Source organism: Hoeflea marina, from assembly GCF_003182275.1.
GTDB lineage: Bacteria > Pseudomonadota > Alphaproteobacteria > Rhizobiales > Rhizobiaceae > Hoeflea > Hoeflea marina.
The window spans coordinates 171,682-226,918 of the sequence record NZ_QGTR01000004.1 but is presented as its reverse complement, the minus strand read 5'-3'; the positions used below and the strand labels follow the sequence as shown (position 1 = coordinate 226,918).

General features: G+C 65.8%; 58 protein-coding genes and 1 riboswitch (2 of these 59 running past the window's edge). Of the genes, 38 read left to right on the top strand and 20 right to left on the bottom strand.

The window, feature by feature from the left end:
- The 8 genes in view from pobA to pcaC are tightly spaced (at most 22 nt apart) and all read right to left on the bottom strand, a layout consistent with a single transcriptional unit that may run on beyond the window.
- Positions 1-34: the start of a 4-hydroxybenzoate 3-monooxygenase gene (pobA, locus tag DFR52_RS16450; protein WP_110033091.1), read on the bottom strand. The gene continues 1,148 nt to the left of window position 1, outside the view; the window shows 34 of its 1,182 coding nt (coding positions 1-34); it begins with the start codon at positions 32-34; its stop codon lies beyond the left edge, outside the window.
- The gene (locus tag DFR52_RS16445; RefSeq protein WP_245415376.1) at positions 31-1,065 is read right to left on the bottom strand and encodes a 3-carboxy-cis,cis-muconate cycloisomerase; all 1,035 of its coding nucleotides are present in this window, start codon (positions 1,063-1,065) and stop codon (positions 31-33) included. Before DFR52_RS16445 ends, pobA begins: the two co-directional genes overlap by 4 nt.
- Before the next feature lie 22 nt (positions 1,066-1,087).
- Positions 1,088-2,290: a 3-oxoadipyl-CoA thiolase gene (gene pcaF / locus DFR52_RS16440; RefSeq protein WP_110033089.1), complete on the bottom strand. Its 1,203-nt coding sequence runs from the start codon at positions 2,288-2,290 to the stop codon at positions 1,088-1,090.
- Positions 2,290-3,087 carry a CoA-transferase subunit beta gene (locus DFR52_RS16435; protein WP_110033088.1) on the bottom strand — a complete coding sequence of 266 codons (798 nt, stop codon included), beginning with the start codon at positions 3,085-3,087 and terminating at the stop codon, positions 2,290-2,292. The genes pcaF and DFR52_RS16435 overlap by 1 nt, the downstream gene beginning before the upstream one ends.
- Entirely contained in the window at positions 3,084-3,938 is an 855-nt protein-coding gene (locus DFR52_RS16430; RefSeq protein ID WP_110033087.1) for a CoA transferase subunit A, read from the bottom strand. The genes DFR52_RS16435 and DFR52_RS16430 overlap by 4 nt, the downstream gene beginning before the upstream one ends.
- A gap of 11 nt (positions 3,939-3,949) precedes the next feature.
- Complete coding sequence (pcaG, locus tag DFR52_RS16425; RefSeq protein WP_110033086.1) at positions 3,950-4,564, bottom strand: protocatechuate 3,4-dioxygenase subunit alpha; 615 nt, start codon at positions 4,562-4,564, stop codon at positions 3,950-3,952.
- Between the two features lies 1 nt (position 4,565).
- Positions 4,566-5,306 carry a protocatechuate 3,4-dioxygenase subunit beta gene (pcaH, locus tag DFR52_RS16420; RefSeq protein WP_110033085.1) on the bottom strand — a complete coding sequence of 247 codons (741 nt, stop codon included), beginning with the start codon at positions 5,304-5,306 and terminating at the stop codon, positions 4,566-4,568.
- Entirely contained in the window at positions 5,303-5,737 is a 435-nt protein-coding gene (gene pcaC, locus DFR52_RS16415) for a 4-carboxymuconolactone decarboxylase (protein ID WP_110033084.1), read from the bottom strand. The genes pcaH and pcaC overlap by 4 nt, the downstream gene beginning before the upstream one ends.
- 115 nt (positions 5,738-5,852) lie before the next feature.
- Between pcaC and pcaQ the strand changes: the two genes are divergently transcribed.
- The 4 genes from pcaQ (at position 5,853) to DFR52_RS16395 (ending at position 12,206) form a co-directional block, all read left to right on the top strand.
- Positions 5,853-6,779, top strand: a complete 927-nt coding sequence (pcaQ, locus tag DFR52_RS16410; protein ID WP_110033083.1) for a pca operon transcription factor PcaQ — start codon at positions 5,853-5,855, stop codon at positions 6,777-6,779.
- 123 nt (positions 6,780-6,902) lie between these two features.
- A complete protein-coding gene (locus tag DFR52_RS16405) occupies positions 6,903-7,682 on the top strand; it encodes a DeoR/GlpR family DNA-binding transcription regulator (protein WP_110033082.1) in 780 nt (259 codons plus the stop codon).
- 247 nt (positions 7,683-7,929) lie between these two features.
- On the top strand, positions 7,930-9,066 hold the full coding sequence (locus DFR52_RS16400; protein WP_110033081.1) for an efflux RND transporter periplasmic adaptor subunit: 1,137 nt from the start codon (positions 7,930-7,932) through the stop codon (positions 9,064-9,066).
- The gene (locus tag DFR52_RS16395; RefSeq protein ID WP_110033080.1) at positions 9,066-12,206 is read left to right on the top strand and encodes an efflux RND transporter permease subunit; all 3,141 of its coding nucleotides are present in this window, start codon (positions 9,066-9,068) and stop codon (positions 12,204-12,206) included. The genes DFR52_RS16400 and DFR52_RS16395 overlap by 1 nt, the downstream gene beginning before the upstream one ends.
- Here DFR52_RS16395 and DFR52_RS16390 read toward each other — a convergent pair.
- The 3 genes from DFR52_RS16390 to DFR52_RS16380 all read right to left on the bottom strand — a co-directional run bounded on the left by DFR52_RS16390 (position 12,191) and on the right by DFR52_RS16380 (position 14,174).
- The gene (locus tag DFR52_RS16390) at positions 12,191-12,922 is read right to left on the bottom strand and encodes an aspartate/glutamate racemase family protein (protein WP_110033079.1); all 732 of its coding nucleotides are present in this window, start codon (positions 12,920-12,922) and stop codon (positions 12,191-12,193) included. The genes DFR52_RS16395 and DFR52_RS16390 overlap by 16 nt on opposite strands.
- Positions 12,923-13,060: 138 nt before the next feature.
- Positions 13,061-13,315 (bottom strand): GlsB/YeaQ/YmgE family stress response membrane protein, encoded by a 255-nt coding sequence (locus DFR52_RS16385; protein WP_110033078.1) that lies wholly within the window; start codon positions 13,313-13,315, stop codon positions 13,061-13,063.
- A gap of 151 nt (positions 13,316-13,466) precedes the next feature.
- Complete coding sequence (locus DFR52_RS16380) at positions 13,467-14,174, bottom strand: GntR family transcriptional regulator (protein WP_110033077.1); 708 nt, start codon at positions 14,172-14,174, stop codon at positions 13,467-13,469.
- 164 nt (positions 14,175-14,338) lie between these two features.
- Here DFR52_RS16380 and DFR52_RS16375 point away from each other — a divergent pair, with 164 nt between their 5' ends.
- From DFR52_RS16375 to DFR52_RS16325, 11 genes are all read left to right on the top strand, one after another.
- Positions 14,339-16,015 carry a thiamine pyrophosphate-binding protein gene (locus tag DFR52_RS16375; protein WP_110033423.1) on the top strand — a complete coding sequence of 559 codons (1,677 nt, stop codon included), beginning with the start codon at positions 14,339-14,341 and terminating at the stop codon, positions 16,013-16,015.
- Between the two features lie 118 nt (positions 16,016-16,133).
- Entirely contained in the window at positions 16,134-17,399 is a 1,266-nt protein-coding gene (locus tag DFR52_RS16370; protein WP_110033076.1) for an NAD(P)/FAD-dependent oxidoreductase, read from the top strand.
- Positions 17,400-17,422: 23 nt separating this feature from the next.
- Positions 17,423-18,397 carry a TRAP transporter substrate-binding protein gene (locus DFR52_RS16365; protein WP_110033422.1) on the top strand — a complete coding sequence of 325 codons (975 nt, stop codon included), beginning with the start codon at positions 17,423-17,425 and terminating at the stop codon, positions 18,395-18,397.
- Between the two features lie 63 nt (positions 18,398-18,460).
- Complete coding sequence (locus tag DFR52_RS16360) at positions 18,461-19,000, top strand: TRAP transporter small permease (protein ID WP_110033075.1); 540 nt, start codon at positions 18,461-18,463, stop codon at positions 18,998-19,000.
- A gap of 11 nt (positions 19,001-19,011) precedes the next feature.
- Positions 19,012-20,325: a TRAP transporter large permease gene (locus tag DFR52_RS16355; protein ID WP_110033074.1), complete on the top strand. Its 1,314-nt coding sequence runs from the start codon at positions 19,012-19,014 to the stop codon at positions 20,323-20,325.
- A complete protein-coding gene (locus DFR52_RS16350) occupies positions 20,326-21,069 on the top strand; it encodes a sulfite exporter TauE/SafE family protein (protein WP_110033073.1) in 744 nt (247 codons plus the stop codon). It abuts the gene before it with no gap.
- The gene (locus DFR52_RS16345; protein ID WP_110033072.1) at positions 21,069-22,007 is read left to right on the top strand and encodes a hypothetical protein; all 939 of its coding nucleotides are present in this window, start codon (positions 21,069-21,071) and stop codon (positions 22,005-22,007) included. The genes DFR52_RS16350 and DFR52_RS16345 overlap by 1 nt, the downstream gene beginning before the upstream one ends.
- A 150-nt stretch (positions 22,008-22,157) precedes the next feature.
- Positions 22,158-22,964, top strand: a complete 807-nt coding sequence (modA, locus tag DFR52_RS16340) for a molybdate ABC transporter substrate-binding protein (protein WP_110033071.1) — start codon at positions 22,158-22,160, stop codon at positions 22,962-22,964.
- Position 22,965: 1 nt separating this feature from the next.
- Entirely contained in the window at positions 22,966-23,673 is a 708-nt protein-coding gene (gene modB / locus DFR52_RS16335; RefSeq protein WP_110033070.1) for a molybdate ABC transporter permease subunit, read from the top strand.
- Positions 23,670-24,773, top strand: coding sequence for a molybdenum ABC transporter ATP-binding protein (gene modC / locus DFR52_RS16330; RefSeq protein WP_110033069.1), 1,104 nt, complete (start codon positions 23,670-23,672; stop codon positions 24,771-24,773). The genes modB and modC overlap by 4 nt, the downstream gene beginning before the upstream one ends.
- Complete coding sequence (locus DFR52_RS16325) at positions 24,773-25,114, top strand: winged helix-turn-helix domain-containing protein (RefSeq protein ID WP_110033421.1); 342 nt, start codon at positions 24,773-24,775, stop codon at positions 25,112-25,114. The genes modC and DFR52_RS16325 overlap by 1 nt, the downstream gene beginning before the upstream one ends.
- Before the next feature lie 91 nt (positions 25,115-25,205).
- Here DFR52_RS16325 and DFR52_RS16320 read toward each other — a convergent pair whose 3' ends face one another.
- The gene (locus DFR52_RS16320) at positions 25,206-25,502 is read right to left on the bottom strand and encodes an HdeA/HdeB family chaperone (protein ID WP_110033068.1); all 297 of its coding nucleotides are present in this window, start codon (positions 25,500-25,502) and stop codon (positions 25,206-25,208) included.
- A gap of 183 nt (positions 25,503-25,685) precedes the next feature.
- The gene (locus DFR52_RS16315; RefSeq protein ID WP_110033067.1) at positions 25,686-26,174 is read right to left on the bottom strand and encodes a hypothetical protein; all 489 of its coding nucleotides are present in this window, start codon (positions 26,172-26,174) and stop codon (positions 25,686-25,688) included.
- 302 nt (positions 26,175-26,476) lie between these two features.
- Between DFR52_RS16315 and DFR52_RS16310 the strand changes: the two genes are divergently transcribed.
- The 3 genes from DFR52_RS16310 to arsH all read left to right on the top strand — a co-directional run bounded on the left by DFR52_RS16310 (position 26,477) and on the right by arsH (position 28,199).
- Positions 26,477-26,977, top strand: a complete 501-nt coding sequence (locus tag DFR52_RS16310) for an arsenate reductase ArsC (protein WP_110033066.1) — start codon at positions 26,477-26,479, stop codon at positions 26,975-26,977.
- A 77-nt stretch (positions 26,978-27,054) separates the two neighbouring features.
- Positions 27,055-27,462 (top strand): arsenate reductase (glutaredoxin), encoded by a 408-nt coding sequence (arsC, locus tag DFR52_RS16305; protein WP_110033065.1) that lies wholly within the window; start codon positions 27,055-27,057, stop codon positions 27,460-27,462.
- Positions 27,459-28,199, top strand: a complete 741-nt coding sequence (arsH, locus tag DFR52_RS16300) for an arsenical resistance protein ArsH (protein WP_110033064.1) — start codon at positions 27,459-27,461, stop codon at positions 28,197-28,199. Before arsC ends, arsH begins: the two co-directional genes overlap by 4 nt.
- 33 nt (positions 28,200-28,232) lie before the next feature.
- On the opposite strand, the gene DFR52_RS16295 is transcribed toward arsH, so the two are convergent.
- From DFR52_RS16295 to DFR52_RS16285, 3 genes are read right to left on the bottom strand one after another with little or no spacing between them, the layout of a single operon-like run.
- Positions 28,233-28,886 carry a class I SAM-dependent methyltransferase gene (locus DFR52_RS16295; protein ID WP_110033063.1) on the bottom strand — a complete coding sequence of 218 codons (654 nt, stop codon included), beginning with the start codon at positions 28,884-28,886 and terminating at the stop codon, positions 28,233-28,235.
- Position 28,887: 1 nt separating this feature from the next.
- Positions 28,888-30,120: a BtaA family protein gene (locus DFR52_RS16290; RefSeq protein ID WP_110033062.1), complete on the bottom strand. Its 1,233-nt coding sequence runs from the start codon at positions 30,118-30,120 to the stop codon at positions 28,888-28,890.
- A gap of 42 nt (positions 30,121-30,162) precedes the next feature.
- Entirely contained in the window at positions 30,163-31,011 is an 849-nt protein-coding gene (locus DFR52_RS16285) for a UDP-2,3-diacylglucosamine diphosphatase (protein WP_110033061.1), read from the bottom strand.
- A gap of 367 nt (positions 31,012-31,378) precedes the next feature.
- Between DFR52_RS16285 and DFR52_RS16280 the strand changes: the two genes are divergently transcribed.
- Positions 31,379-32,962, top strand: a complete 1,584-nt coding sequence (locus DFR52_RS16280) for a putative bifunctional diguanylate cyclase/phosphodiesterase (RefSeq protein WP_158284981.1) — start codon at positions 31,379-31,381, stop codon at positions 32,960-32,962.
- Positions 32,963-32,980: 18 nt separating this feature from the next.
- Here the strand turns inward: DFR52_RS16280 and phnF are convergent, their stop codons facing one another.
- Positions 32,981-33,724, bottom strand: a complete 744-nt coding sequence (gene phnF / locus DFR52_RS16275) for a phosphonate metabolism transcriptional regulator PhnF (RefSeq protein WP_110033059.1) — start codon at positions 33,722-33,724, stop codon at positions 32,981-32,983.
- A gap of 139 nt (positions 33,725-33,863) precedes the next feature.
- On the opposite strand from phnF, the gene phnG reads away from it, so the two are divergent.
- From phnG to DFR52_RS16240, 7 genes are read left to right on the top strand one after another with little or no spacing between them, the layout of a single operon-like run.
- Complete coding sequence (gene phnG / locus DFR52_RS16270) at positions 33,864-34,361, top strand: phosphonate C-P lyase system protein PhnG (protein ID WP_425351212.1); 498 nt, start codon at positions 33,864-33,866, stop codon at positions 34,359-34,361.
- Positions 34,361-34,969: a phosphonate C-P lyase system protein PhnH gene (gene phnH / locus DFR52_RS16265; RefSeq protein ID WP_110033057.1), complete on the top strand. Its 609-nt coding sequence runs from the start codon at positions 34,361-34,363 to the stop codon at positions 34,967-34,969. The genes phnG and phnH overlap by 1 nt, the downstream gene beginning before the upstream one ends.
- Position 34,970: 1 nt before the next feature.
- Positions 34,971-36,095 (top strand): carbon-phosphorus lyase complex subunit, encoded by a 1,125-nt coding sequence (locus DFR52_RS16260; RefSeq protein ID WP_110033056.1) that lies wholly within the window; start codon positions 34,971-34,973, stop codon positions 36,093-36,095.
- Complete coding sequence (locus DFR52_RS16255; protein ID WP_110033055.1) at positions 36,092-37,000, top strand: alpha-D-ribose 1-methylphosphonate 5-phosphate C-P-lyase PhnJ; 909 nt, start codon at positions 36,092-36,094, stop codon at positions 36,998-37,000. The genes DFR52_RS16260 and DFR52_RS16255 overlap by 4 nt, the downstream gene beginning before the upstream one ends.
- The gene (gene phnK, locus DFR52_RS16250) at positions 36,997-37,824 is read left to right on the top strand and encodes a phosphonate C-P lyase system protein PhnK (RefSeq protein WP_110033054.1); all 828 of its coding nucleotides are present in this window, start codon (positions 36,997-36,999) and stop codon (positions 37,822-37,824) included. Before DFR52_RS16255 ends, phnK begins: the two co-directional genes overlap by 4 nt.
- Before the next feature lie 2 nt (positions 37,825-37,826).
- Positions 37,827-38,534 (top strand): phosphonate C-P lyase system protein PhnL, encoded by a 708-nt coding sequence (phnL, locus tag DFR52_RS16245; RefSeq protein WP_110033053.1) that lies wholly within the window; start codon positions 37,827-37,829, stop codon positions 38,532-38,534.
- Complete coding sequence (locus DFR52_RS16240; RefSeq protein WP_110033052.1) at positions 38,531-39,145, top strand: DapH/DapD/GlmU-related protein; 615 nt, start codon at positions 38,531-38,533, stop codon at positions 39,143-39,145. The genes phnL and DFR52_RS16240 overlap by 4 nt, the downstream gene beginning before the upstream one ends.
- 442 nt (positions 39,146-39,587) lie before the next feature.
- Here DFR52_RS16240 and DFR52_RS16235 read toward each other — a convergent pair whose 3' ends face one another.
- Positions 39,588-40,340 carry a winged helix-turn-helix transcriptional regulator gene (locus DFR52_RS16235; protein ID WP_245415374.1) on the bottom strand — a complete coding sequence of 251 codons (753 nt, stop codon included), beginning with the start codon at positions 40,338-40,340 and terminating at the stop codon, positions 39,588-39,590.
- A gap of 130 nt (positions 40,341-40,470) precedes the next feature.
- Here DFR52_RS16235 and DFR52_RS16230 point away from each other — a divergent pair, with 130 nt between their 5' ends.
- Positions 40,471-40,686 carry a tautomerase family protein gene (locus DFR52_RS16230; RefSeq protein ID WP_110033051.1) on the top strand — a complete coding sequence of 72 codons (216 nt, stop codon included), beginning with the start codon at positions 40,471-40,473 and terminating at the stop codon, positions 40,684-40,686.
- Positions 40,687-41,622: 936 nt separating this feature from the next.
- On the opposite strand, the gene bluB is transcribed toward DFR52_RS16230, so the two are convergent.
- A complete protein-coding gene (bluB, locus tag DFR52_RS16225) occupies positions 41,623-42,303 on the bottom strand; it encodes a 5,6-dimethylbenzimidazole synthase (RefSeq protein ID WP_110033050.1) in 681 nt (226 codons plus the stop codon).
- Positions 42,304-42,352: 49 nt separating this feature from the next.
- Positions 42,353-42,532: riboswitch (cobalamin riboswitch) on the bottom strand.
- A gap of 170 nt (positions 42,533-42,702) precedes the next feature.
- Here bluB and phnC point away from each other — a divergent pair.
- The 7 genes from phnC to phnN all read left to right on the top strand — a co-directional run bounded on the left by phnC (position 42,703) and on the right by phnN (position 49,734).
- The gene (gene phnC / locus DFR52_RS16220) at positions 42,703-43,578 is read left to right on the top strand and encodes a phosphonate ABC transporter ATP-binding protein (protein WP_110033049.1); all 876 of its coding nucleotides are present in this window, start codon (positions 42,703-42,705) and stop codon (positions 43,576-43,578) included.
- Between the two features lie 57 nt (positions 43,579-43,635).
- Positions 43,636-44,547: a phosphonate ABC transporter substrate-binding protein gene (gene phnD, locus DFR52_RS16215; RefSeq protein ID WP_110033048.1), complete on the top strand. Its 912-nt coding sequence runs from the start codon at positions 43,636-43,638 to the stop codon at positions 44,545-44,547.
- A 121-nt stretch (positions 44,548-44,668) separates the two neighbouring features.
- Positions 44,669-45,649 carry a phosphonate ABC transporter, permease protein PhnE gene (gene phnE, locus DFR52_RS16210; RefSeq protein WP_425351209.1) on the top strand — a complete coding sequence of 327 codons (981 nt, stop codon included), beginning with the start codon at positions 44,669-44,671 and terminating at the stop codon, positions 45,647-45,649.
- Position 45,650: 1 nt separating this feature from the next.
- On the top strand, positions 45,651-47,291 hold the full coding sequence (gene phnE / locus DFR52_RS16205; protein WP_110033047.1) for a phosphonate ABC transporter, permease protein PhnE: 1,641 nt from the start codon (positions 45,651-45,653) through the stop codon (positions 47,289-47,291).
- On the top strand, positions 47,288-47,995 hold the full coding sequence (locus DFR52_RS16200) for a DUF1045 domain-containing protein (protein ID WP_110033046.1): 708 nt from the start codon (positions 47,288-47,290) through the stop codon (positions 47,993-47,995). Before phnE (DFR52_RS16205) ends, DFR52_RS16200 begins: the two co-directional genes overlap by 4 nt.
- Positions 47,996-49,135, top strand: coding sequence for an alpha-D-ribose 1-methylphosphonate 5-triphosphate diphosphatase (locus DFR52_RS16195; protein WP_110033045.1), 1,140 nt, complete (start codon positions 47,996-47,998; stop codon positions 49,133-49,135).
- Entirely contained in the window at positions 49,135-49,734 is a 600-nt protein-coding gene (gene phnN, locus DFR52_RS16190; protein WP_110033044.1) for a phosphonate metabolism protein/1,5-bisphosphokinase (PRPP-forming) PhnN, read from the top strand. The genes DFR52_RS16195 and phnN overlap by 1 nt, the downstream gene beginning before the upstream one ends.
- Before the next feature lie 4 nt (positions 49,735-49,738).
- Here phnN and DFR52_RS16185 read toward each other — a convergent pair whose 3' ends face one another.
- Positions 49,739-49,990: a hypothetical protein gene (locus tag DFR52_RS16185; RefSeq protein WP_110033043.1), complete on the bottom strand. Its 252-nt coding sequence runs from the start codon at positions 49,988-49,990 to the stop codon at positions 49,739-49,741.
- A gap of 812 nt (positions 49,991-50,802) precedes the next feature.
- On the opposite strand from DFR52_RS16185, the gene DFR52_RS16180 reads away from it, so the two are divergent.
- The 4 genes from DFR52_RS16180 to DFR52_RS16165 form a co-directional block, all read left to right on the top strand.
- A complete protein-coding gene (locus DFR52_RS16180) occupies positions 50,803-52,380 on the top strand; it encodes an ABC transporter substrate-binding protein (RefSeq protein WP_110033042.1) in 1,578 nt (525 codons plus the stop codon).
- Positions 52,381-52,482: 102 nt separating this feature from the next.
- Positions 52,483-53,505: an ABC transporter permease gene (locus DFR52_RS16175; RefSeq protein ID WP_110033041.1), complete on the top strand. Its 1,023-nt coding sequence runs from the start codon at positions 52,483-52,485 to the stop codon at positions 53,503-53,505.
- The gene (locus DFR52_RS16170) at positions 53,502-54,329 is read left to right on the top strand and encodes an ABC transporter permease (protein WP_110033040.1); all 828 of its coding nucleotides are present in this window, start codon (positions 53,502-53,504) and stop codon (positions 54,327-54,329) included. The genes DFR52_RS16175 and DFR52_RS16170 overlap by 4 nt, the downstream gene beginning before the upstream one ends.
- Positions 54,322-55,237, top strand: the 5' portion of a protein-coding gene (locus tag DFR52_RS16165) for an ABC transporter ATP-binding protein (protein WP_110033039.1). 719 nt of this gene lie beyond the right edge of the window; the window shows 916 of its 1,635 coding nt (coding positions 1-916); its start codon is at positions 54,322-54,324; its stop codon lies off the right edge, out of view. The genes DFR52_RS16170 and DFR52_RS16165 overlap by 8 nt, the downstream gene beginning before the upstream one ends.

Sequence of the window (55,237 nt, the reverse complement as noted above, 5' to 3'; positions counted from 1 at the left end):
CGATGATGCAGACCTGGGTGCGGACGGTTTTCATGATCGTGTCCCCATGTGCTGGACGGCACCAAGCAAAGAGATGGCTGTGGAGAGACCGGCGCCTGCGGCCTCGCACATCCGCGGCAGCAGCAGCCATTCCAGCGACCAGGCGGCGCCGGAGCGCTCGGCTTCGTGGACAAGCGACTGGTGCAGGCCGGAGACCAGCGTGGCGTTGAAGCGGGCGAGCGTGACAAGCCGCTCGGCGGCGACCGGGTTCTGCTTGTGCGGCATGGCGGAGGAACCGCCGCCGCCGGAGATGCGGATGTCGTCCTCTCCACGCAGCGCCATCAACGCCACGTCCTGGCCGATCTTGCCCAGCGCGCCGGTCAGTTCCGAGAGCAGGCCTGCATATTCGGCGATCGGCCCGCGCTGGTTGTGCCAGCTGTGGCCAGGCCAGGGCAGGCCGATGCGCCGGGAAAGGGCCGCGGCGACGGCGGGTCCGGCGGCGCCGAATTCGGCGAGATTGCCGACCGGTCCACCGAACTGCAGCACCTCGAGCCGAGGGCGCAGATCGGCAAGCCGCTCCCGCAGCGCCGCAAGCGGCCGTGACCAGGCCTCGATGCGATCGCCGGCGGTGAAGGCAAGCGCCGGCTGCATGCGGGTGATTGCCATCAGCCGGTGCTGGCCGAAGCGGTCGTTCAACGCGGAAAGGGCGGCGATCAGTTCGGCGATGCGTCCGGCGATCAGATCATTGACCTGGCCCAGGGCCTGCATGGCGGCGGTGTCGACGAGATCCTGGCTGGTGGCGCCGTGATGGACGATGCCCTTGCCCGGGGCACCTACATGGGCTTTGAGCTGGCGCACGAAGTCTGGCACCGGCAGCCCGTCGGCCTGCACACCGGCGGTGATCGCCGCCAGATCGGGCGCAAAGCCTTGCATGGCCGTTGCGACTTGCCGGACGGTTTCCGCGTCCGCCTGGCCCGCATCGCCGAGTGCCAGCGCCAGCGCGATCTCGTAGCGGAGATAACGCTGCAGCATGGCGGCGTCGCCGAAGGCCGAAGCAATCCCGGCATCGCCGGCGAACTGTGTCATCCAGTCACCGCCGCCGGCCATCTCAGACCCGCTCAAGGGCGATGGCGATGCCCTGGCCGACACCGATGCACATGGTGGCGAGCGCCAGCCTGCTGCCGGTGAGCGAAAGTTCGAGCGCCGCAGTGCCGGCGATGCGGGCGCCGGACATGCCGAGTGGGTGGCCCAGCGCGATGGCGCCGCCATTCGGATTGATATGGGTCGCGGCCTCGTCCAGTCCCAGCTGGCGCAGCACGGCGATGCCCTGGCTGGCGAAGGCCTCGTTGAGCTCGACGATGTCGAAATCCGCCGGCCGAAGGCCGAGGCGGGCGCAGAGCTTCTCGGTGGCGGGCGCCGGGCCCATGCCCATGATGCGTGGGGGCACGCCGGCGGTGGCGCCGCCGAGTATGCGGGCGATCGGGGTAAGCCCGAATCGGCGCGCGGCGGCTTCGGTTGCGATGATCAGGGCGGCGGCGCCGTCATTGACGCCCGAGGCGTTGCCTGCCGTCACCGTGCCGCCGGCGCGGAAGGGCGCCTTGAGTTTTGCCAGCGACTCGATCGTCGTGGCGCGGGGATGCTCGTCGCGGTCGACGACGATGGCGTCGCCCTTGCGCTGCGGAATGGTCACCGGTGTGATCTCGCGCGCGAGGCGGCCGTTGTCCTGGGCGGCGGATGCCTTGGCCTGGGAGCGGACGGCGAAGGCATCCTGGTCCTCACGCGATATGTTGTAGTCTTCCGCGACATTCTCGCCGGTCTCGGGCATCGAATCGACGCCGTACTGGGCCTTCATCAGCGGGTTGACGAAGCGCCAGCCGATGGTGGTGTCGTAGATTTCGGCGTTGCGCGAGTAGGCGGTCTCGGCCTTGGGCATGACGAAGGGCGCGCGCGACATCGATTCGACGCCGCCGGCGATGGCGATTTGCGCCTCGCCGGAGCGTATCAGCCGCGAGGCGGCGAGCACCGCATCCATGCCGGAGCCGCAGAGCCGGTTGAGCGTGCCGCCGGGAACCGACACCGGCAGGCCCGCTAGCAGCGACGCCATGCGGGCGACATTGCGGTTGTCCTCGCCGGCCTGGTTTGCGCAGCCGAGATAGACCTCGGCGATCTCTTCCCAGTCGACGCCCGGATTGCGCGCCATCAGTGCCCTGAGCGGAATGGCGGCAAGGTCGTCGGCGCGGACGGAGGCGAGCGCGCCTGCGAAGCGGCCGATCGGGGTGCGGATGTAGTCGCAGATGAATGCCTCGGCCATCAGCTTTCGGCTCCGTTCTTCTTAGAGCCGCCATGAGCCTTTTCGGTGCGGGCTTTGAGATCTCGCAGCACGGCGAGCTCGGCGGCCGTGGGGGCAGGCGTCTCCTCGAGGTCGGTGGCAAACCGCACGCTCCAGCCGCAGGTCTCCTGCACGGTCTCACGGGTGACGCCGGGATGCAGCGAGGTGACCACGAACTCCTTCGTCTCGGGATCCGGCTTCCAGATCGCCAGATCGGTCACCAGCAGGGTGGGTCCCCTGGTGGTCATGCCGATGCGCTGGCGGTGGTCGCCGCCCTCGCCGTGGCCGAAGCTGGTGAAGAAGTCGATCTTGCTCACCATCGAGCGCTTCGACTGCTTGAGCGTGATGAAGATCTCGCCGCAGGAACTGGCGATCTCGGGGGCACCGCCGCCGCCCGGAAGCCGGGTTTTCGGATGATCGTAATCGCCGATGACGGTGGTGTTGATGTTGCCAAAGCGGTCGAGCTGTGCAGCGCCGAGGAAGCCGACGGTGACGCGGCCGCCCTGCAGCCAGTAGCGGAACATCTCCGGCACCGAGACCGTGGTGACGGCGGTGTCGCAGAGCTCGCCGTCGCCGATCGACAGCGGCAGCACCTGCGGCGCGGTGCCGATGGTGCCGCTCTCATAGATCAGCGTGATGTCCGGGGCGTGGCTCAGCCGGGCGACGTTGCAGGCGGCCGACGGCGCGCCGATGCCGACGAAGCAGACGTCGGAGTTCGACAGCGCGCGCGAGGCGGCAATGGTCATCATCTCGTCGGAGGTGAAATCGGCGCTCGTCATCGTGCAGTCTCCAGTCCCTTGATGCGGTCGGCGAAATCGGCTGGGTCGGCTTCAAGCACATTTGTCTTCATCCAGGCGAGGAACCTGTCGCGGTCGGCGGCAATCTCGTCCCACTCAAGATAGCTGGCGTTGTCGCGGTCATAGTAGCCATGCGCGTAGGATGGGTGGGCGCCGCCGGGAACGACGGAAATGGCGCTGATGGTCCAGTTGGGCAGGACGCAGGCATTGGTGTGGGTGCCGAGGTCGTCGACCACTTCCTCGACAGTGACAACGGCGCGCCTGGCGGCAAGAACCGCCTCCTTCTGGATGCCGATGATGCCTTCGACCAGCACGTTGCCCTTGCGGTCGGCCTTCTGGGCGTGGATGAAGCTCACATCGGGCCGTATGGCGGGGACTGCGGCCAGTTCCTCACCGGTGAACGGACAGGTGACCGAGCGAATGTTGGGGTTGACCTCTTTCAGACCGGCGCCCTTGTAGCCGCGGAAGACGGCGCAGGGCAGGCCGGCGGCACCCGCCTCGTAGGCATTGGCCATGGCCGAATGGGAGTGTTCCTCGAATTCGATGCGGTGCGGCCAGCCGTTCTCGATGGAATCGCGCAGCCGTCGCAGCAGGCCGACGCCGGGATTGCCGGCATAGGAGAAGATGATCTTCTTCGCCAGCCCCATGCCGATCATCTGGTCGTAGATGACGTCGGGCGTCATGCGGATCAGCGTCAGGTCGCCGATATTCTGGCGGATCGCCTCGTGGGCGGCTGCATGCGGGATCAGGTGGGTGAAGCCCTCGAAGGCGACTGTGTCGCCCGGATTGAGATTTTCCGCCACGGCCTGCGCCAGCGGGATGGATTTGGCCATTGCTCGGGATCCTAGATGTCGAGGAAGACGGTTTCGGCGTCGCCCTGCAAATGAATGTCGTGGGAATAGGCGGCGCCGTCGCGCCGGGCGATCAGGGTCGGCACGCGGTTCTTGTGCTCGATGCGGGAGAGCACCGGATCGGCGGCATTGGCCGCTTCGTTTTCGGGGAAGTAGATGCGGGTGTTGAGGCCGAGATTGATGCCGCGGGCGACGATCCAGACACTGATGTGCGGCGCCTGCAGGCGACCGTCCGGGAAGGGGACGGGACCGGGCCTGATCGTCTCGAAACGCCACAGCCCGGTTTCGGGATCGGCGGCCTGGCGGCCCCAGCCGGTGAAATCCGGGTCGGCCGTGCCGCGCGTCTCCGACGGGCTGTTGTAGAGCCCGGCGGCATCGGCCTGCCAGATCTCGACCATGGCGTCCCTGAGCGGGGTGCCGGTGCCGTCGATGATACGGCCCGACAGCGTGATGCGCTCGCCCCTGGTGCGGGCATTGACCATGGAGTGGCCGAGATCGGCCGGATAGACGCCCGCAATGCCGCAGAAATTCGGCAGGCAGCCGATATGGACATAGGGGCCGGCGGTCTGCGACGGCGATTCCTTCAGGTAATCGAGCGGCTGGGCCATGTCAGTTTCCCTCCAGCCGGTTTTCAAACAGCGTCGAGCGGCGGCCGCGGAGCACTATGTCGAACTTGTAGGCCAGCGCATCCATCGGGACGGTGGCGTTCATGTCGAGCGCTGCGGTAAGCTGGCAGATTGCCGCGGGGTCGTTGATGGTACGCACGATCGGGCAGCGCGCAATCAGCGGATCGCCCTCGAAATACATCTGCGTGATCAGCCGCTGGGCAAAGCCGTGGCCGAAGACCGAGAAATGGATATGTGCCGGGCGCCACTCATTCGGACCGTTCGGCCAGGGATAGGGGCCGGGGCGGACCGTGCGGAAGGCATAGAAGCCGCGCTCGTCGGTGACGGTGCGGCCGCAGCCGCCGAAATTGGGATCGAGCGGCGCAAGATAGCCGTCGCGCTTGTGCCGGTAGCGGCCGCCGGCATTGGCCTGCCAGAACTCGAGCAGCGCACCGGCGACGCCCCGGCCGCGCTCGTCGAGCAGGCGGCCGTGGACGACGATGCGCTCGCCGATGGCGCTCTCGCCGTTTCTCGCGAAATTGTGGATGAGGTCGTTGTCGAGTTCGCCGAGCATCGAATGGCCGAAGGTCGGGCCGGTGATCTCGGAGATGGTGTTGTCGAAAGACAACAGAGCCTTCTGCGGCGAGCGCAATACGGAGGTCTTGTAGCCCGGCGTCAGCGGTTTCGGGTGCCATTCCCGGTCGCGGGCGAAGAAGGCGCCGGTTTCGGGTGCGTCGTTGCTCATGGCTGCCTGCCCTCCCGGCCTTCGGCGTCCATCTCCGCCAGCGTCCGCTTGGCGACGCGGAAGGCGGTATTGGCCGCCGGAACGCCGCCATAGATGGCAACATGCATCAGCGTCTCGCAAATGTCATCGGCGGAAGCGCCGGTGTTGCGGGTGGCGCGGACATGCATGGCCAGTTCCTCCTCGTGGCCGAGGGCGGCAAGCAGTGCTATGGTGACGATCGAGCGCTCGCGCGTGGTCCAGGCGGGGCGCGACCACACCCGCTCCCAGGCCGAGGCTGTGATCAGGTCCTGGAAGGGGGCGTCGAAACCGGTGGTGGCGGCCTTGGCGCGATCGACATGGGCGTCGCCCAGGATCCTGCGGCGGGTGGCTTCGCCGCTGGACAGGCCTTCGGGAGACCCTGTCACGGAAGCTTCCGGCGAACGGTCGGCCATGAGTCTCTCCCCGAACTGCGGCGCGCCGAACCTCCTCCGGCGCATTTCGAAAGGTTTGCATATTGAAACCGAAATGAATAATGATTTTTAAGGCTCAAATCATAGCGAAGTCGATATGGATGATTCGCGACGCATCAAGATCCGGCATCTCGAGAGTTTCGTCGAGGTGGCCCGTCAGAAGAGCGTCGGCCGCGCGGCGACTTCGCTGGGGCTGACGCAGCCGGCGGTGACCCGCACGATCCGCGAGCTCGAGACCATTGTCGGCCAGCCGCTCATCGCCCGTGACGGCCGCGGCATCCGGCTGTCGCCGCAGGGCGAGGTGTTCCTCACCCACGCGGGCATCAGCCTGGCGGCGGTGCGCGGCGGCATGCAGGCGCTGGCCGAGACCGCTCCGGCGCCCGGGCCGATGGTGCGCATCGGCGCGCTGCCGACGGTGTCAGTCACGGTGATGCCGGCGGCGGTGTCCCAGCTTCTGGCCTCGGAAACCCCGTCGCGGCTGCGAGTGATCACGGGCGAGAACCGGGTCCTGCTCGACCAGTTGCGCAAGGGCGATCTCGACATGGTGATGGGGCGGATGCCGGCACCCGAGCAGATGGGCGGGCTGCGTTTCGAGCCGCTCTATCGCGACCGGGTGGTGTTCGTGGTGTCGTCTCAACATCCGCTGGCAGGCCGCGACCATGTGCCGGCGGACGTGCTCGGCCGCTACCCGGTGCTGTTTCCGCCCGAGGGATCGATCATCTTTCCCTATGTCGAGACATTGCTGGTCGAACAAGGCATGACGAGGCCATCGCAGGCGATCGAGACGGTGTCCGACAGCTTCGGCCGCGCTTTCGTGCGCGAACAGAACGCCATCTGGATCATCTCGCGCGGCGTCGTGGCGGCGGAAATCGACGGCGGGCAGTTCTCGGTATTGCCGATCGACACCGGATCGACGATGGGCTCGGTGGGCCTCGTCACCCGCGGCGGCGGCGAGCCGGATGCGGCGGCGCAGGCGTTTGCCGAAATCCTGCGCCGGGTGACGGCCGCGCTTCCGCCTGTCTGAGCGCCGGCGGACGGCTGACCGCGCGGATTGCCGGCAACCGCTGCGTGCCTGCTGTCCCCGGTGGCGTTTTCTCCGCGTTCGGCCTAGATTTCACTCTGCCACCTCTGACATGGATTCGACCCAGTGTTTCTGCCGCCCCGTCATGCCGAAATCATCGAACTCGCGAAACTGGAAGGCCGGGTGCTGGTCGAGGATCTGGCGTCACGCTTCGATGTCACCCCGCAGACGATCCGCAAGGATCTCAACGACCTGTGCGAGCGGCAGCTGCTGTCGCGGATTCACGGCGGAGCCGTCATCCCGTCGGGAACGCAGAATCTCGAATACGAGCAGCGCGGCAAGATCGCCGCGGTTGAAAAGGGCGCCATCGGCGCGGCGGCGGCGGCGCTGATTCCGGACAATGCCTCGCTGTTCATCAACATCGGCACCACCACCGAGGCCGTCAGCCAGGCGCTGCTGAAGCACGGTCGGCTCATGATCATCACCAACAACATCAATGTTGCCAACAGGATGCGTGTGTTCACCCAGTTCGAGGTGGTGATCGCCGGCGGCGTGGTGCGCAGTTCGGACGGCGGCATCGTCGGCGAGGCGGCGGTGGATTTCATCCGCCAGTTCAAGGTTGACTACGCCGTCATCGGCGTCTCGGCGATCGACCATGACGGCGCGCTCCTGGATTACGATTTCCGCGAGGTGAAGGTGGCGCAGGCGATCATCGCCAATGCCCGGCATGTCATTCTGGTGGCCGACGCCACCAAGCTCGAGCGGACGGCGCCGGTCCGCATCGGGCATCTCTCGCAGGTCGATACCTTCGTGACCGACATCTGCCCGTCCGACGCCATCCGCCGCATCTGCGCGGACAACGAGGTCGAACTCATCGAAAGCTCGCTTGATCCCGAAGCGGCGTGACCGGGGATTCCGGCCGGCATGGCCGGCGGGCTGAAAGATGAAATCTTTGCGATATGTTGCATTATCGTCACCCTCTGCAAGTGCAATGGTTCCGGCGCGCAAAACCAGGGCACAGGCTCTTTTGTGCCACAGTCAAGTTCCTATATAGGCGTCACCAACGAGAGGCGTCTGTCATTTAGGCAGGTCGCGCCCGCGATTGATTGCCCGATTTTCAAGCAAGTTTCGTGCGGACAACTGGATAAACATCATGCCTAGGATCAGGTTTCACACCGTCGCTGCCTTCGTCGTGCTGGCCGTTTCCGCCGCCTGGGTGGCGACCGGCGAATTCGCGTCCGTGGGAAGCGCTGCCGACGAGGCCAACAAGGCTGCGACGGAGAAGGCCGCCGCCGAGGCAGCGAAGCCCGACAAGCCCTTGCGCACCGTCGCAGTCGTGACACCGGAATTCGTGGATCACAACCGGATCGTGCGGGTGTCTGGCGTGACCGAAGCCGACAAGAAGGCGACTCTTGCAACCCGGGATGCCGGCGTGATCGACCAGTTGAATGTCGATGAGGGCGACCTGGTCAAGACCGGTGACGTGATCCTGACACTCGAGGGTCCCGACAAGCAGGCGATGGTCGAAACCGCCCGGGCACTGCTTGCCCAGCGCGAGAAGGAAGCCGAGAACGTCAATGCGCTGGTCAAGCGCGGCATCAGCCCGACCGCCCAGTCCGACAATGCACGCTCGGCGCTGGCGGCGGCGAAATCGCAGCTCGAAACCGCGCAGGCCGATCTCGACCGGCTGCGGGTGACGGCGCCGTTCGACGGCGTCATCGACGACGTGATGGTGGAAAAGGGCAGCTGGGCGCCCTCAGGCCGGGATGCCGTGGTGCTGCTGAAGCTCGATCCGATGATCGCGCGCGGCGAAGTGAGCGAGCGCGACCTGTCGCATATTCGCCTTGGCGGACAGGCAGAGGTCAAGCTGATCAGCGGCCAATCCGTCAGCGGCACGGTCCGCTATGTCAGCCGGGAGGCCACGGCGCAGACCCGCACATTTCCTGTCGAGATCGCCGTTCCCAATCCCGACACGTCGATTCCGGCGGGCATGACCGCCGAAATCGGCCTGAAGGCGGACCCGGTCAAGGCGGTGAAGCTGCCCCGTTCGGTGGTGACGCTCGACCCGCAGGGCAATCTCGGGGTCCGCATCCTGCGTGCGGACGGCAAGGTCGGCTTCGTCGAGATCGATCTGATCGACGACACGCCGGATGGACTCATCCTCGGCGGCATCCCCGAGGACGCGCGCATCATCGTCGCCGGACAGGATCTGGTCAGTGATGGCGACCAGGTCAATGCCGTGGATGCGGGGGCGGAATTGCTGGCGCGCGCGGCGGCCGGGAGCAACTGATGAACATCGTCGATCTCGCCATCCGCAACGCGCGCCTGACCATCGCGGTGCTCCTGTTCCTGGTGGTTGCCGGGTCGATGGCCTATGTCGGCATTCCCAAGGAAGCCGAGCCGGATATCAAGATTCCGATCATCTATGTCTCGATGACCTATACCGGCATTTCGCCGGAGGATTCCGAGCGGCTGCTGCTCAGGCCGATGGAGGCCAAGCTCAAGAACATTTCCGCCATCAAGGAAATGCGCTCGACCGCCTATCAGGGCGGCGGCAACGTGCTGATCGAATTCATCGCCGGCGCCGATCTCTCCAAGGCGCTCGACGACGTGCGCACCAAGGTGTCGGACGCCAAGCGCGACCTGCCGACCGGTGCAGAGGAGCCCACCGTCAACGAAGTCAACATCTCGGAATTCCCGGTGCTGGTGGTGACGCTGTCGGGCGACGTGCCGGAACGGGCGCTGACGCTGGCGGCGCGCGAACTGCGCGACCGCATCGAAGAGGTCAACGGCGTTCTCGACGCCGCGCTGCAGGGCGCGCGCGACGATCTGGTGGAGGTCATCATCGACCCGGTCAAGCTGTCGTCCTACGGGCTCAATCTCGACCAGCTGATCGCCGGGGTCGGCGCCAGCAATTCGGTCGTGGCCGCCGGCGCGCTCGAGGGCGACGAGGGCCGCTACGCGGTCAAGGTGCCGCTCCTGATCGAGAACATCGAGGATGTGGCCAATCTGCCGATCGTGGCCGGACCCAATGCCGTCGTCCGCGCCCGGGACCTGGCGACCATCCGCTCCACCTACAAGGATGCCGAGACGATCACGCGGCTTGACGGCAAGCCGGCGATCGCCATCGAGGTCTCCAAACGCACCGGGTCCAATCTCGTCGACACGGTCGACGCTGTGAAAAAGGTGGCCGACGAGTACAAGACGCTGCTGCCGGAAGGCGCGGTCGTCACCTACAGTCAGGACAAGTCGACCTCCATCCGCCAGCTGCTTTCGGATCTGCAGAACAGCGTGCTGACGGCGGTGATCCTCGTCTTCATCGTCATCCTCTACGCGCTTTCGGGCCGCGCCTCGCTGCTGATCGGCTTTGCCATTCCGGCATCGTTCCTGATGGGCATCCTGGCGCTGTCGCTGGCGGGTCTGACCGTCAACATCGTCGTGCTGTTCAGCCTGATCCTCGCCGTCGGCATGCTGGTCGACGACGCCATCATCGTCACTGAGTTCGCCGAGCGGCGCATGTCGGAAGGCATGGACAAGCGTGAGGCCTTCTCGATGGCGGCCAAGCGCATGGCCGGCCCGGTGATCGCGGCGACGCTGACGCGCGTGGCGGCATTCTCGCCGCTGCTGTTCTGGCCCGGCGTCGTCGGCGAGTTCATGAAATACATGCCGATCACGCTGATCGCGACGCTGTCCGCATCGATGCTCTATGCGCTGGTGTTCACGCCGACGCTGGGCGCCATGTTCGCCAAGCCAGTGGTCGAGGACGGTCCGAAGCCGGACGGCATGTATATGTGGGTGGTCCGCAAGGCCGTCCTGCACCCGTTCACGGTCGTGTTGCTGGTGGTGGGGCTGCTGGTGGCGGTGCCAGCCACCTATGTGTTCCACGGCAAGGGCGTCGAGTTCTTCCCCAATGTCGAGCCCGAATACGGTCTGCTCTACGTGCATGCACGCGGCAACCTGTCGCTCGAGGAAAAGGACAGCGCGGTCCGCATGGCCGAGTCGCGGCTGCTGTCCTGGCCGGGCATCAAGAGCGTCTACACCCGCGTCGGAAATGTCAGCGGTGGCGGCAACGAAGTTGCCGCGGACGTCGTCGGCGTGATCCAGTACGAGTTCGTCGACTGGCGCGAGCGCAAGCCAGCCGGCGCGATTCTCGAGGATTTCCGTGCCGAAATGACCGGCTTTCCCGGAGTCGAGATCGAGGTCTCGGTGCCCGAGGGCGGCCCGCCGACCGGCAAGGCCATCCAGGTGCGGCTGTCGGCTGTCGATCCGGCGGGTCTCGACGAGGCGGCCCGCGCCGTGGCCGACATGCTGCGCAGCACGCCCGACGTGATCGACATTGCCGATGGCCTGCCGCCACCCGGCGTCGACTGGGAGCTGAAGGTGAACCGCTCGGTCGCCGCGCGCTACGGCATCGGGCCGGCATCGGTCGGCACGGCGGTGCAACTGGTGACCACGGGACTGAAGCTGTCGGACTACCGCCCGGCGGGCGTGGACGATGCGGTCGACATCCGGCTCAGGCTGCCGGAGGACCGCCGCACCCTGTCTGCGCTCGACGATCTCAGGATCGAGACGCCGCAGGGCTCGGTTCCGATCTCGAACTTCGTCAGCCGCGAGCCGGCACTGAGCACCGGGACGCTGTCGCGCATCGACGGCGCGCGCACGGTGACGGTCGAGGCCGGCATCAGCGAGGGCGTCCAGGCCGACCAGCTGCGCAAGGGCGTGGTCGCCAGCATCGAGAAGATGGATCTTGAATCCAAGGGAATCCGCTGGCGGCTGGCCGGCGAGGACGAGGAGCAGGCGGCCGCCGGCGCCTTCCTCGGCAAGGCCTTCGGCGCCGCCATCTTCCTGATTTTCGTGGTGCTGCTGGCGCAGTTCAACAAGTTCATCTCTGTCGGCCTGGTGCTGTCGGCGGTGGTGATGTCGACAATCGGCGTGTTCCTCGGGTTGCTGATCATGGGCCAGCCTTTCGGGGTGGTGATGACCGGCATCGGCATCATCGCGCTGGCGGGCGTGGTGGTGAACAACAACATCGTGCTCATCGACACCTACGACCACCTGCGCCACGAGGGCATGGACAAGCTGGAAGCGGTGCTGCAGACCTGCCGCGAGCGTGCCCGACCGGTGGTGCTGACCGCGCTGACCGCGATTCTCGGGGTGTTTCCGATCGCCTTCGGCTTCAACCTCGAACTGATGAGCCACGAGACCACCTTCGGCGCGCCGTCGACGCAATGGTGGATTTCGCTATCGAGCGCCATCGTCTTCGGCCTGGCGTTCTCGACCGTGCTGACGCTGATCGTGACGCCGTCGCTGCTGATGATCGTCACCCGCTCCAACGACAGCAAGGTCAGGAAGCGGATGGCCAGAATCCGCAACTGGTTCCGCTTCTCGCGGAAGTCCGGGGACGATGCGAAAACCTATCCGGCGGAATAGGGCGCCGGATAGCGTCGCGGCGAAAGGCCCGACTGGAACCAGCTGACGAAGCTCTCGATCGAAAACACGGGCAGGCCGGTGGCGAGCCGGATGTCGGCGGCATAGGGCACCATGTTGGTGCATTCGAGCACCAGGGCGCCGAGATCGGGATTGGCTGACACCAGGGCGCGGGCGGCATCGATGTTGTCCTGGCGGGCGAGATCCACGTCCAGATGCATCTCGTTGCCGAGAATGGCGCGGGTGAATTCGCGGCCGCCCTCGGTGGTGCCGATCGGCGTGCCTTCGGGGACGCCGGCTGCCGCGAGATGGCGGGCGGTGAGCGTCGACTTCGAAACGGTGAGCACGCCGGCGCGGCGGCCGGGCGCCAGCAGCGCATTGACCATGGCCACCTGCATCAGCGACGAGGTGGCGACCGGCACGGGAACGGATGCGGCAAGCTCGGCCTGGAACAGCGACAGGAAGCCGCAATTGGTGGTGATGCCGTCCACACCGTCGGCGACGAGGTCCCGGGCGGCCTCGATGAAGTCCCCGAGCAGGCCGTCTGCGCCCTGGCGCACGACCCGGTCGGGCGTGGCGGAGCGGACCACCTTGTAATGCACGGGGAACGTCCAGGTCAGCGCATTGCCCATGTCGCCGGGGATGCGCGGGAAGCGCGCCTCGAGCATGAGGATGCCGACCGCAGCCCCGTAGATCGCCTTGCCGCCGGATGCCTTCATGTCGAATGTCCTTGCTTCGATCAAAACCAGATCGTGGAGCCGGGCGGTTCGCGCGTAGGCAGCCCTGGCCGTCCTGCAGTTCCTGCTTCGGCCCTGGCCGGATGAACCGGTCCGGGCCGAAGCGCTTGTGCGCCCGGATCAGACCCGGCGGAGCACCTTGACCAGCAGCAGCAGGATCACGGCGCCGATGGTGGCGTTGATGATGGAGGCAAGTATGCCGCCGCCGATGGCGAAGCCGAAGCGCGGAAACAGGAAGCCGGCGATGAGGGCGCCGACGATGCCGACGACGATGTTGCCGAGCAGGCCGAAGCCGAAGCCCTTGACGATCAGGCCGGCGAGCCAGCCGGCGATCGCGCCGATGAGAAGAAATACGATAAGACTTTCAACACCCATGTTCATTCTCCCTAGTGACATATGTCAGGGCGAGCCGTCGCAGGATGGCCGCGGCACCATACTATCCGATCGGTTCCGAAAGCACGCAGGCAAAATGCGCGTTTTCCAAGATCGTGACAAAGACGGATTTCGCCCGCTTTCACCCTGCCGGTCAGCCCGCGTCGTCCTCGCCGCCCATCGGCTGGTCGAACAGGGCGTCTTCGCCGGGGACGTAGAGCTGCGCATAACCGCGCCGCACCGAGCTGACCACCTGGTCCATCCGGCGCTCGATATGGGTCCGCATCAGGGCTGCGGCCGCATCGGCGTCGCGCGCCTCCAACGCGCTCATGATCTGCCTGTGCTCGCCGCGGGTGTGGGCGGCGCGCTCGGCCATGTCGATCCAGCGGATATAGCGGATGCGGTCATTGACCATGGCAAGCTGACGCACCAGTTCGGCGCTGCCGGCGAGCCGGGCGATGCCGATGTGGAAGGTTTCGTCCTGGGCGGTCAGTTCGCGCACGCTGCGTCCGGCGAAAGCAAGTCCGTCGGTGTAGAGCGTATGGTGGAGCGCCGCGATTCCGGCGGCATCGGCCCGCTCCGTGGCGAGCCTTACGATGGCGACCTCGAGAATGGCGCGCAGCTCGTAGAGCTCGAAAACCGAGGCGGGAGTCAGGTCGCGGCAGAAGAAGCCGCGGCCGGGCTGGAATTCGATCAACTGCTCGGAAATCAGCCGGTTGAGCGCCTCGCGCAAGGGTGTGCGGCTGGTGTCCAGCGCGCGCGCCAGCGCCACCTCGTTGAGACGCTCGCCCGGCCGGATTCGGAAGCCGACGACCATGTCCTTGAGGCTGGCGTACAGCGCCTCGACGCGACCTTCTGTCATGAATCCGATGCGATCCTCTTGCGGTTTATGGGTTTCGTCTTGACACACGGGTTTGAACTTCGCAACATTCCAGCCTGTATACAATTGTGAATGCAGCCAGAGGCCGGGGGTTGCCCGACGCCTCCAACCGAAAGTTGCCGATGCCCGCAAGCGGACACAATCAGATGACCGGCGCGGAGGCGCTGGTCCGCATGCTCGAGGCCCACAAGGTCAGCCATATCTTCGGCCTTTGCGGCGACACCACGCTGCCCTTCTACGACGCCATGGCACGGCTCGACCATTCCATCACCCATGTGCTCACCCGTGACGAGCGGCATGCCGGCTACATGGCCGACGGCTATGCGCGGGTGACCGGCAGGCCCGGCGTCTGCGAGGGCCCGTCGGGCGGCGGCGCCACCTACATCCTTCCGGCCCTGGTGGAGGCCAACGAGAGCTCCGTTCCCGTGCTCGCGATCACCTCCGATGTCTCGACCAGGTCACGCGGCCGCTATCCGCTGACCGAACTTGACCAGGTCAGCCTGTTCCGGCCGGTGACCAAGTGGAACGCATCGCTCGACGACGCGACCAGGCTGCCGGCGCAGGTCCGCGCGGCCTTCCGGGCCATGACCACCGGGCGGCCGGGATCGGCGCATCTGGCGCTGCCCTTCGACACCCAGAAGAATGCGGTCGACGGCGCCGAAATCTGGGCCGACGACCGCCATGCCAGCTACCCGGCCGACCGGCCGGGCGCCGTCGAGGCCGATATCGAGAGGGCGGCGGACGCGCTGGTCGAGGCGCGGCGGGCGGTGGCCATCTGCGGTGGCGGCGTGGTGATTTCCGGCGCCGAGCCGGCGCTGGCGTGGCTTGCGCGGCTGATCGACCTGCCGGTCGCCACCACGGTGTCGGGGCAGGGGGCGATCGCGGAGACCGATCCGCACGCCGTCGGCGTCGTCGGTTCGAACGGCGGAGTGGCGTCAACCCGGGCGGTGGTCGAGGAGGCGGACCTGGTCCTCTTCATCGGCTGCCGTGCCGGGTCGGTCACCACCGAGCGCTGGCGGGTGCCGGGCCCGGGCGTGCGCGTCATCCACATCGACAGCGACAGCGAGGTCATCGGCGCCAATTTCCCGACGGACGTGGCCATCGCCGCCGATGCGGCGTCCGCGCTCAAGGCGCTGGGCGATGCCATCGAGGCGCGCGGCGTGGCGGTCTCGCATGGCGGCGAGGCCAGGGCCAAGGCGGCCTGGGCGCTGAAACTGCGGAATTTCCTGCCGCTGGCACGCTCTCCAGAGCTGCCGATCAAGCCGGAGCGGGTGATCGAGACCCTGTCGCGGCTGCTTGACGACGATGCCGTGGTGGTGGCCGATCCCGGCACACCATGCCCGTATTTCTCCGCCCACTACCGCTGGCGCATGCCCGGGCGGCAGTTCATCACCAACCGGGCCCATGGCGCGCTCGGCTATGCGCTCGCCGCCTCCATGGGCGCGCATCTGGGCCGTCCGTCGGTGAAGACGGTGGCGGTGATGGGCGACGGCTCCTTCGGTTTCTGCTGCGGCGAGCTGGAAACCATCGTCCGCTACAAGATGCCGATCACCTCGATCGTGTTCTCGAATGCGACCTTCGGGTGGATCAAGGCCGGACAGAAGACCGGTTTCGGCGGCCGGTTCCACAATGTCGACTTCAACCGCACCGACCATGCCGCCGTCGCCGCCGCCTTCGGCGTCAAGTCCTGGAGGGTGGAGGACCCGGACAAGCTTGAGGGCGTGCTGCGCGAGGCGCTGGCCCATGACGGCCCGACGCTGGTCGACATCATCGCCCAGCCGCTCAACGATGCGGAAGCCCCGGTCAGCGAATGGGTGGCGTGATCGGACACCTGCGCACAGATCTGCCGGGGCAGCGATCGCCTGACCCCATGGCCACGGATCTCCGACGCTGCGAAAGTCCGGGGTCGCCGGATACGGCCGCCAGGGCGGGATCGGAGCCATGAGCGGACCGGGCGGACCCTTCGAACCACGACGCATCGCCATCATCGGCGCGGGCATCATCGGCGTGTCGACCGCCATCTGGCTGCAGCGGCAGGGCCACCGCGTCATCCTCATCGACAAGACCGGTGTCGCCGCCGGCGCCAGCCAGGGCAATGGCGGCGTGCTGGCCTCGGCCTCGATCATCCCTGTGACGGTGCCGGGGCTCCTCGGCAAGGCGCCGCGGATGCTGCTCGATGCCGACCAGCCGCTGTTCCTGAAATGGGGCTATCTGCCGCGGCTGCTGCCGTGGCTGATGCGCTACATGGCGCATGCCAACGCGGCGGACGTCAACCGCATCGCCACGGCGCTGCACGGATTGACCGGCGATTCGCTGGCCGATCACCAGGCGCTCGCCGCAGGTACCGGAGCGGAGGGCTTCATCGTGCCGTGCCCCTACCGGTTCCTCTACCGTGACCGCGCCGCCTTCGAGGCAGACCGATTCGGCTGGTCGATACGCAAGGCGCACGGTTTTGTCTGGGACGAACTCGAGGGCGATGCCCTGCGTGCGGTCGAGCCGATGCTGTCGCCCGGCATCGGCTTTGCCGCGAGCCTTGACGGTCACGGCATGATCACCGACCCGGAGGCCTATGTGAGGGCGCTTGCCGACCATGCCCTGGCCTCGGGCGGCGAATTGCGCATCGCCGCCGCCACGGACATCGTGCGGGAGGAAGGGCGGGTGACCGGGGTGCGCGCCGGCGGCGAGACCATCGGCTGCGACGCGGTGGTCATCGCCTGCGGCGCCTGGTCGGTGCCGCTTGCGGCCAGGCTCGGTCTGAAGGTGCCGCTGGAAAGCGAACGCGGCTATCACCTCGAACTCTGGGAACCGAGCATGCAGCTCGGCGCGCCGGTGATGGTGGTCAGCGGAAAATTCGTCGCCACGCCGATGCAGGGCCGGTTGCGGCTTGCCGGCATCGTCGAGTTCGGCGGACTGGAGGCGCCCGCATCGCGACCGCCGCTGGACCTGCTGATGAAGGGGGCGCGGCAGGCCTTTCCCGGCCTGACCTGGAGATATGCGCGGGAGTGGATGGGGCACCGACCGGCGCCATCGGACTCAATTCCGCTCATTGGTCCGGTGCCTGGAGCGGAGGGCGCCTATGTCGGATTCGGGCATCATCACGTCGGAATGACGGCTGGTCCGAAGACCGGACGCTTGCTAGCGCAGATGATATCCGGGCAACGGCCGAATTTAGATGTTGCACCCTATGCGCCTTTGCGCTTCCAATAGGGAAAACCAAAAGGGGAATGACCATGACGCATCTGACCAGACTTCTTGCCGGCACGCTGCTGGCGACGTCCTTCGCAACCGCCGCCCTGGCGGAAAAGTGGGACATGCCCATGGCCTATCCGGCCACCAACTATCATTCCGAGAATGCCGCGGCGTTCGCCAAATGCGTCACCGACGCCACCGGCGGCAAGCTGGAGATCGTCACCCATCCGGGCGGGTCGCTGTTTGCCGGCAACGACATCAAGCGCGCCGTACAGACCGGCCAGGCTCCCATCGGCGAGCGGCTGCTGTCGGCCCACGCCAATGAAAACCCGCTCTTCGGCGTCGATTCGATTCCCTTCCTCGCCACCTCGTTCGCCGACAGCGACAAGCTGTGGAACGCCGCCAAGGACGCGGTCAACGCCGCGCTCGAAGAGCAGAACCTGGTGCTGGTCTACACCGTGCCGTGGCCGCCGCAGGGCTTCTACTTCAAGAAGGAGGTCAACTCCGCCGCCGACCTCGCAGGCATCAAGTTCCGCGCCTACAATGCGGCGACCGCGCGCATCGCCGAACTTGCCGGCATGGTGCCGGTGCAGATCGAGGCAGCAGACCTCAGCCAGGCGCTTGCCACGGGTGTCGCCGAATCGTTCATCTCGTCGGGCTCGACAGGAGTCGATTCCAAGGTCTGGGAAAGCCTGACGCATTTCTACGACGTCCAGGCGTGGCTGCCCCGCAACGCGGTGATGGTCAACAAGGACGCCTTTGAAGGGCTTGACGATGCCTCCAAGGCGGCACTGATGGATTGTGGCGCCAAGGCCGCCAGCGACGGCGCTGCCAAGGCGCAGGACCTGACCGCCGGCTATCTCAAGACCCTGGCCGAGAACGGCATGACCGTTGCCGGACCGTCCGACCAGTTCAAGGCCGATCTCGCCGCCTTCGGTACCACCATGACGGACGAATGGCTGAAGAACGCCGGAGACAAGGGCAAGGCCATCATCGACGCCTACAAGGCACCGTAACAAACCCTGCCGACAGCGGTGCGGCGGTTCTCGCCGCACCGGCTCACATCCAGCGGGGCCCGCATGACAACCGATCCATTGCGCCATCCGGCGCGCCGCATTCTCGACGCGGCCTACAATGCCGCCGGCTATGTCGCAGCCGCCTGTCTGGTGGCGCTGCTGATCGTCATCGTCGCCCAGATGGTGGCGCGGTGGTCGTCGACCGCCTTTCCCGGCTCCTCGGAATATGCGGGCTACCTGATGGCGTCGGCCTCGTTCCTGGGCTTTGCGCACGCGCTCAATTCCGGTTCGCACATCCGGGTCAGCCTGCTCCTGGCGGCGCTCGGCCGGAACCGGTTCTGGGGCGAGGTCTGGTGCATGGCCGTCGCCGTGGCTGCGACCGGCTATCTCGCCTTCTATTCCGTCAAGATGGTCTACTGGTCGCGCAAGCTCAACGACATCAGCCAGGGACAGGACGCGACGCCGCTGTGGATCGTGCAGATCCCGATGGCGGCGGGCGCGGTGCTGCTGTTCATCGCCTTCCTCGACAATCTTCTCAGCCTGCTGATCACCCGGCGAGACAATATCGGCTCCGACATCGTCGGCCAGAGCCATGCGGAATAGGGGCGGAGACCATGGCTGAGATCGCGCCTATCGTCGTCTTCCTGTTCGTGCTCTTCCTGCTGCTCGGCACCGGCGTCTGGGTCGGGTTGGCTCTGCTGGGCGTTGCCTGGCTCGGCATGGAGCTGTTCACGCTCAGGCCCGCGGGTGACGCGATGATGACCATCATCTGGCGCTCCGCCTCGTCGTGGTCGCTGACAGCGCTGCCGCTGTTCATCTGGATGGGCGAGATCCTGTTCCGGACGCGGTTGTCGGAAGACATGTTCCGCGGCCTGTCACCGTGGATGGCGCGGCTGCCCGGCGGGCTTCTGCACACCAATGTGGTGGGCTGCACGGTGTTTGCCGCCGTCTCCGGCTCGTCGGCGGCGACGCTGACCACGGTCGGCAAGATGTCGATCCCCGAACTTCGCCGCCGCAACTATCCCGAACACTTGGTCATCGGCACGCTGGCGGGCGCAGCCACCCTGGGCCTGATGATTCCGCCCTCGCTGACGCTGATCGTCTATGGCGTCACGATCAATGAATCCATCACCAAGCTGTTCATCGCCGGCATCCTGCCCGGACTGGTGCTGGCGGCGATGTTCATGGCCTATGTCGCCATCATCTCCAAGGTCTCGAAGGCCTACAATCCCGACCCCGAGCCGGTGATGAGCCTGCGCGAGAAGGTCGTCAATTCGCGCTTTCTCATCCCGGTGATGCTGCTGATCCTGCTGGTGATCGGCTCGATGTATCTGGGATTTGCCACCGCCACGGAGGCCGCGGCCTTCGGCGTGCTCGGCTCGATGGCGCTGGCGCTGGCGCAGGGATCCTTGTCGCTGTCGACCATGGGCGAGAGCCTGATGGGCGCAATGCGCACCTCGGCGATGATCGCGCTCATTCTCGCCGGCGCCTCGTTCCTGTCGCTGTCGATGGGCTTCACCGGACTGCCGCGGGCGCTGGCGGAATGGATCGGATCGCTGGGACTGAGCAGGTTCGAACTGCTGATGGCGCTCCTGGTGTTCTACATCGTCATCGGCTGTTTCCTGGATGGTATCTCGTCGGTGGTGCTGACGATCGCGGTGGTCGAACCGATGATCCGCCAGGCCGGCATCGATTTCATCTGGTTCGGCATCTTCATCGTCGTCGTCATCGAGATGGCGCAGATCACACCGCCGATCGGTTTCAACCTCTTCGTGCTGCAGGGAATGACCGGGCACGAGATGAATTTCATCGCCAGGGCGGCCTTTCCGATGTTCCTCATCATGGTGCTGATGGTGTTCGTCCTGATCGCGTTTCCCGACCTTGCCACGTGGCTGCCCGAGAACATGCGGCTCAGGCCCGGAGGCTAAGTGATTCCCGACACTTTTCCCCTCATCGACCAGCCTCTGCTGCTGGTGCTGGCGTTCGTGATCGTCCTCGCCGCAAGCGTGGTGCAGGCCGGGCTGGGGATGGGCTTCGGGCTCACCGCGGCTCCGTTGCTGGCGCTGATCGATCCGCATCTGGTGCCGGTGCCGACACTGATGATCGGCATGGTGACGGCCGGAGCGGGCGCCTGGCGCGAGCGCGACGCGATCAGCTGGCCCGAGGTGGGCACCGGGCTGGCCGGCAGGTTCATCGGCGTGGCGAGCGGCACCTATGTGCTGTCGCAACTCACCGACCGCAAGGGCTTCATGCTGGTGTTCGGGATCATGGTGGCGGTCGCGGTCGTTCTCTCGATGGGCGGCTGGCGGCTCAAATTCTCGCGCGTCAGCCTTGTCGCGATGGGCTGGGTTTCGGGCCTGATGGGCACCATCACCTCGGTCGGCGCGCCGCCGCTGGCGATGATCTACCAGGACCACAATCCGCGCGAGGCGCGCCCGACGCTCGCGGCCTTCTTCGCCTTCGGCTGCGCCTTTTCGCTTTCCGGCCTTGCGCTCAGCGGCTGGGCCGGCCCCGATGATGTCTGGCTGGCGCTGGCGATGGTGCCGCCGATGCTTGTCGGGATCTGGGTCGCGCGCTTTCTCGGCGGCCGTTTCGACCGCCGCTTCCGGTCGGCGCTGATGGCCATTTCCGGCGTGGCTGCGGCAATCCTGATCATCCGGGGCCTGGCCTGATGCGCCCGCTGCGCCGGGCCTGCATCTTCCTCGCCCGCCACGGGCGCACCGTGCTGATCGCCGGCCTGGTCGTGGGGATCCTGTTCCCGGGCCTCGCCGGCATCGTGCGCGGCGTGCTGCCGGAACTGGTCGCCCTGACGCTCGGCGTGGCGGCACTCAGGATCGGGCCGCGTGCGGCGCGCGGCAGTCTCGCCGACATCCGCATCTCGCTCAGGCTGGTGGCCGGCTACCAGGTGGTGCTGCCGCTGCTGCTGGCCGGCTGTTTCCTGGCGCTCGACTGGAGCGGGCCGCTGCCGACGGCGCTGGTGCTGATGGCGGCGGCGCCGTCGATCTCCGGAAGCCCCAATCTCACCATCATGACCGGCAACGACCCGGCACCGGCGCTCAGGCTGATGATCGCCGGGGTGGCCCTGCTGCCGCTGACGATCGTTCCCGTCTTCATGCTCTGGCCGGTCTTCGGCTCCGTCGGCGCCATCGCCATGGCCTCGATCCGGCTGCTCCTGCTCATCGGCTGCTCGGCGGCCATCGCCTTCGCGGTGCGCGAGCGCTTCTTCCCGCATCCGTCCGGTGAGACCGTCGCCGTCATCGACGGAGTGTCGGCCGTGCTGATGGCGGTGCTGGTCATCGGGCTGATGTCGGCGATGGGGCCGGCGATCACCGCGACGCCGGGGTTGTTCCTGCTCACACTGCTTGCGGCCTTCGCGATCAACTTTTCCTTGCAGGTGGCGACATTTCTCATGCTCGGACGGGCCGGCCACGAAGGGGCCCGGGTCGCCTGGGCGATCATCGCCGGCAACCGCAATGTGGCGCTGTTCCTGGCGGCGCTGCCGGCTTCGGTCACCGGCCCGATCCTGCTGTTCGTCGGGTGCTACCAGGTGCCGATGTATCTCACACCGGTGCTGCTCGGATGGCTCTACAAGCCGCGCGATCCGGCCTGATCCATATCGGCTCGGCTATGGTGGTCAATGAGGGTGAGCAAGGAACAGGCCATGATCCGTTGAACCTCCCTGCGCCGGAGGCGATTGACACCGCGCTGACAACTATATTCAATCGTATATAGTGATAACCGAAAATGGCGGAGGCGCGGGATGACATTTTCCCAAGGGGCGACATCGCGCAGGAGCGTGCTGCTGGCCGGTGCGCTGGTTCTGGCTACCGTGACCGGACTGTATCCGGCGCGCGCCGGCGAGCGGGTGACGGTCTTCGCCGCCGCCAGCCTGAAGACCGCGCTCGACCCGCTCGCCAGGGACTGGTCCGCCAGCACCGGTAACACCGCCGTGATGTCCTATGCCGGCAGTTCGGCACTCGCCAAGCAGATCGAGGCCGGGGCGCCTGCCGACGTCTTCATATCCGCCGATCTCGCCTGGATGGACTATCTTGCCGAGCGCAAGCAGGTTCGAGCCGGCAGCGTCACGAGGCTGCTCGGCAACCGCATCGTGCTGATCGCTCCCGCCGACAGCAGCGTGGCGCTCGACATCGCGCCCGGCCTCGATCTGGCGGGCGCGCTGGGCGAAGGCCGTCTGGCGATGGCCAACGTGGAGGTGGTGCCCGCAGGCAGATACGGCAAGGCGGCGCTGACGGCGCTCGGGGTCTGGGACAGTGTCGCCGGGCGCACCGCGCAGGCCGAAAACGTTCGCGCCGCGCTGGCGCTGGTGGCGCTCGGGGAGGCGCCGCTCGGCGTGGTCTATGCCACCGACGCGGCCGCCGAGCCGAAGGTGAAGGTGGTGGCGTCCTTCCCTGAAGACAGTCATCCGCCGATCATCTATCCCGTGGCCCTGACTGCGGCCGCGAAGCCCGTGGCCGCGGATTTCCTCGCTTTTCTGCAGGGCGAGGCTGCGCGCAGGGGCTTCGAGGCGCAGGGCTTCACCGTGCTCCAGCCGGCTGCCGGCCAATAGGGTGGAGACAGGCTGGCTCACCCTGTCGCCGGAGGAATGGACGGCCGTGGCGCTGTCGCTCAAGGTGGCTAGCGTCGGCACGCTCGCCAGCCTGCCGTTCGGCGTCGCCATCGCCTGGCTGCTGGCGCGGCGGGAGTTCTGGGGCAAGTCGCTGGTCAACGGGCTCGTCCACCTGCCGCTGATCCTGCCGCCGGTGGTCACCGGCTATCTGCTGCTGCTGAGTTTCGGGCGTCGCGGACCGATCGGCGCGGTCCTCGAAGAGACGTTCGGCCTTGTCTTCTCCTTTCGATGGACGGGGGCGGCGCTGGCCGCTGCGGTGATGGGATTTCCGCTGATGGTGCGGGCGATCCGGCTGTCGATGGAGGCGGTTGACACCCGGCTTGAGGCCGCGGCCTCGACGCTCGGAGCCAGGCCGCTCATCGTGTTCCTGACGGTCACGCTGCCGCTCAGCCTCCCGGGCGTCCTTGCCGGCATGATCCTCGGCTTTGCCAAGGCGATGGGCGAGTTCGGCGCCACCATCACCTTCGTCTCCAACATTCCCGGCGAGACGCAGACACTGCCCTCGGCGATCTACAGCTTCATCCAGGTGCCCGGCGGCGAGACCGGGGCGCTGCGCCTCACGCTGGTGGCGATCGCCATCGCGTTTGCGGCGCTGATTGCCTCCGAAGTGCTGGCGCGGCGGCTGTCGAGCCGGATCGAGGGGCGCTGATGCTGAGCTTCGACCTGCGCCAGAGGCTGGGAGACTTTCATCTCGATGCGCGGTTTTCCGGCAGCGGACGGCTGACGGCGTTGTTCGGTGTCTCCGGCTCCGGCAAGTCGTCGCTGATCGCGCTGCTTGCCGGGCTTTCCCGCCCCGACGACGGGGTGATCGAGGTCGGCGGGCGGACACTGGTCGATACCGGCCGCGGCATCTTCGTGCCGCCACACCGGCGCCGCATCGGCTGCGTGTTCCAGGAGGCGCGGCTGTTCCCGCATCTGAGCGTCATCAACAATCTGGACTATGGACGACGGTTTTCCGGCCAGGCCCGTGACCCGAAGGCGATGGCGCGGGTCGTCGAGCTGCTCGGCATCGGCCACTTGCTTGACCGCGGTCCATCGGCGTTGTCGGGCGGCGAGAAGCAGCGCGTCGCCATCGGCCGGGCGCTGATGGCGGGGCCGCGACTGCTGCTGCTCGACGAACCGCTGGCGTCGCTCGACGAGGCCCGGAAGGCGGAGATCCTGCCCTATATCGAGCGGTTGCGGGACGAAGGAGACATCCCGATCGTGCTGGTTAGTCATTCGGTGGCAGAAGTGGCGCGGCTTGCCAGCGACATGGTCGTGCTGTCGGACGGGAAGGTGGCCACCTCCGGAACGGTGGCCGACGTGCTGGGGCGGCTCGATCTCATGCCCGAGGAGATGCGCTCGGAGGGAGGGGCCGTGTTGGAGATGCAGGTGACAAGCTATGATCCGCGCTTCGACATGTCGGTGCTCGAGGCGGCGGCCGGACGCATCCACATGCCCGGCGACTGCGGCCCGGCCGGGCGGCGGTTGCGGGTGCGGATCCGGGCCCGCGACGTGATGATCGCCACGGGGCGGCCGCACGGACTGAGCGCGCTCAACGTGCTCGATGGCAAGATTGCTGCCATCGTGGAGAGCGGCCGGGCCTTCGTCGAGGTGCATGTCGACTGCGCCGGCAGCAGGGTGATTGCCCGCATCACCCGGCAGTCCGCCGAGGGATTGGAACTGGCTCGCGGCTGCGCCGTCCACGCGGTGGTCAAGACGGTCAGTCTCGACAGCCCCCATCCCCCACACAATCCGGAGGTGACATGATGGCGATGCTGAGCCTTAGGGTCGATCTCGATCCGTCAGGGCGTGTGGGTCCCGGCAAGATCGCGCTGCTCGAGCAGATCGCCACCCACGGCTCGATCTCGGCCGCCGCGCGCGCCATGCCGATGTCCTACAAGCGCGCCTGGGACCTGGTCGAGGAGCTCAACCGGATGTTCGGCAAGCCGATGGTGGCGACCCGGCCCGGCGGCGGACGCGGCGGCGGCGCGGAGCTGACCCAGGCTGGACTGGCTCTGGTCAGCCGCTATCGCGCCATCGAACGGGCGGCCAATGCCGCCGCCGAACCGCATCTGGCGGCGCTGCAGGACGAGATCCTGGCCGGCTAGTTCCTGTCGGGTGAGTCACGCGATCGGAACTGCTTTTTCATCCCGCATGTCGTCATCCAGCAGCCGCTGCACATGTCGGGCGACATCCGGCCTATTCGTTGAGATAGGCCTTGGCGGCGTTGATGACGCTCAGCGAGGGATTTTCCGCACACTTGGCTGCAATGCCGTCGATCTGCGCGCCCAACTGGTCGACGTCGAGGGTGGTTTCGTCCGCCTGGCCGGCCAGCCAGCCATCGAGCCAGACGAGATACCAGGCGATGGTGTCCGCATCCATGCTTTCCATCTGCTCGCAGGTGACGGTGGACATGTCGATCGTGTCGGCCCGGACGACCGGGGCTGCCACGACGAGGGAGGCGGCCAAGGCCGCGCCGGATAAAAACCTCATCATCTGAGTCTCCTGGAGAACCGGCCGGATGGCGCGTTCGGGGCGATCCTAGTGGGACGGCGTGCGGCACGCAATCCATCGGCACTGCTCTCCGTCCGAAAACGATCCGGCCGATCCCTCTTGCAAGGGACCGGCCGGTACGTGTGCGCGGACTGGAGGAACGCGCGAAACTGGTGTGGCAGGCGATCAGTAGTTGGCCATGGCAACGGTCGTGGCGGTCTCGAGCGCTGCCAGATCATTGTTGGTCAGCGACAGCTGGACGGCCTCGTCGCCGAGGACTGCAAGACGGGCAGGGACAAAGACCCGGCCTTCCGTCTCCATGTCCGGCGAGATCACCAGGTCGGTGACTTCGCCAAAACTGTTGACGATCGCATCGGACACATAGCCCAGAACTTCGCCTTCGGCGGACAGGGCGGTCATGCCGAGCCATGCATCGTTGAGCTCGTGGTCGACTTCTTCTTCATCGGACTGGACGGTGGGGCCGAAACGCTCGTTCATCGGTTCGGCATAGGCCAGCACCGTCTGTTCGGTGGCCGGAGCTTCAGCGCCAATCTGGAAGGCGCGAGCTGCCTGGGTGGTGGCCGTGAATGCGGTGATCGCGAAGGCTGCCGCGATCAGGGATCTGGAAATCGTGGTTGCTGTCTTGGTCATGTTCGTGTCGGTGATCGAGTTCATGTGTCACCGCCTCCTTGATTGCAACGGTATCCCCGCTCTTCGTGTCCGGCTGTGCAATCTGTCACACCGCCGACATTCACTTCGGGTTCGCTGCATCAACGCGCGGACGGGCATCGGGTTCCAAAAAGGTTAATGCACGAGAACCGGACCCCTGCTGAGTGGCGCGGAGACGGCAACCGAACGAGTGAGAGAGCCTTACATTCCCTCAGCGCTTGACAATCGTAATTCATCTACTATTCAAGAAACATAGATATAAATTGCCGTGGGGCCCAATACGGGCTGGTATCAACCGGAGAGATCATATGGCGGACAGATCCTACAATGTGTTGTTTCTGTGCACCGGCAATTCGGCTCGCTCGATCATCGCCGAGGCCATCATGAACCGGGCCGGAGGCGGCCGCTTCCGCGCCTTTTCGGCAGGGTCGCGCCCCAAGGGCGAAGTTCATCCCTACACCCTGGATCTTCTGAGCCGCAACGGCTTCGACTCCGGCTTCGCCCGGTCGAAGGACTGGTCCGAATTTGCCGCACCGGACGCGCCGAAGCTCGATTTCGTCTTCACGGTCTGCGACGATGCGGCGGGCGAAGCCTGCCCGGCGTGGCCGGGCCAGCCGATGACGGCGCACTGGGGCGTGCCCGACCCGGCGGCGGCCACCGGCACCGAGGCGGAACGGCGACTTGCATTTGCCGACGCATTCCGCATGCTCAACAGCCGCATCTCGATTTTCGTCAACCTGCCGATGTCGAGCATCGATCAGCTGAGCCTGCAGAAGCGGCTCGACGAGATCGGACGGAGCGCCGACTGACCGCGGGCCTGCACGGTCGCTGATCCGAGCGGCCGGAATTGCGCTCGGCGACGAACCCGCTCAGACAGAGGACCAGCATGACCATCGTTATCCACCACAACCCTGACTGCGGCACATCGCGCAACACGCTGGCGATGATCCGCGCCTCGGGCATCGAGCCGATCGTCATCGACTATCTCCAGACCGGCTGGACCAGGCCGCAACTGCAGGCGCTGTTCGCCGCCGCCGGCCTGACGCCGCGTCAGGCGCTGCGTGTGTCGAAGACTCCGGCGGAAGCCATGGGACTGACGGATCCGGCCGTCGACGACGAGGCGATCCTGGACGCGATGATCGCCGAGCCGGTGCTGGTCAACCGCCCGATCGTGGCTTCGCCTAAAGGCGTGCGGCTGTGCCGCCCGTCCGAGCTGGTTCTCGATCTTCTGGACAATGCCGACTTCGGCACCTTCACCAAGGAAGACGGCGAGATCGTTGGGTCAACGGCATGACCCATCGCGAGATCGACCCGCTCGATGTGGCGGATCTGCCCAACATCGAAGCCGGACAGCTGCGTCAGCTCGACGCCGGTGCGCTTGTCGCGCCGGGCGATCCGGGACACGCGCCGCGCATTTTGGTGCTGTACGGCTCGCTGCGCGAGCGGTCCTATTCCCGGCTGGCGGCGGAGGAGGGTGCGCGGGTGCTTCGCGCGCTCGGCGCGGAGGTGCGTTTCTTCGATCCGCATGATCTGCCGCTGCCCGACTCCGCCCTGCCCAGCCACCCGAAGGTGGTCGAGCTGCGCGAACTCGCGGTCTGGTCGGAGGGCATGGTCTGGTGCTCGCCGGAGCGGCACGGGGCCATGACCGGGGTGATGAAGGCGCAGATTGACTGGCTGCCGCTCTCGCTGGGCGGAGTGCGCCCGACCCAGGGCAAGACGCTGGCGGTCTGCCAGGTCTCCGGCGGGTCGCAGAGCTTCAACGCCGTCAACCAGATGCGCATTCTGGGCCGCTGGATGCGGATGGTGACCATCCCCAATCAGTCCTCTGTTCCCAAGGCCTTCGCCGAGTTCGAGGACAATGGCCGCATGAAGCCGTCGCCCTACTACAATCGAATCGTCGATGTGATGGAGGAACTCTGCAAGTTCACGCTGATGGTGCGCGGGCGGTCGGACTATCTGGTCGATCGCTATTCCGAGCGCGTCGAGACGGCCGAAGCAGTGTCGCGGCGGGTCAACCAGCGCGCCATCTGACCGGGCGTCCCCGCCGCAAGCCGGTCTGCGGTCTCAATCCTTTTGCCAGACGGCCAGAACCGCATAGTCGCGGTAAAGCCTGCGACTGCGGGTGAGGCCGCCATGAGCAATCGCCAGCCGCTCGAGTTCGGCATCCAGGTCGAGCCTCGGCGTCACGTGGAAACGGGCAAGCCACGCCTTGAGGGCGCGGCGGAACCAGACGGGCAGGCCGCGCTGGTCGCCGAAATCGACAATGTGAAGCTGACCGCCAGGAGCGAGCTTGGCGATGGCGCAGGAAAGCGCGGCCGTCCAGCCCGGAATCATCGACAGGCTGTAGGAGAACAAGATGCGGTCGAAGCCCTCGACCCCGAACAGGTCGCCGGCATCGAAACCGGTGGCGTCGCCCCTTGCGAGCATGATCCGTCTGTCGAGCCCGTTCCGCTCCACCATGTGCCGCGCCGACCTGAGCATTTCGCTGGAGATGTCGATGCCGAAAAGCCGCGCCTCGGGATAGAGCCTGGCGGCCGCAATCAGATTGCGCGCGGTTCCGCAGCCGATTTCGAGCACGGTGCCGCCTGGGGACGGTCTGAGGTCTGCGATCAGCCGGTCGCGTCCGAGCAGGTAGTAGCGGCGCGTGAAGTCGTAGATGTGGCGCTGGTGGCGATAGATGCCATCCATCAGCGAGCCGTTGGCGGGCGCGATCGCCATCTCAGCGTTTCACATGCAGGTGAAAGCCGCCATAGATCGCCGAGCGGTCGCGGGCACCAAGGTTCATGCTCCGGCTTTCGAGGTAGTCCCATTGGTCCAGAATGGCATCGGGCACCCGTCCGGGGAGCGGCGAGTCCGCGGCGGCGGTGCGGTAGATGACACGGGCGCCGGGCGCGGCGGTGCGGGTGATCTCGCCCCAGAGTTCGGAGATCTGCCGTGTCGTCATCCAGTCCTGGGCGTCGAGCAGCACGAAGGCGTGGATCGAGCCGTCGGCGCGGCGGGCAAGCAGGTCGGTTACGCTTTCGTTGACGATGGCCAGGCGGTCGGCATTGCGCCGCACCAATTCGAAATTGCGGCGTTCGAGATAGGGCGGCAGGCTGGCGTCCTCGCCGGGACCATAGCCGCGACCGAAGGCCTGCCAGGCGAAGTAGTTCTCCCTGATCGGGAAATCGCAGACCAGCTTTTCGGTGCGCTGCTTGAGCGCCTCGGCGACGCCGCCGGCATGGCCACCGGCCAGGGCTTCGTACTGGGCGGGCGGGATGCCGAGGCCGAACAGCGAGGCGCGCAGACTGGTGAGCGCCCGGAAGCTGCGGCTGTCAAAGACCGGGGCGATGCGGGTGTCGAAGAACTGCCGTTGCTCGGCCAGCGACGTGGCCGACAGCAGCTGTCGCGGATTGACCCCGTAGATCCTGCCCAGGATATGGGCCGTGCCGATGAAGCGGCCGAGCAGGCCGGTGCGGTAGAAGCCGCGCGCGAAGCGGGTGATGCGGCGGCGGCCGAAATCCTCGCGCCCGTCCCAATAGGCCCGCGTCTGGGTGTCGAGATGCGGGCGGATGTGCCGTTCGTAGAGGCGGATGTTGGATTTCAGGTCGGCGTGGCGAAGAAAATTGGCAAGCGAGGTGTGATCGGGCAGATGCCGGGCTGCGGCAACCTTCAGGCGGCCGAGCGCGACATGGGCCGGGGACAGGTCAACCGCGGTGACGGAGGCCGGGCTGGCGGTGAGATAGGAGAGCACGTTGCAGGAGCCCGAGGCGATGGCCACGACATGGTCGCCGGGGGTGAGTGCCAGCGCTTCCATGTCGATGAGCGGATCCTCCCAGATCTGCGGATAGACCAGGCCGCGAAAGGCGGCGGAAAAGGTGCGTTCCAGCAGGCCGGCCCTGGACATGGCCCTCGACCGGACCACGGCGCGGTTGATGCGGGCGCCAACGCCTGCGGGTTCGATCAGCGTCATGGCAGAGACTCCTCGGGGAGGCATTCGGGTTGATGGGACCGGTCAGGCTGCATTGCCGTGCACGTCGGCATAGGCCGGCGTCTCCGCATCGGCATCGGCGCCGACCGGCAGGACCAGGGCGCGGGGCAGGCGGGCGCGCTCGGCGAGCAGGTGCGACCAGTCGATGACCTCGATGCGCCCGTCGAAATGCTCGACCACGGCCGTGCAACTCTCCACCCAGTCGCCTGTGTTGATGTAGCGGATGCCGTTGCGGATATCGTTGGCGGCATGGTGGATGTGGCCGCAGACCACGCCATCGGCTCCGGCCTTGCGGGCCTCGTCGGCGAGCACCTCCTCGAAATCGGAGATGAAGCTGACGGCGCGCTTGACCTTCATCTTGGCCCAGCGCGAAAACGACCAGTAGCGCAGGCCGAAGAGCTTGCGGGAGCGGTTGTACCACTTGTTGCCCCACATCGAGAGGCCGTAGGCAATGTCACCCAACTGGGCGATCCAGCGGTGGTTGAGGACGACCATGTCGAACTCGTCGCCGTGGACGATGAGCAGCCTGGTGCCGTCGGCGGTGACATGCATGTGGCGTTCCAGCACTTCGATGCCGCCGAAATGAATGCCGGGATAGGAGCGCATCATCTCGTCGTGATTGCCGGGAATGTAGATCACCCGGCTGCCCTTGCGCGCCTGGCGCAGCAGCTTCTGCACCACGTCATTGTGCGCCTGGGGCCAGTAGAAGCCCTTGCGCTTCATGCGCCAGCAATCAATGATGTCGCCGACCAGATAGATGGTCTCGGCCTCGTGCTGGCGAAGGAAGTCGACCAGCATCTCCGCCTGGCAGTCCGGCGTGCCCAGATGCACATCCGAGATGAACAGGGTGCGGTAGGTCTTGGCTTGTAGCATCGCGCATCGGCCCCAACGTCATTCGATGGGACACCCTAAACACGATTCACTTCTCAGTTTTGTGACGGTCGCCTTCTTGGGGCTTGCCGGAGGGGTCCGGAGAGCCCCAACGAACCGCCCAATCGGCTTCGATCCGGCCGTTCTGGCCGGCGGCCGAAATGATACGGCTTCAAACTGTCATATTTACCGGGGGTTAACCCGCATGGGTAAGTTTCGGCCGGAGCGTCAGGCCGGAAGTCTGGTGTGCAGAATAAGCAAACCGCTGAATTTATGGAACAAACAAGATGGCCACTGGCTCTGTTTTCCGCGTATCCCGACAAGGTGGCGCCCGTCCGCCAGCGGTCGCCCGGCCCCGTGGGATGAGGTCGTGAGCTTCTCTCTCCGCCGCGAGCGCGAGGCCATCGAGGTGCGCAGGAAGCGCAAGGCGGGGGTCGAGGCTCTGTTCGGGGCCCTGATCCTCGGGGTCATCGCCACGGCGGCCGTCCTGGAGGCGGTGCGCTGGAAATTCGGCCCGGGACTCGAGGGCAACGGGTGGCTGTTTCCGGCAGGAAGCATCGCGCTGGCCACGTCGTTTGCAGCCTATGGCGGCATCTGGCTTGCCTTCAGTCGGCGCATCGACACCCTGCGCAAGATGCACACGGAAGCGGTAGCCCTGTCGCAACGGGATTCGCTGACCGGGACCTATATGCGCGATCACTTCGTTCGCAAGCTCAAGGCCGAATTGTCGGAGGCGGGGCGTTTCGGGCATGCGGCGCTGCTCGTGTTCGACATTGATCACTTCAAGCAGTTCAACGATACACACGGTCACAGTTTCGGTGACCAGGTGCTGCAGTTCTTCACCGCCTCCGTGCGCGAGGCGCTGCCCGGCGCAACCATCGGACGGCTCGGCGGCGACGAGTTCGCGCTGTTCCTCCGGCACAGCGATCCGCTGACCCGCACCTATCTGGACAGTGCATGCCAGACCTTGCTGGCCCTTCTCGCCTCCGGCCTCGCCGTGGGGCCGCGACGGCTCGCCATCACGGCGTCGATCGGCATCGCGCTGGCGCCCGAGCACGGCAAGTCCTGCGCGACGCTGATGTCGAAGGCCGACATGGCGATGTATCTTTCAAAGAAGAACGGCCGCGCCTGCTGGACCTATTTCGATGAAACGATGCTGACGGACGCCCGCAACGAACGGGCGCTGGAGCGCGAACTGCGGGCGGCGATCCTGCTGGGACATTTCCGCATTGCCTACCAGCCCATCGTCGATGGCAAGGGCGAGGTGGTGGCGATGGAGGCCTTGCTGCGCTGGCAGCACCAGCTGCGCGGCACGATCGCCCCGGACGTGTTCATCCCGATCGCCGAGCAGTCCTCCCTGATCCACGATCTGGGGCTGATGGTGCTCGAAATGGTCTGCCGCGACATGCCGCTGCTGCCGGCGGTGCCGATCAATGTCAATATTTCCGCCAAGCAACTGCGGCTGCCGGACCTGCTTGCCCAGTACCTGGCGATCCTGGCCACGCACGGCATCGATCCGTCGCAAATCGTGATCGAGATCACCGAAAGCGCCTCGCTGACGGCAAATGCGAAGATCATTGCCGCAATCACTGCCATTCGCGCGGCCGGCTTCAAGGTGGCCCTCGATGATTTCGGCATGGGCTATTCGGAGTTCAACCAGCTCAGGCATCTGCCCTACGACACCATCAAGATCGACAAGAGCTACATCCGCAACCTGGGCCAGGATGCAGTGACGGACATCTTCGTCAATGCGGTCGTCGAGATTGCGCGGACCTTCGGCAAGTCCGTGGTGGCGGAAGGAATCGAAAGCGAGGATGACAGGATCCGGGCCGGCATCGCCGGCTGCACCTGCTTCCAGGGCTATCACTACGGCAGGCCGGCATTCCTCGAGGCCGGGCCCATGTCGCTGGCCATGATCGCCGCCGAGCCGGGGGCGGAACGTCTCCTCGCCTGACCACGCCGCCCGGAGGCTTCAGGGCATGCCGGCATCGTCGCCGATCAGGAATTCCATGCGGTCGGCGGCAAAGCGGGTCTCAGCGTACTGGATCGGGATTGCATCGGGGTCGATGTTGATGGAGCGGGTGAGCAGGATAATCGCGCCCGGCGACAATGACAGATGTTGCAGGTCGTCGGCTTCGGCATGCACCGCCGTGATCATTGTCGTCTTTCGCGTGTAATCCGGGACTCCGAAGGCGGCGAGGGCGCGGGTTATCGATCCGGTGTCGCCGTAGCGCGCCGCGATGCCGCCGAAGCGCTTGGCGTCGAACCACGATATCGCCCGCGACACGGCCACGTCGTCGGCGCTCGACACCGTTTCCAGCCGCTCGACCGGCGCGCCGGCTTCAAGGCACAGGGCGCGAGCGACATCGGGTCCGGCAGGCTCGACGCCGGCGTCGAGAAGCCGTCCACGGCGGATCAGGGTCTGATCGCCCAAACCCTCCGAGAACCGGGTGCGCCGGCCGATCGGATAGCGCAGCCGCCTGCGGCTGGCGAGAAATGTGCCCCGGCCCTGCTCGGCACGCAGGATGCCCTCCTTCTCCAGGGCGGCGACCGCGGCGCGAACCGTGTGCCGGTTGACTCCGAAGCGGCCGGCAAGGGCGGTTTCCGGCGGCAACTGGTCGCCCGGGGTCAGATGCGGGAGCAGGGTCTGGCGGATGCCGTCGGCGACCTGGCGCCATAGGGCGATGCCGGAGCGGCGCTGCAGGGGAACTGTCATCGGCCCATCAAATCCTCTGGTGCGCGAAAGCCATCGGGTTTATGATCGAACATCCCCTGTCACAGCCTTGTCATGCGTGGCGGATACATATGGACTTACACATGCGGTTGTCTAGAACAATAGACAAATAGGATTGATCATGCAACAGCCTTCCTCCGAACTTCACGGCCCCGGGCATCCGGAGGCGCTTTCTCCGGCTGCACGGATGCGGCAAAGGCGCCTTTCGGTGCTGGCACAGGCTCCGTTGCCGCGAATGGCGGCGCTCTGGCGCAAGACCGGGCTGGATCCGGATATCGAAATCCTGCGCGGTCCGGAAAACGGACTGGTGGCGCTCCGCGGGCGGATCGGCGGCACCGGCCAGCCGTTCCAGGTGGGCGAGGCCTCGGCGACGCGGGTGACGGTGCGGATCATCGGCGGGGCGGTCGGGCATGCCATGATCACCGGCCGCGACAATGCCCGCGCCCAGCTCGCGGCAACGCTCGACGCTCTTGCCGAAGACCCCGCGCTCACCGATCGGATTGAACAGGAAGTGATCGCTCCGCTGGAAGCAGAGGCTGCCGCGCGTGACGCGGCGCTTGGCGCCGAGGTGGCGGCGACCCGGGTGAACTTCTTCACCCTCGTGCGGGGAGATGACTGATGGTCCACGCGGCTTACGAGGGCGGTTTCGCCAATTCGGTGCTCGGTTCGCAGGGGCTGTTCCGCACTCTGATGGATGCCATGGCGCGGCCCGGCACTGTCCACCCCGTGACGACGCTGGCAAGCCCGCCTGCCGGACTGAATTCGACCGCCGGCGCGATCCTGCTGAGCCTGTGCGATGCCGACACGTCGGTCTGGCTCACTCCGGATCTGGCCAGGAATTCGGAGGTCCGCGAGTGGCTCGGCTTTCATGCCGGCGCGCCGGTCACCGGTGACAAGGCCGCAGCCGACTTCGCCGTCATTGCCGACCCGTGCAGACTGCTCGATCTCGGCGCCTTCGCGCTCGGCACTCAGGAGTATCCCGACCGTTCAACAACGCTGATCATCGCCGTGGAGGCTCTGACGGGTGGCGACCTGATGGAGCTTGAAGGCCCGGGCATCGATGGCCGCATCGGCATTGCGCCCAAGCCGCTGCCGCCTGGCTTCACCGCGCAATGGGCGGCCAACCGGGCGCGGTTTCCGCGCGGCATCGACCTGATCTTCGCCGCCCCGGATGCCATTGCCTGCATGCCGCGCTCGTCGCGCATCATCAACCAGCCGGGGGTCTGACATGTATGTTGCCGTCAAGGGCGGAGAAGCCGCCATCGCCAATGCCCACAGATTGCTGGCAAGCCGCCGCCGGGGCGACGCGTCGGTTCCGGCGCTGACGCTGGAGCAGATTGCAGGCCAGCTGGCACTGGGCGTGGACCGGGTGATGGGCGAGGGCTCGCTTTACGATCCCGAACTTGCCGCTCTCGCCATCAAGCAGTCGCGCGGCGATCTGATCGAAGCCGTTTTCCTGTTGCGCGCCTACCGCACGACGCTGCCGCGCTTCGGCTATTCGGAACCGGTCGATACCGGCGCCATGGTGATCGAGCGCCGCGTCTCGGCCGTGTTCAAGGATCTTCCCGGCGGCCAGCTGCTGGGGCCGACCTTCGATTACACCCATCGCCTGCTCGATCCGGAGCTGGCGGGCGACCACCCGGTGGCCGAGCCGGTCCGAGGCGAGGCGCCATCCGAGAAGGCGCTGCGCGTCTCCGACATTCTTGCCGGCGATGGCCTGATCGAGGAGAACCTGCCCTCCGAAGAAGACTCCGACGTGGCCGACATCACCCGCACAGCGCTGGAGTTTCCGCTCGGCCGCGACGCCCGGCTGCAGGCGCTGGCCCGCGGCGACGAGGGCTTTCTGCTGGCGCTCGGTTATTCGACCCAGCGGGGCTATGCCCGCAGCCATCCCTTTGCGGGAGAGATCCGCATCGGCGAGGTGGCGGTCGAGATGGTGCTGCCGGAACTGGGCTTCGCCGTCTGCATCGGCCGGGTGCGGCTCACCGAATGCCAGATGGTCAACCAGTTCAAGGGATCGGCCAAGGTGCCGCCGCAGTTCACGACCGGCTACGGCCTGGTCTTCGGCCAGGCCGAGCGCAAGGCGATGGCGATGGCGCTGTGCGACCGGGCGCTGAGGGCCGCCGAACTCGGCGAGGACATCACCGCGCCCGCGCAGGACGAGGAGTTCGTCATCTCGCATTCCGACAATGTGCAGGCGACCGGCTTCGTCGAGCATCTGAAACTGCCGCACTATGTCGACTTCCAGGCCGAACTGGACCTGGTGCGCCGCATGCGCGCCGAGCACGCCGCTGCCCAGGCCACGGGACGCCAGGACATAGCCACCGACGCCAGCAGGGAGGCCGCCGAATGAGCGCCCAGATCGCGACCGACGCCGCACCGGCGATCGCCAGTTACAATTTCGCCTATCTCGACGAGCAGACCAAGCGGATGATCCGCCGCGCCATTCTCAAGGCGATCGCCATTCCCGGCTACCAGGTACCCTTCGCCTCCCGCGAGATGCCGATGCCCTATGGCTGGGGAACCGGAGGGGTGCAGGTGACGGCGGCGATCATCGGGCCCGAGGACGTGCTCAAGGTGATCGACCAGGGCGCCGACGACACCACCAATGCGGTGTCGATCCGGGCCTTTTTCGCCAAGGTCGCCAATGTCGCCACCACCACGCGGACCATGGAGGCCACCATCATCCAGACCCGGCACCGCATCCCCGAGACGAAGCTGTCGGCGGGGCAGGTGCTGGTCTACCAGGTGCCTATCCCAGAACCGCTGCGGTTCCTCGAGCCGCGCGAGACCGAGACGCGCAAGATGCACGCGCTGGAGGAATATGGCCTCATGCATGTCAAGCTCTACGAGGACATTGCCCGCCACGGCGAGATCTCGACCACCTACGCGTATCCGGTGATGGTCGAGGGCCGCTACGTGATGGACCCGTCTCCGACGCCGAAGTTCGACAATCCGAAGATGCACCGCTCCGAGGCGCTGCAGCTGTTCGGCGCGGGCCGCGAGAAGCGGATCTACGCCGTGCCGCCGTTCACCGAGGTTGTCAGCCTCGATTTCGAAGACCATCCCTTCGAGATCCAGACATTCGACAGGCCCTGCGCGCTGTGCGCGGCGGAGAATGTCTATCTCGACGAGGTGGTGCTCGATGACAGCGGCGGACGGATGTTCGTCTGTTCAGACACCGATCACTGCGAGGACCGCCGGGCGCAGGGCCATCGCGGCGAAATGGCAGGGCATCCACTGGAGACAGCCAAATGAGCGACGAGATCCTGATCGAAGGTGATGCCGGTTTTGCCGCCGTCGCCGCTTCGGAACGGCCGCTGCTCTCGGTTTCCGGGCTCAGCAAGATCTATGGCGCCCGCATCGGCTGCATCGATGTCAGCTTCGATGTCTGGCCGGGCGAAGTGCTTGCGATCGTCGGCGAATCGGGCTCCGGCAAGACGACGCTGCTCAACTGCATATCCAGCCGGCTGGCGCCGACCACCGGCACGGTGAGCTACCAGATGCGCGATGGGCGGATGGGCGACGTCTTCCGGATGAGCGAGGCCGAGCGCCGGCACCTGATGCGCACCGACTGGGGCTTCGTGCACCAGAACCCGATCGACGGTCTGAGGATGTCGGTCTCGGCCGGGGCCAATGTCGGCGAACGGCTCATGGCGGTCGGCCAGCGCCATTACGGCAGTATCCGCGCCGAGGCCAGCGAATGGCTGGGCCGGGTCGAGATCGATGCCGACCGGATCGACGACCAGCCGCGGGCCTTTTCCGGCGGCATGCGGCAGCGGCTGCAGATCGCCCGAAACCTGGTCACCGAGCCGCGGCTGGTGTTCATGGACGAGCCCACGGGCGGCCTCGACGTCTCCGTGCAGGCGCGGCTGCTCGATCTCCTGCGCGGGCTGGTCTCCGATCTCGGCCTTTCGGTGATCATCGTCACCCACGACCTGGCGGTGGCGCGGCTCCTGTCGGACCGCATATTGGTGATGAAGGAGGGCAGGGTGATCGAATCCGGGCTCACCGACCGGGTGCTCGACGACCCGCGCGCGCCCTATACCCAGCTCCTCGTCTCCTCGATCCTGCAGGTGTGACCATGTCCCCGATCCTCGTTGTCTCCGAAGTCGCCAAGGGATTCGTCATGCATCTGCGCGGCGGGCTCGAACTGCCGGTGGTGCGCCATGTCGGCTTCTCGCTGTCGGAAGGGGAGTGCGCCGTGCTCGGCGGACCGTCCGGCGTCGGCAAGAGCTCGATCCTGAAGATGCTATATGGCAATTACGGCGTCGATGCAGGCCAGATCCTGGTCCGCCACCATGAAAGGTTTGTCGATGTCGCCAGCGCCGGCCCGCGTCAGGTGCTGGCGGTGCGGCGCGACACGATCGGCTATGTCAGCCAGTTCCTGCGCGCGGTGCCGCGGGTCTCGGCGCTTGACGTGGCGGCAGAGCCGCTGGTGATGCGCGGCACGGCCGCCGAGGAGGCCCGCAGGCAGGCGGGCGCGCTGTTCGAACAGCTCAACCTGCCCGAACGGCTGTGGTCGCTGCCGCCGGCGACCTTTTCCGGCGGCGAGCAGCAGCGGGTCAACATCGCCCGCGGCTTCATCACCGACCATCCGGTGCTGCTGCTCGACGAGCCCACGGCGTCGCTTGATGCCACCAATCGCGACGTGGTCATCGAGCTGATCCGCGCCAAGAAGCGCGCCGGCGTGGCATTGCTCGGCATCTTCCACGACGGCGAGGTGCGCGATGCCGTGGCCGACCGCATCATCGACGTCTCCGCCTTCGCTCCCGAGAGGACGGCAGCATGACCCGCCTGTCCGAGACCCCGCTGATCGATCCCACCGCCGTGGTCACGGCCTCGACCGCCGGCCGCTACACCGAGATCGCCGAGCGCTGCACCGTGAGCGAGACCGAACTGGGCGACTATTCCTACATGATGCGCGAATGCGAGGTCTGGGCGGCGAAGATCGGCAAGTTCGTCAACATCGCCAGCCATGTGCGCATCAACGCCACCAACCATCCGGTCTGGCGGGCGACGCTGCACCATTTCACCTACCGCGCGGGCGACTATTTCGAGGGCGCCAGCCACGAGGAGGATTTCTTCGCCTGGCGACGCGAGAACGGTGTCGTCATCGGCCATGACGTCTGGATCGGCCATGGCGCCACCGTCCTGCCCGGCGTCAAGGTCGGCAATGGCGCCGTCATCGGCGCAGGCGCCGTGGTCTCGCGCGATGTCGATCCCTACATGATCGTCGGCGGCGTGCCGGCAAGGCTGATCCGGCCTCGGTTCGAGAACGGCCTCGGCGCGCGCATGGATGCGCTCGGCTGGTGGGACTGGGAGCATGAAAAGCTCCACGCGGCGCTCGAGGATTTCCGGCTGCTATCGGCTGAGGAATTCGTCGACCGCCACGAGACCTGACGCCGGCCGTCCCGCATCGGTGGGTTCCAGGTCATGTGCGTCAAGTTCTGCAGGTCGGGGTCAGCTCACTTGAGGGGAGGGGTTGGGGTGGGGCTATGAGACCACCGGAACACTCCGCCCCCGCGGTTTGCATCGCGACCCCCACCCGGATCAGCTTCGCTGCGCTCGCTTCTCCCTGGGCGAGCCACGGGTCTCGCCCGTCCTCCGGCCCCCCTCAAGCGGGAGGCGGTGCGGGCCGCGGTTTCAGCATGTCCACATTTCCCCTGTGGGAGAGGAAGCAATTTCAGCGTCTTAATGCAGTTAAGCGCTAGAAATTGCAGGTGAGGAGGCGTTGCCGCGCGCCGCTTGGCCTTCGTGCTCAGCATCTTCATTCAGGCTCCCGCCTTCAAACACGGGTGAGCCCTCCCAAATGTTAATCTCGTAGCCGGGCACCCGGGACCGATCACTCGGCCGCGATCCGCGACGACGCACAACCGACGTCATCCGACACGCAGATCCCGGCATAGCTGCTGGTGATGAGCCATTTGGTGAGGTTGCGCGCCATGATCTGGTGGCCGACGAGACTGATCCGTCCCGCCGCGATCTCGGTCTCGAAGCTGCTGTGACCCATCCAGGCGGATGTCAGCGCCCGCAACTCGCTGATGATGAAGAGATCGACGGGAAACCCCTGGTCGGCATAGCAGAGGTCGGGTTCGATGCCGGGCTTGAAGACCAGCCAGTAGCTGACGGGCGCGCCCGGCGGGTGCTTGAGGGTGAACTGGATCACGCAGGCGTGCTGCGGCAGTTCGAGCCTGTTGATCTTGCGGCGGATGTTCCACATCAGCAGCCTTGCGTCGAGATGATCGAGCGACACCTCGCTGCGGATGTTGCGATGCGCCCATTCTCCGAGCTGGCGCACCACGGGCTCAAGTTCATCGGCCAGCGGCGTGGTGAGGTATTCCGAAAAATCCTTGGTGCGGCCGGCGACTCTCATCACCAGGCCCTTGGCCTCCATGTCGCGCAGCCGCTTGGAGAGCAGGCCGGGGGACATGCCGGGAACGCCGCGCTGGATCTGGTTGAAGCGCGTCGAGCCGGACCACAATTCGCACAGCACCAGCAGGGTCCAGCGCGGCTCGATGATCTCGGCCGCCATGGCGACCGGGCAAAACAGCGGGTAGGCGGTCTCCGACATGATCGCACCTGTCAGTTGAAGCATTGGCGGAGGGTCTCACGGCGCGCGACGGCGGTCCAGTACGGAAACTGTAGCGGTTTCCTACAGTTTCTGAACTGGCGCGGCATGGGCCGCATCGGCCAGTCTGCACCTGTCTGAAACAGGAGATAGCAAAATGCCGTTGGTCGACATCGAAGTGATTGAAGGTGTGTTCGACACCGCCCAGAAGGCGCAGATGATCGAAAAGGTCACCAATGCCATGGTGGAGGTGGAAGGCGAGGCGATGCGCGGCGTCACCTGGGTCCGCGTCAAGGAGATCCGCAGCGGCCAGTGGGGCATCGGCGGCAACACGCCGAGTGCCGCCGACATCCGGGCGATGGCGTCCAAGTGATGCCCGGCGGGCCGGGCAGCCTTTGCCCGGCCCGCCGACGCCCTGACCGGACCCGGTGCGCCGCTCCGGCCAAGCCGCCGTCGGGATGTTGCTTGCCTGCAGGCGCATAACCTTCTAGCTTGCTTTCGCCGGGCGAAAAGCGGCGGCATGAAATTGCAAGGCAAGAGCATGATCAAACAGACCTATTCAAAGCCGACACTGACGAAATCCAGGTTGAACCTGCAGTCAGCCACCGCGGTCGCCCCCCCGACGGGATCGCCTCCCCCTTGACCGCAGAATCCTGATCCGGGCTGACAATTGCGCCGCACGCATGGCTCGGGCGGAGCCTTAGGCCGTGAGTTGCGACGGACCGGTCTCACCGCCGCCGGTGGTGCTGCGGGCGTGCGGCTGCACAGCAGCCTGGGGACTCTTCTATGGGGACTGGTCGCCAACCCCATTCTGAGCCTTGACCTTCCGAATATAAAAAATTAGAATATGCGCATATTGCCTGCGGGACTTCACCCGCAGACCTGGAGATCGACCATGAACAAGCGCGTCTACGCGAAGCCCGCCCTGATGAAATCAAGCCTCACGCTGCAGGCAGTGACGGCCGGCGCCTTCGTGAGCGGCGACAAGTAACGACTGTCTCGGTGCCCGTTCGGTTGTGGAACCGGCGGGTCTAGGCAAGCCGGCATTGTCAGATGTCGGCGGTTCCAGGGAGGCAGGATGACAAAGCGCGAGTACACCAAGCCGACATTGGCGAAATCGAAGCTGACATTGCAGGCGGTGACGGCGGACGTGCCGATGACCGGCTACAGATGAGCGCTGAGCGGCATATGGTTGCCCCCGCGGAATGAGATGAAGCGCGTTCATTCGAGGCCGGCTCTGTCTAAATCCAGCGGGACACCCCAGACGGTGATTCCCGGCGCATCCTGAAGCCGGCGGTCGCGGCGGCCGCTAATCGCCGCCCTGCCACCGATCCTCGAAGACCAGATCCTCCAACGCCAGGCGCGTGTTCCAGCCCTTGACCTCGAGCTCGGGCTTTTCATAGAGCTCATCGACATAGCCGAGGCACAGAAAGGCGACGATCTCGATGCGCTCGGGAATGGCGAGCAGGGCCTTGAGATCGGCATCGCGAAAGATCGAGACCCAGCCCATGCCGATTCCCTCGGCGCGTGCAGCGAGCCAGAGATTCTGCACCGCGCAGACGGTCGAGTAGAGGTCCATCGCCGGATTGTGGGTGCGGCCGAGCACCACGTCGCCATTGCGAGAGCGGTCGCAAGTCACGCAGATGCTGAGCGGCGCCTTGCGAATGCCCTCCAGTTTCAGCGACTTGTATTTCGACTGCCGCGCCTCGGGAAACATCGCTACGGCCTCGTCATTGGCTGACTTGAATGCCTTCCAGATCCGCTCGCGCTCGGCTTGTGCACGTATGATGATGAAATTCCACGGCTGCATGAAGCCGACCGACGGTGCGTGATGGGCGGCGTCGAGCAAGCGCTGCACGATGGCGTCGGGTATGGGCCGGGGCAGGAACTGGTCGCGGACGTCGCGGCGGGTGTGGATGGCCTTGTAGACGGCATCGCGGTCGGCATCGGAAAACGGGCCGGCGGGCGCCAGCATGGATGTCGTGTGCATTGTTCGATCCCCAACAACACTCGAAAACCCGGTTCCGCTGTCCATGCGGAGCAGGCTGTGACATCTGGCCGGTCTTCTGACTGAGGATCACCTGAGCCCACGCGCCTTCCCGGTTTCCCAGTGGCATGCCACGCGGGCCCATCACCATCACAGCGTTGGGCACGTCCCGGAATTGAGCCGGATTCCCGATTCTCCCGCGCAAACGGGCACCAGATGGCGGCATAGGCGCACGCCGAAAGCGGGAAGGCAAGGGCGAAATCGCTCTTGCCGGAAGGCGACGGGGCGGTCGCTGTGGAGCTTTGCAAAACTGACATCAAACCGACATGCCCAGTTCACACCGCTGCGATAGGCCAGAGTTCGACAGGGGATGATCCCCGACGAGCGGAAGGAACCTTGCCGATGCTGGAACTGACAGGCGTAAGCCGACGATTTGGCACCCATACCGCAGTGGATTCCGTGACGCTGTCGATCCCCGAAGGCCAGATGGTGGGTGTCATCGGTCGCTCCGGCGCCGGCAAGTCGACGCTTCTGAGAATGATCAACCGCCTGACGGCGCCTAGCGACGGCGAGATCCGGTTCAAGGGCAAGCCGGTGTCCTCATTGACCGGGACATCGCTGCGCAACTGGCAGCGCGATTGCGCCATGATCTTCCAGCAGTTCAACCTCGTTCCGCGTCTCGACGTGCTGACCAATGTCATGCTCGGACGGCTCAACCACCGCTCGACCGTGCTCAACATGCTGTCGATCTTTTCGCCGCAGGAGCGCGCGATGGCCCTGATGGCGCTGGAGCGTCTCGGCATCGTGCAGACGGCGCTGCAGATGGCCGGCACGCTGTCGGGCGGCCAACAGCAGCGCGTCGCCATCGCCCGCGCCCTGCTGCAGCAGCCCAAGCTCATTCTCGCCGACGAGCCGATCGCCTCGCTCGACCCGTTGAACGCGCAGATCGTCATGGATGCGCTGCGCGACATCAATAGCCAGGACGGCATCACCGTGATCACCAACCTTCATACGCTCGACACGGCGCGCACCTACTGTGAGCGCATCATCGGCATGGCAGGCGGCAAGGTGGTGTTCGACGGCGCGCCCGGCGAACTGAGCACCGAAGCGGTCAGGATGATCTACGGCGCCGGCAATGACGGCGCAGAGATCTCCGAAGCGATCACCTCGACGTCGATCACGCCGCGCCCGGCTGCCGTGCAGCCGACCAAATCCACCGGACCGCTGCAAGCGGCGCACCGCGCCAAGGCAAGGTCCGGGATCGCCTTGCCCGCGTAACGGGCCACATTCCCACGGAAAACCGGCAGGACGCCGGACCGAACCAGGAGCAGATCCATGTTCAAGACCCTTCTTCTCGCGGCAGCCTCGCTCGCCGCGCTCTCCGCCTCCATGCCCGCTCACGCCGAAGACCTGAAGGAATTCCGGATCGGCATCCTCGGCGGTGAAAACGAAGCCGACCGTCTGCGCAGCTTCCAGTGCATGACCGACAAACTGCCGGAAGTTCTCGGCGTGGAGAAGGTCTCGCTGTTCCCCGCAGCCGACTACGACGGCGTCATCCAGGGCCTGCTCGGCGGTACGCTCGACTATGCCGAGCTTGGCGCTTCGGGTTATGCCAAGATCTACCTTGAGAACAAGGATGCCGTCGAGCCGATCCTGACCACCGTCCAGACCGATGGTTCCAAGGGCTATCACTCGGTGATGGTGGCGCGCGCCGATTCCGACATCAAGACGCTTGCCGACATGAAGGGCAAGAAGCTCGGGTTTGCCGATCCTGACTCCACCTCCGGATACCTGATCCCTTCCGTTACCCTGCCTGCCGACATCGGCGCGCCTGTCGACCAGTTCTTCGCCTCCACCGGCTTCGGCGGCGGTCACGAGCAACTGGTGCTCGAAGTGCTCAAGGGCACCTTCGATGCCGGCACCACCTGGGCTTCGGGCGTCGGCGACTTCAAGGACGGCTACACCTCGGGCAACCTGCGCAAGATGGTCGACAAGGGCGTGCTGAAGATGGACGACCTGGTCGAGCTGTGGCAGTCGCCGCTGATCCCGAACGGCCCGATCGTCGTTCGCACCAGCATGGACGCCGACATGAAGACCAAGTTCAAGGACTTCATGGTCGCGCTTCCGGAAAGCGATCCGGCCTGCTTCTCGGCCATTCAGGGTGGCGACTACAAGGGCTACACGGAAGTCAATCCGTCCTTCTATGACGCCATCATCGCGGCCCGCAAGGCCCAGATCGGCTCCTGAGACCGCCGGCCCAATGAAAGGCCGCCGGGTCCCTGACCCGGCGGCTTTCCCGCATGGTGAGCGAAGCGGCGCGCCATTTCGCAAATGACCGCGCCGCGGTACTCGGAGACACCGGTTCCAGATGACCTCCACAGCACAAGCCCTGCCGCCCATGCCCAAGCCGCAGCTCTCTCCCGAGAGCCAGATGATGGCGCGGCACTGGGACGAGATGACCAGCCGCAAGCGGCTCTATTCCGCAGGCGGGCTTCTCGTCCTGCTGCTGGCAATGGGCGGCTCGATCTGGTTTGCCAACGACTCGAATTCCGGCAAGTTCTTCGATCGACTTCCCCACCTGTTCGATTTCTTCATCGACATGCAGCCGCGCGACTGGCTGGAGCCGTGGCGGGCGCTGTTCGACCTCGTCTCGCCCTATGACGACGGCAGCCTGAAATATGACTATCCCGCAGGCCGGGTGTACCTGACGAGCACGCTCTATGCGCCGGAATATTTCTACAAGATGCTCGAGACCCTCAACATCGCCATCCTGTCGACGCTTGTCGGGTTCGGTTTCGCCTTCGTCTTCTGTTTCGCCGCGGCAAAAAACCTTGCCATCAGCCCCTGGCTGCGCTTTTGCGTGCGGCGGCTGATGGAAGTGCTGCGGGCGTTCCCGGAAATCGTCATCGCCGGCTTCTTCCTCGCAGTCTTTTCCCTCGGGCCGATCCCGGCCATCATCGCGGTGTCGATCCACACCGTCGGCGCGCTCGGCAAAATGTTCTTCGAGGTGGTGGAGAACGCCGACATGCGCCCCGACGAGGGCCTGCGTGCCGTCGGCGGCAGCTGGATCGAGCGGGTATGGTTCGGCATCGTGCCGCAGATCATGCCGAATTTCATGAGCTATTTCCTGCTCAGGCTGGAGATCAATGTCCGTGCCTCGACCATTCTCGGCGCCGTGGGCGCCGGCGGCATCGGCGAGCAATTGCGCCTGTCGATCTCGCGCGGCCATGAGGCCAAGACCATCGCCATCATCTTCCTGTTGTTCTGCACCATCGTCGCGGTGGACCAGTTCTCGGCCTGGCTGCGCAAGCGGCTGGTCGGGGCGCAGGCGTTCCAGTTCGGACACTGACATGACCCATCCTGACGCCACCGCCATCGCCGACATCGCCGTCCGCCATCCGGAGGCATTCCGGCCGAAGCTCTGGAAGCGCTATTCGGGATTGCTGGGGGTCGTGATCTGCGCGCTCTACACCGTCTATTGCTGGTGGTTCTTCTCCATCAGCCTGGTGCTGTCGACGGCCAACTGGTCGCTCGCCGCCACCTATCTGGCCGACTGGGTGTCCTACGAGATCCGGCCCAACATCGAGATGAAGGCCAATCATCTCGACATCACCTATGCCCGCTTCTCCAAGCTTGGGGAAAACCCCGATCCCGCCTGGGTGGTCCAGCAGACCGCGGTCGTCGATATGGCGCCGGAGATCAAGTCGGCGCCGACGGTCTCGCCCCTGTCTTCCTCCGGCTCCTTCGTCGGCACATCCGGCAGCAGTCCCGGCAATGCCAATTCGGTTCGGTCGTCGAGCAATTCATTCCTCGCGCCGGCCCAGACCGATGCGGGCAATGCGAACTCGGTGCAGTCATCGGGCCATTCGTTCGTGGCCGAGACCGATAGCGGTGCCGGGCCGGCCGCGCCCGCGCCTCCCGCCGAGGTCCGGCCGCTGACCCCGCCAACGCCATTGCGCTCCGAACAGGTGGTGCGCGCCGATGTCCACCTGGGCAACTGGGACATGGTCGTGGCGCCCGGCCACGTCAGTGTCCTGCAGGGCGACGTGCGTCATGAATTCGAGATCGTGCATGGGAAGTCGGTCAGTTCCGTCGGGCCGTTGCCGCCATTCGCCGAACAGCGCAAGCCGGGCTCCACCATCTATCTGTCGCTGGGCTGGTCGGGACGGGCGGAGATCCAGAATGACGAGGTCGTCGTCTGGCGACGATTCTTCGGGTGGAAGAACTTCTTCTTCGACACCACCTCTCCGTTCTGGGGCCTGCCCTGGAGCGAGGTCGGCCCGCTTCTGATTTCGGGCGACCGTCTCGATCCGGCCCGGTCCAACATTTCACTTGCCTTCGACAACATCTGGTACAATCTCGACTGGCAGCACGGCGACGTCTGGACCAAGCTGATGCAGACGGTGATCATGGCCTTTGTCGGCACGGTGCTGGCCTCGCTGGTGGCATTCCCCTTGTGCTTCCTCGCGGCCCGCAACATCACGCCCAACCGCTTCGCCAACCAGGCGTTCAAGCGGATTTTCGATTTCCTCCGGTCGGTGGACATGCTGATCTGGGCGCTGTTCTTCACACGGGCCTTCGGTCCCGGGCCGCTCGCCGGCATTGCCGCCATTTTCCTCACCGACACGGGAACGCTCGGAAAACTCTATTCCGAGGCGCTGGAAAATGTTGACGACAAGCAGCGCGAGGGTGTCCGATCCGTCGGTGCCTCGCCGTTGTCGGTGCAGCGATTCGGCGTGCTGCCGCAGGTCCTGCCGGTGTTTGCCAGCCAGGCCCTGTACTTCTGGGAGTCCAACACCCGCTCGGCGACCATCATCGGCGCGGTCGGCGCCGGCGGGATCGGACTGAAACTGTGGGAAGCGATGCGGACCAACCAGAATTGGGAAAACGTCTTCTACATGGTAATCCTGATCCTGATGGTGGTCTTTCTGTTCGACATGATATCGTCGCGGCTGCGGGCGGCATTGATGGGCAAGGCGCAAGTGTCATGAGATATGCGATCTACTTTTCTCCCGAGCGGTCCACGCCACTGGCCATGCTCGCCGCCAGCTGGATCGGCCGCGACGCCGCCACCGGCCGTCCGGTGCCGCAACCCGAACTGACGGGCCTGGGCGGCGACGAACTCGCCGAGATCACGGGCCCGGCTCGACGCTACGGATTTCACGGCACGCTGAAGGCGCCGTTTCATCTCGCCGAAGGCGTCGGCGAACGCGACCTGGTCGAAAGCATGGTTGCCTTCTGCGCCGACCGGCAACGCTTCGACCTCACAGGGCTCAGGGTGGGCGAGATCGCCGGGTTCCTGGCATTGCTGCCCGATGGTGCCAATCCGGAGCTCGATGCGCTGGCCAATGATGTCGTGACCGCCTTCGATGCCTTGAGAGCGCCGCTGTCCGAGCGCGAGATCGAGCGCCGCAATCCGGAGCGGCTGACGCTCGCCGAACTGCGCAACCTGATGCGCTGGGGCTATCCGCATGTGTTCGACTGCTTCCGCTTCCACATGACGCTCACAAGCCATCTGCCCGAGGACGACAGGGGGCGGGTGCTCAGGGCCGCGATGCAGCACTTCCTGCCGGTGACCGGAAAGCCGGTGGCCTTCGACGCCCTCACCCTGTTTGTCGAGCCCGAACCCGGCGCTCCGTTTGAAATCCACAGCCGTGTGCCGCTCGCAATCGGCCAGCAACGAAAGACCGCCTGAATGACAACCGAAACCATTCTCAGCAATGCCCGCATCGTGCTGGAGGATTCCGTGCTGACGGGCAGCATCCAGATCCGCGACGGCGTCATCACCGATATTTCTGCCGGCGCAAGCGCCGCCGGCGAGGACATGCAGGGCGATCACCTGATCCCCGGACTGGTGGAACTGCACACCGACCACCTGGAAAGCCATTACGCCCCGCGGCCCAAGGTGCGCTGGAACGCGGACGCTTCGGTGCAGGCCCATGACGGGCAGGTGGCCTCGTCCGGAATCACCACGGTGTTCGACGCGCTCAGGATCGGCACCGACACCGACGGCGACATCAATTTCGACGACATGACGGTGCTGGCGGCCTCGATCGCCCGGCTCAACGCCACCGGCCGCCTGCGCGCCGACCATCTCATCCATCTGCGCTGCGAGGTGTCGTCGCCCAATTGCGCCAGCGATTTCTCCCGCTTCGAAGACCTCGGGCTGGTGCGGCTGGTGTCGTTGATGGACCACGCGCCTGGCCAGCGCCAATTCGCCAGCCTGGAGGCCTACAGCGTCTACTACCAGGGCAAGCTGAAGATGAGCGACGAGGTGTTCGCGAGGTTCTGCACCACCCGGATGGCTGAATCGGAGGCCAATTCCGACACCAACCGCCGCATGGTCGCCAGGCTCTGCCGCGAGCACGGCATCGTGCTTGCCAGCCATGACGACGCGACGCTCGAGCATGTGCGCGAGGCCGAGGAACTGGGCACCGGCGTGGCAGAGTTTCCGACCACGCTGGAGGCCGCAGAGGCCTCGCACAGCGCCGGCATGGCGGTGCTGATGGGAGCTCCCAACGTCATCCGGGGCTCGTCGCATTCGGGAAATGTCTCGGCGCGCGAACTTGCCGCCGCCGGCTGCCTCGACATTCTTTCCTCCGACTACATTCCCTTCAGCCTGGTGCAGGCGGCATTCTTCCTCGGCGATGCGGTCGAGGGCATCAGCTTGCCCGACGCGGTCAACATGGTGGCGCGCAATCCGGCCCGCGCGGCGGGTCTCGATGACCGCGGCATCCTCGCAACGGGAAAACGTGCCGACATCGTGCGCATCTGCGCCGAGGCGCCGGTGCCGGTGGTGCGCAGCGTCTACCGGCAGGGCCGGCGGGTGGCCTGATGCCGGATCTCGCCCCTGCCTCCACGGCGCCGGAGCCGCAATCCGGCGCCCTGATCGTCATTCTCGGGCCGAGCGGCGCCGGCAAGGACACCTTGCTCGACTGGGTGTCCGCCCGCATGGTCGGTGATCCGTCCGTGCTGTTCGTCCGCCGGGTGGTCACGCGCCCGTCGCAGGCGGGCGGCGAAGTCCACGACAGCTTCAGCAACGCGGAATTCGACCGGGCGCTTGACGAGGGACGCTTCTGCTTTTCCTGGGCTGCCAACGGCATGCGCTACGGCCTGCCGCGCAACATGGCGGATCACCTGGCGGGCGGAGGGCTTGCGGTGGTCAACGGATCACGCGGCGCCTTTGCCGCCATGCGACAGGTGTTCGGCCAGGCGCGGGCGGTGGAGATCACCGCCGACCGGGAAACGCTGAAGGCGAGGCTGCTGGCGCGAAGGCGCGAAAGCGCAGCCGAGATCGAGGCCCGCCTCGATCGCGCCGCAGCGCTTTGCGCCGAAGTCGAGCCGGACCTCAGGATCGACAATTCCGGCTCCCTGGACGCCGCCGGGCGGACGCTGGCGGATTTCCTGGCCGGGTGCCGCGCGGTGAAGCGCTGAGGGGTCAGTTGTCCTCGTCGGAGTCAGGGCCGCCGTCGAGCCGGTGCTTGATCGCCAGGGCATAGATGACATTGAGGACATTGCGGTCCTGCACATGCGGATCGCTCAGCGCCAGCAGCGATGCCCGGACGATCCGACGGCTGGTGGCCTCGGGACAGGTCTCCACGACATAATCGTGCAGCTGTCTGTCGGCGAGGCCGCTGTAGGCTCCCTCGATGAGCGCATCATAGACCTTGCGGATCTTCTTTTGCGGCATTGGCGTCTCCAGGTGACGTCCTCGACTGGGGCGAAACCCCGTGCCCGGGCATAGGTAAGGTGTTCAACTGTCACAAACAACAGCCTGCAACGCAGGCCAGGGGACCGGGCGGCCAGCGCTGCACGGCCAGCGTGCGGAGCCGGCATGGGCATCTGCCCGCGGTATGGGCAAATCTGTTCACCCATCGCGGAAGCGGCAAATAATGTCGCTGTGGACACTGCAATGCGGCGGGAAGACGCCATTATTTGGGTTCCGGTCGCGGGGGCGGTCCGGGATCAATTTGGCGCATCCAGACCAGACGGGGAGGGTTATCTGCGTTGAACCGTTGCATGGAAACCAGGCAAATGCCGGCGTCGGGCCCGGTTGGACCGACCTGCCAGCGGCCGGCGGTCGTCAGGCCCGTCTGCAGCAGGCAGGCGACCCGTCATATGCGTCCGCCAGTGGCCGGACCGGCGCAGCCATGATTTCCGCGGCACCATTCATCACATGGAGGATGGTGCCGGACTCCCGCGCGGGACGGGCGTTGGAAGCGCGCCGATTGCCATTCATTCACAACATTTTTTCCGGCACCCTCGAGTGCCGGCTTTTTCATGGATTGACCGGCGGCAACGTCCTGCCGGCCCGGGCTTTCACGATCACGCGACCGGCCGGGAAGGCCGCCGGTTGCGGGCCGGATGACAGGAGTGCAAGATAAGGATCTGAGATCGCAGGTTCAAACACAAACGCAAATGCTTATAGTGCGCTTCAAATAATGACCGGGTCCCAAACGGACATCCGTTTCGGACCGGCGAACACCAGAGAAGGAACAGGGAATGACTGAATTCACGAAGTATCTCACATCGGCAGGCCTCAGCCGCCGCGAATTCATGGGCCGCGCCATCGCCGCCGGCCTGACGATCTCGGCCGCGAGCACGCTTTTCGCCAATACCGCGGTGGCGGCCGAACCCAAGAAGGGCGGCCATCTCAAGCTCGGCCTGCAGGGCGGAGCAGCGACGGATTCGCTCGATCCGGCCAAATCGCTGTCCCAGATCACCTTCGTCACCGGCCGCAACTGGGGCGACATGCTGGTGGAATCCGATCCGCTGACCGGCCTGCCGGTTCCCGCGCTGGCCGAATCCTGGTCGCCGTCGGCCGATGCCTCTGTCTGGACCTTCAAGATCCGCAAGGGCGTGCAGTTCCATGACGGCAAGGAACTGACCATCGACGACGTGATCAAGACCCTGCAGCGCCACACCGACGAGAAGTCGGAATCGGGCGCGCTCGGCGTGATGAAGTCGATCAAGGAAATCAAGGAAGACGGCGGCGACCTGGTGCTGACGTTGACCGAGGGCAATGCCGACCTGCCGCTGCTTCTGACCGATTATCACCTCATCATCCAGCCGGGCGGCGGCATTGACAAGCCGGACGCGGCCATCGGCACCGGCCCCTACAAGCTCGTGAGCTTCGAGCCGGGCGTCCGCGCCACCTTCGAGAAGAACCCCAACGACTGGCGTTCCGATCGCGGCTATGTCGATTCGATCGAAATCATCAGCATGAACGATGCCACTGCACGTATCGCGGCACTGTCGTCGGGACAGGTGCACTACATCAACCGCGTCGATCCGAAGACGGTGGACCTGCTCAAGCGCGCGCCGACGGTGGAGATCCTGAGCACCTCGGGCCGCGGCCACTACGTCTTCATCATGCATGCCAACACCGCTCCGTTCGACAACAATGATCTGCGGCTGGCGCTGAAATACGCGATGGACCGCGAAACCATGGTCGAGAAGATCCTCGGCGGCTACGGCAAGGTCGGCAACGATTTCCCGATCAACGAGACCTATGCGCTCTTCCCCGAGGGCATCGAACAGCGCGCCTACGATCCGGACAAGGCCGCCTTCCACTTCAAGAAGTCGGGCCATGACGGTTCGGTGCTGCTGCGCACCTCCGACGTTGCATTCCCGGGCGCAGTCGACGCCGCCGTGCTCTATCAGGAAAGCGCCAAGAAGGCCGGGATCAACATCGAGGTCAAGCGCGAGCCGGGCGACGGCTACTGGTCCAATGTCTGGAACGTGCAGCCGTTCTCGACATCCTACTGGGGCGGACGTCCGACCCAGGACCAGATGTACTCGACCGCGTATCTGTCGACCGCCGACTGGAACGACACCCGCTTCCTGCGTCCCGACTTCGACAAGATCCTGCTCGAAGCCCGCTCGGAACTCGACGAGACCAAGCGCAAGGAGATGTACCGCACGATGGCCATGATGGTCCGCGACGAAGGCGGCCTGATCCTGCCGATGTTCAACGACTTCGTGAACGCCTCCACCACCGCGGTGAAGGGCTACGTGCACGACATCGGCAACGACATGTCCAACGGCTATGTCGCAACCCGCGTCTGGCTCGAATCCTGACCGACCTGCCGGGCGGCGTGCCGCCCGGTCATTACGGATTCGGGGCCGGGGACATCTGTCTCCGGCCCCGGTCTGCAGGGTTCACCCGGGGGCACGACATCCATGACTGACACCACTGAAACGAGCGCGCTGCCGCCGGAAACGTCGCAACGGCGTTCGCTGGGCGAGCGCTTTCCGCTGGCCACACTCATTCTTCAGCGACTGGGACTGAGCGCATTGCTGCTGTTCGCCGTCTCGGTGCTGATCTTCGGCGGCGTCGAGGCGCTGCCCGGCGACTTCGCCACCACCTATCTCGGCCAGTCGGCCACACCGCAGGCCGTGGCCAATATCCGCGCCGACCTCGGGCTCGACCGGCCGATCGTCACCCGCTATTTCGAGTGGCTCGGCGGCGCCGTGCAGGGCGATTTCGGCAATTCCTGGGCCAGCGGCAATTCGGTCAGCGAGCAGATCGGGCGAAGGCTCGGCAATTCGCTGTTCCTGGCGTTCTTCGCCGCCGTCGTTTCCGTGCCCCTGGCGGTCGGACTGGGCATGCTGGCGGTGTTCTACCGCGACCGCGTCCCCGACAAGATCATCAACATCGTCTCGCTGGCGGCCATCTCGCTGCCGGAATTCTTCATCGGATACCTGCTGATCCTGTTCTTCGCCGTCAACATGCGGATCGCGACCTTTCCCGCCACCGTCTATGACAGCATGGGGTTCATTGACCGGCTCCAGACCATCGCGCTGCCGGCGGCGACCCTGGTCTTCGTGGTGCTGGCGCACATGATGCGCATGACCCGGGCGGCGATCCTGTCCGTGATGTCGTCGGCCTACATGGAATCGGCGGAGCTCAAGGGGCTATCGGCCATGCGCGCCATCATCAAGCACGCGGCCCCCAACGCGATCGCCCCGATCGTCAACGTCGTGGCCCTCAATCTCGCCTATCTGGTCGTGGGGGTCGTCGTGGTCGAGGTGGTCTTCGTCTATCCCGGCATGGGCCAGTACATGGTCGATGCGGTGACGGTGCGCGACATGCCGGTGGTTCAGGCCTGCGGCCTGATCTTCGCTGCCTTCTACATCATCCTGAACATGGTCGCCGACATTATCGCGATTGTGGCCAACCCCCGGCTGAGGCATCCGCGATGAGATTGAGAGACGTATCCATCACCGCCTGGATCGGCATCCTCGGGATCCTCCTGGCCTTCTTCTGCGCCATCTTCGCGCCGTGGATCGCCCCTTTCGGCGAGCGCGAGATCGTCGGCGGGGTCTGGGAACCGATGGGCGGCGCCTATCTCCTGGGCACCGACAATCTCGGTCGCGACATTCTCTCGCGCATGATCTTCGGCGCGCGCACGACGCTGTCGGTGGCGATGGCCGCCACCATCATCTCATTCTCTCTGGGCATCATCCTGAGCTTCACCGCGGCGGTGTCGCGCGGCTGGATCGACCAGATCTTCTCGCGCTTCAACGACCTGATGATGTCGATCCCGACGCTGATCTTCGCGCTCGTGGTGCTGGCGGCGCTGCCGCAGAGCCTGATCGTGCTGATCCTGGTGATGGCCGTCCTCGATTCCACCCGGGTCTACCGGCTCGGACGCGCCGTCGCTCTCGACGTGGCTGTGATGGAATTCGTCGAGGCGGCCAAGCTGCGCGGCGAGGGACGGATCTGGATCATCTTCCGCGAGATCCTGCCCAACACGCTCACCCCGCTGCTGGCCGAATTCGGGCTGCGCTTCGCCTTCTCGATCCTGTTCCTGTCGACGCTGTCGTTCCTCGGTCTCGGCATCCAGCCGCCGGCCGCCGACTGGGGCGGCATGGTCAAGGACAATAAGGACGGCATCATCTTCGGCATTTCTGCGGCGCTGGTGCCGGGCGGGGCCATCGCCGCGCTCGCCATCTGCGTCAATCTCGTGGTCGACTGGCTGTTGAAACGGACGTCCAGCCTGAAAGGAGGCCGCGGCGATGCATGATCATCTTCTTTCGGTTCGCAATCTCAAGATCGAAGCCACCAGCTATCCGCCGGGCGAGCCGCCCAAGGACATCACCATCGTCGAGGGCATTTCCTTCGACCTGGAAAAGGGCAAGGTCCTCGGCCTGATCGGCGAATCCGGCGCCGGCAAGTCCACCATCGGGCTCTCGGCGCTGGCCTATGGCCGCGGCGGCGTGCGCATCACCGGCGGCGAGGTGCTGCTCGAAGGCAAGGACATCCTGCCGCTCGGCAAGCGCGGCATCCGCACCATCCGCGGGGCGCGTGTGTGCTATGTGGCGCAGTCGGCCGCGGCCGCCTTCAATCCGGCGCACAAGCTGGGCGACCAGGTCATCGAGGCGACCCTGGCGCACGGCCTGATGAGCGAGGCGGAGGCGCGCAAGCGGGCGCTCTATCTGTTCGAGGTGCTGGGGCTGCCCAATCCGGACACGTTCGGCGACCGGTTTCCGCACCAGGTCTCCGGCGGCCAGCTGCAGCGGGCGATGACCGCGATGGCGTTGTGCTCGAACCCGCAGCTGATCGTCTTCGACGAACCCACCACCGCGCTCGACGTGACGACACAGATCGACGTGCTGGCGGCGATCAAGCACGCCATCGAGGAAACCGACACGGCTGCGCTCTACATCACCCACGATCTCGCCGTGGTGGCGCAGATCTCCGACCACATCATGGTGCTGCGCCACGGCCACATGGTCGAATACGGCACCGCGCAGCAGATCATCGAGGCGCCGCGCGAGGAGTACACCCGGGCGCTCGTCAATGTCCGGCAGAAGAAGCGCGAGGAGGCCGCCGACCAGACCGATACCCTGCTCAAGGTCGACAATGTCAGCGCCGGCTATTCCAACGGCTTCAAGGTGCTCTTCGACGTGTCGCTGCACCTGCCCAAGGGCC

Coding starts and splice junctions, on each gene's coding strand:
- DFR52_RS16445 (WP_245415376.1), bottom strand. CDS start 1,065: ATGACACAGTTCGCCGGCGATGCCGGGATTGCTTCGGCCTTCGGCGAC.
- pcaF (WP_110033089.1), bottom strand. CDS start 2,290: ATGGCCGAGGCATTCATCTGCGACTACATCCGCACCCCGATCGGCCGC.
- DFR52_RS16435 (WP_110033088.1), bottom strand. CDS start 3,087: ATGACGAGCGCCGATTTCACCTCCGACGAGATGATGACCATTGCCGCC.
- DFR52_RS16430 (WP_110033087.1), bottom strand. CDS start 3,938: ATGGCCAAATCCATCCCGCTGGCGCAGGCCGTGGCGGAAAATCTCAAT.
- pcaG (WP_110033086.1), bottom strand. CDS start 4,564: ATGGCCCAGCCGCTCGATTACCTGAAGGAATCGCCGTCGCAGACCGCC.
- pcaH (WP_110033085.1), bottom strand. CDS start 5,306: ATGAGCAACGACGCACCCGAAACCGGCGCCTTCTTCGCCCGCGACCGG.
- pcaC (WP_110033084.1), bottom strand. CDS start 5,737: ATGGCCGACCGTTCGCCGGAAGCTTCCGTGACAGGGTCTCCCGAAGGC.
- pcaQ (WP_110033083.1), top strand. CDS start 5,853: ATGGATGATTCGCGACGCATCAAGATCCGGCATCTCGAGAGTTTCGTC.
- DFR52_RS16400 (WP_110033081.1), top strand. CDS start 7,930: ATGCCTAGGATCAGGTTTCACACCGTCGCTGCCTTCGTCGTGCTGGCC.
- DFR52_RS16395 (WP_110033080.1), top strand. CDS start 9,066: ATGAACATCGTCGATCTCGCCATCCGCAACGCGCGCCTGACCATCGCG.
- DFR52_RS16390 (WP_110033079.1), bottom strand. CDS start 12,922: ATGAAGGCATCCGGCGGCAAGGCGATCTACGGGGCTGCGGTCGGCATC.
- DFR52_RS16385 (WP_110033078.1), bottom strand. CDS start 13,315: ATGGGTGTTGAAAGTCTTATCGTATTTCTTCTCATCGGCGCGATCGCC.
- DFR52_RS16380 (WP_110033077.1), bottom strand. CDS start 14,174: ATGACAGAAGGTCGCGTCGAGGCGCTGTACGCCAGCCTCAAGGACATG.
- DFR52_RS16375 (WP_110033423.1), top strand. CDS start 14,339: ATGACCGGCGCGGAGGCGCTGGTCCGCATGCTCGAGGCCCACAAGGTC.
- DFR52_RS16370 (WP_110033076.1), top strand. CDS start 16,134: ATGAGCGGACCGGGCGGACCCTTCGAACCACGACGCATCGCCATCATC.
- DFR52_RS16365 (WP_110033422.1), top strand. CDS start 17,423: ATGACGCATCTGACCAGACTTCTTGCCGGCACGCTGCTGGCGACGTCC.
- DFR52_RS16360 (WP_110033075.1), top strand. CDS start 18,461: ATGACAACCGATCCATTGCGCCATCCGGCGCGCCGCATTCTCGACGCG.
- DFR52_RS16355 (WP_110033074.1), top strand. CDS start 19,012: ATGGCTGAGATCGCGCCTATCGTCGTCTTCCTGTTCGTGCTCTTCCTG.
- DFR52_RS16345 (WP_110033072.1), top strand. CDS start 21,069: ATGCGCCCGCTGCGCCGGGCCTGCATCTTCCTCGCCCGCCACGGGCGC.
- modA (WP_110033071.1), top strand. CDS start 22,158: ATGACATTTTCCCAAGGGGCGACATCGCGCAGGAGCGTGCTGCTGGCC.
- DFR52_RS16325 (WP_110033421.1), top strand. CDS start 24,773: ATGGCGATGCTGAGCCTTAGGGTCGATCTCGATCCGTCAGGGCGTGTG.
- DFR52_RS16320 (WP_110033068.1), bottom strand. CDS start 25,502: ATGATGAGGTTTTTATCCGGCGCGGCCTTGGCCGCCTCCCTCGTCGTG.
- DFR52_RS16315 (WP_110033067.1), bottom strand. CDS start 26,174: ATGAACTCGATCACCGACACGAACATGACCAAGACAGCAACCACGATT.
- DFR52_RS16310 (WP_110033066.1), top strand. CDS start 26,477: ATGGCGGACAGATCCTACAATGTGTTGTTTCTGTGCACCGGCAATTCG.
- arsC (WP_110033065.1), top strand. CDS start 27,055: ATGACCATCGTTATCCACCACAACCCTGACTGCGGCACATCGCGCAAC.
- arsH (WP_110033064.1), top strand. CDS start 27,459: ATGACCCATCGCGAGATCGACCCGCTCGATGTGGCGGATCTGCCCAAC.
- DFR52_RS16295 (WP_110033063.1), bottom strand. CDS start 28,886: ATGGCGATCGCGCCCGCCAACGGCTCGCTGATGGATGGCATCTATCGC.
- DFR52_RS16290 (WP_110033062.1), bottom strand. CDS start 30,120: ATGACGCTGATCGAACCCGCAGGCGTTGGCGCCCGCATCAACCGCGCC.
- DFR52_RS16285 (WP_110033061.1), bottom strand. CDS start 31,011: ATGCTACAAGCCAAGACCTACCGCACCCTGTTCATCTCGGATGTGCAT.
- phnF (WP_110033059.1), bottom strand. CDS start 33,724: ATGACAGTTCCCCTGCAGCGCCGCTCCGGCATCGCCCTATGGCGCCAG.
- phnG (WP_425351212.1), top strand. CDS start 33,864: ATGCAACAGCCTTCCTCCGAACTTCACGGCCCCGGGCATCCGGAGGCG.
- phnH (WP_110033057.1), top strand. CDS start 34,361: ATGGTCCACGCGGCTTACGAGGGCGGTTTCGCCAATTCGGTGCTCGGT.
- DFR52_RS16260 (WP_110033056.1), top strand. CDS start 34,971: ATGTATGTTGCCGTCAAGGGCGGAGAAGCCGCCATCGCCAATGCCCAC.
- DFR52_RS16255 (WP_110033055.1), top strand. CDS start 36,092: ATGAGCGCCCAGATCGCGACCGACGCCGCACCGGCGATCGCCAGTTAC.
- phnK (WP_110033054.1), top strand. CDS start 36,997: ATGAGCGACGAGATCCTGATCGAAGGTGATGCCGGTTTTGCCGCCGTC.
- phnL (WP_110033053.1), top strand. CDS start 37,827: ATGTCCCCGATCCTCGTTGTCTCCGAAGTCGCCAAGGGATTCGTCATG.
- DFR52_RS16240 (WP_110033052.1), top strand. CDS start 38,531: ATGACCCGCCTGTCCGAGACCCCGCTGATCGATCCCACCGCCGTGGTC.
- DFR52_RS16235 (WP_245415374.1), bottom strand. CDS start 40,340: ATGCTTCAACTGACAGGTGCGATCATGTCGGAGACCGCCTACCCGCTG.
- DFR52_RS16230 (WP_110033051.1), top strand. CDS start 40,471: ATGCCGTTGGTCGACATCGAAGTGATTGAAGGTGTGTTCGACACCGCC.
- bluB (WP_110033050.1), bottom strand. CDS start 42,303: ATGCACACGACATCCATGCTGGCGCCCGCCGGCCCGTTTTCCGATGCC.
- phnC (WP_110033049.1), top strand. CDS start 42,703: ATGCTGGAACTGACAGGCGTAAGCCGACGATTTGGCACCCATACCGCA.
- phnD (WP_110033048.1), top strand. CDS start 43,636: ATGTTCAAGACCCTTCTTCTCGCGGCAGCCTCGCTCGCCGCGCTCTCC.
- phnE (WP_425351209.1), top strand. CDS start 44,669: ATGACCTCCACAGCACAAGCCCTGCCGCCCATGCCCAAGCCGCAGCTC.
- phnE (WP_110033047.1), top strand. CDS start 45,651: ATGACCCATCCTGACGCCACCGCCATCGCCGACATCGCCGTCCGCCAT.
- DFR52_RS16200 (WP_110033046.1), top strand. CDS start 47,288: ATGAGATATGCGATCTACTTTTCTCCCGAGCGGTCCACGCCACTGGCC.
- DFR52_RS16195 (WP_110033045.1), top strand. CDS start 47,996: ATGACAACCGAAACCATTCTCAGCAATGCCCGCATCGTGCTGGAGGAT.
- phnN (WP_110033044.1), top strand. CDS start 49,135: ATGCCGGATCTCGCCCCTGCCTCCACGGCGCCGGAGCCGCAATCCGGC.
- DFR52_RS16185 (WP_110033043.1), bottom strand. CDS start 49,990: ATGCCGCAAAAGAAGATCCGCAAGGTCTATGATGCGCTCATCGAGGGA.
- DFR52_RS16180 (WP_110033042.1), top strand. CDS start 50,803: ATGACTGAATTCACGAAGTATCTCACATCGGCAGGCCTCAGCCGCCGC.
- DFR52_RS16175 (WP_110033041.1), top strand. CDS start 52,483: ATGACTGACACCACTGAAACGAGCGCGCTGCCGCCGGAAACGTCGCAA.
- DFR52_RS16170 (WP_110033040.1), top strand. CDS start 53,502: ATGAGATTGAGAGACGTATCCATCACCGCCTGGATCGGCATCCTCGGG.